General features: G+C 63.6%; 52 protein-coding genes, 1 tRNA gene and 1 pseudogene (1 of these 54 only partly in view). 24 read left to right on the top strand and 30 right to left on the bottom strand.

Going from position 1 to position 56,119, the window contains the following annotated elements; all coding sequences use genetic code 11:
* Positions 1-121, bottom strand: the 5' end (the start) of a protein-coding gene (locus E4P09_RS13910) for a cupin domain-containing protein (RefSeq protein WP_205042106.1). The gene continues 455 nt to the left of window position 1, outside the view; the window shows 121 of its 576 coding nt (coding positions 1-121); its start codon is at positions 119-121; its stop codon lies beyond the left edge, outside the window.
* A 135-nt stretch (positions 122-256) separates the two neighbouring features.
* On the opposite strand from E4P09_RS13910, the gene E4P09_RS13905 reads away from it, so the two are divergent.
* The 6 genes from E4P09_RS13905 (at position 257) to E4P09_RS13880 (ending at position 5,870) form a co-directional block, all read left to right on the top strand.
* Positions 257-1,141: a nitrilase family protein gene (locus E4P09_RS13905; RefSeq protein WP_275406466.1), complete on the top strand. Its 885-nt coding sequence runs from the start codon at positions 257-259 to the stop codon at positions 1,139-1,141.
* A gap of 50 nt (positions 1,142-1,191) precedes the next feature.
* Positions 1,192-2,439, top strand: a complete 1,248-nt coding sequence (locus E4P09_RS13900) for a substrate-binding protein (RefSeq protein ID WP_137390163.1) — start codon at positions 1,192-1,194, stop codon at positions 2,437-2,439.
* 138 nt (positions 2,440-2,577) lie between these two features.
* Positions 2,578-3,432 (top strand): branched-chain amino acid ABC transporter permease, encoded by an 855-nt coding sequence (locus tag E4P09_RS13895; protein ID WP_137390162.1) that lies wholly within the window; start codon positions 2,578-2,580, stop codon positions 3,430-3,432.
* Positions 3,429-4,457 (top strand): branched-chain amino acid ABC transporter permease, encoded by a 1,029-nt coding sequence (locus tag E4P09_RS13890; RefSeq protein WP_137390161.1) that lies wholly within the window; start codon positions 3,429-3,431, stop codon positions 4,455-4,457. Before E4P09_RS13895 ends, E4P09_RS13890 begins: the two co-directional genes overlap by 4 nt.
* On the top strand, positions 4,450-5,172 hold the full coding sequence (locus tag E4P09_RS13885) for an ATP-binding cassette domain-containing protein (protein WP_137390160.1): 723 nt from the start codon (positions 4,450-4,452) through the stop codon (positions 5,170-5,172). The genes E4P09_RS13890 and E4P09_RS13885 overlap by 8 nt, the downstream gene beginning before the upstream one ends.
* Positions 5,169-5,870: an ABC transporter ATP-binding protein gene (locus tag E4P09_RS13880; protein WP_239025173.1), complete on the top strand. Its 702-nt coding sequence runs from the start codon at positions 5,169-5,171 to the stop codon at positions 5,868-5,870. Before E4P09_RS13885 ends, E4P09_RS13880 begins: the two co-directional genes overlap by 4 nt.
* A gap of 22 nt (positions 5,871-5,892) precedes the next feature.
* Here E4P09_RS13880 and E4P09_RS13875 read toward each other — a convergent pair whose 3' ends face one another.
* Genes E4P09_RS13875 through E4P09_RS13865 form a run of 3 tightly spaced genes read right to left on the bottom strand, consistent with a single transcriptional unit; the run spans position 5,893 to position 7,297 of the window.
* Complete coding sequence (locus E4P09_RS13875; RefSeq protein WP_239025172.1) at positions 5,893-6,276, bottom strand: hypothetical protein; 384 nt, start codon at positions 6,274-6,276, stop codon at positions 5,893-5,895.
* Positions 6,277-6,279: 3 nt separating this feature from the next.
* Entirely contained in the window at positions 6,280-7,098 is an 819-nt protein-coding gene (locus E4P09_RS13870) for a glycoside hydrolase family 19 protein (RefSeq protein WP_137390159.1), read from the bottom strand.
* A gap of 7 nt (positions 7,099-7,105) precedes the next feature.
* Positions 7,106-7,297 carry a hypothetical protein gene (locus E4P09_RS13865; RefSeq protein WP_137390158.1) on the bottom strand — a complete coding sequence of 64 codons (192 nt, stop codon included), beginning with the start codon at positions 7,295-7,297 and terminating at the stop codon, positions 7,106-7,108.
* Between the two features lie 137 nt (positions 7,298-7,434).
* Between E4P09_RS13865 and E4P09_RS13860 the strand changes: the two genes are divergently transcribed.
* Positions 7,435-8,151, top strand: a complete 717-nt coding sequence (locus tag E4P09_RS13860) for a hypothetical protein (protein ID WP_137390157.1) — start codon at positions 7,435-7,437, stop codon at positions 8,149-8,151.
* Between the two features lie 62 nt (positions 8,152-8,213).
* Here the strand turns inward: E4P09_RS13860 and E4P09_RS13855 are convergent, their stop codons facing one another.
* From E4P09_RS13855 to E4P09_RS13810, 9 genes are all read right to left on the bottom strand, one after another.
* The gene (locus tag E4P09_RS13855; RefSeq protein ID WP_137390156.1) at positions 8,214-9,650 is read right to left on the bottom strand and encodes a glycosyl hydrolase family 28-related protein; all 1,437 of its coding nucleotides are present in this window, start codon (positions 9,648-9,650) and stop codon (positions 8,214-8,216) included.
* Positions 9,647-10,018, bottom strand: a complete 372-nt coding sequence (locus E4P09_RS13850) for a hypothetical protein (protein ID WP_137390155.1) — start codon at positions 10,016-10,018, stop codon at positions 9,647-9,649. Before E4P09_RS13850 ends, E4P09_RS13855 begins: the two co-directional genes overlap by 4 nt.
* A gap of 53 nt (positions 10,019-10,071) precedes the next feature.
* The gene (locus E4P09_RS26695) at positions 10,072-13,002 is read right to left on the bottom strand and encodes an autotransporter outer membrane beta-barrel domain-containing protein (RefSeq protein ID WP_428977714.1); all 2,931 of its coding nucleotides are present in this window, start codon (positions 13,000-13,002) and stop codon (positions 10,072-10,074) included.
* A complete protein-coding gene (locus E4P09_RS13835) occupies positions 12,992-14,266 on the bottom strand; it encodes an autotransporter-associated beta strand repeat-containing protein (protein WP_137390153.1) in 1,275 nt (424 codons plus the stop codon). Before E4P09_RS13835 ends, E4P09_RS26695 begins: the two co-directional genes overlap by 11 nt.
* The gene (locus E4P09_RS13830; RefSeq protein ID WP_428977713.1) at positions 14,193-19,862 is read right to left on the bottom strand and encodes an autotransporter-associated beta strand repeat-containing protein; all 5,670 of its coding nucleotides are present in this window, start codon (positions 19,860-19,862) and stop codon (positions 14,193-14,195) included. The genes E4P09_RS13835 and E4P09_RS13830 overlap by 74 nt, the downstream gene beginning before the upstream one ends.
* Before the next feature lie 1,131 nt (positions 19,863-20,993).
* Complete coding sequence (locus tag E4P09_RS13825; RefSeq protein WP_137390151.1) at positions 20,994-21,557, bottom strand: TIGR02444 family protein; 564 nt, start codon at positions 21,555-21,557, stop codon at positions 20,994-20,996.
* Positions 21,554-22,144: a UbiX family flavin prenyltransferase gene (locus E4P09_RS13820; protein ID WP_137390150.1), complete on the bottom strand. Its 591-nt coding sequence runs from the start codon at positions 22,142-22,144 to the stop codon at positions 21,554-21,556. The genes E4P09_RS13825 and E4P09_RS13820 overlap by 4 nt, the downstream gene beginning before the upstream one ends.
* A gap of 10 nt (positions 22,145-22,154) precedes the next feature.
* Positions 22,155-24,092, bottom strand: a complete 1,938-nt coding sequence (locus E4P09_RS13815) for a TRAP transporter permease (protein ID WP_137390149.1) — start codon at positions 24,090-24,092, stop codon at positions 22,155-22,157.
* 30 nt (positions 24,093-24,122) lie between these two features.
* Positions 24,123-25,127 (bottom strand): TAXI family TRAP transporter solute-binding subunit, encoded by a 1,005-nt coding sequence (locus tag E4P09_RS13810; RefSeq protein WP_170984416.1) that lies wholly within the window; start codon positions 25,125-25,127, stop codon positions 24,123-24,125.
* 176 nt (positions 25,128-25,303) lie between these two features.
* On the opposite strand from E4P09_RS13810, the gene E4P09_RS13805 reads away from it, so the two are divergent.
* Positions 25,304-26,710: a UbiD family decarboxylase gene (locus E4P09_RS13805; RefSeq protein WP_137390147.1), complete on the top strand. Its 1,407-nt coding sequence runs from the start codon at positions 25,304-25,306 to the stop codon at positions 26,708-26,710.
* On the opposite strand, the gene E4P09_RS13800 is transcribed toward E4P09_RS13805, so the two are convergent.
* The 9 genes from E4P09_RS13800 to E4P09_RS13760 all read right to left on the bottom strand — a co-directional run bounded on the left by E4P09_RS13800 (position 26,702) and on the right by E4P09_RS13760 (position 37,089).
* On the bottom strand, positions 26,702-27,604 hold the full coding sequence (locus E4P09_RS13800) for an AraC family transcriptional regulator (protein ID WP_170984415.1): 903 nt from the start codon (positions 27,602-27,604) through the stop codon (positions 26,702-26,704). The two genes, E4P09_RS13805 and E4P09_RS13800, sit on opposite strands and share 9 nt — an antisense overlap.
* 46 nt (positions 27,605-27,650) lie before the next feature.
* The gene (locus E4P09_RS13795; RefSeq protein WP_137390145.1) at positions 27,651-28,466 is read right to left on the bottom strand and encodes an enoyl-CoA hydratase/isomerase family protein; all 816 of its coding nucleotides are present in this window, start codon (positions 28,464-28,466) and stop codon (positions 27,651-27,653) included.
* Between the two features lie 12 nt (positions 28,467-28,478).
* A complete protein-coding gene (locus E4P09_RS13790; RefSeq protein WP_137390144.1) occupies positions 28,479-30,026 on the bottom strand; it encodes a class I adenylate-forming enzyme family protein in 1,548 nt (515 codons plus the stop codon).
* Complete coding sequence (locus tag E4P09_RS13785; protein WP_137390143.1) at positions 30,023-30,532, bottom strand: (2Fe-2S)-binding protein; 510 nt, start codon at positions 30,530-30,532, stop codon at positions 30,023-30,025. The genes E4P09_RS13790 and E4P09_RS13785 overlap by 4 nt, the downstream gene beginning before the upstream one ends.
* Positions 30,529-31,398 (bottom strand): FAD binding domain-containing protein, encoded by an 870-nt coding sequence (locus tag E4P09_RS13780; protein WP_137390142.1) that lies wholly within the window; start codon positions 31,396-31,398, stop codon positions 30,529-30,531. Before E4P09_RS13780 ends, E4P09_RS13785 begins: the two co-directional genes overlap by 4 nt.
* A complete protein-coding gene (locus tag E4P09_RS13775; protein ID WP_137390141.1) occupies positions 31,395-34,385 on the bottom strand; it encodes a xanthine dehydrogenase family protein molybdopterin-binding subunit in 2,991 nt (996 codons plus the stop codon). Before E4P09_RS13775 ends, E4P09_RS13780 begins: the two co-directional genes overlap by 4 nt.
* A 61-nt stretch (positions 34,386-34,446) precedes the next feature.
* Positions 34,447-35,937, bottom strand: coding sequence for an aldehyde dehydrogenase (locus E4P09_RS13770; protein WP_137390140.1), 1,491 nt, complete (start codon positions 35,935-35,937; stop codon positions 34,447-34,449).
* Positions 35,934-36,530 carry a thiamine pyrophosphate-dependent enzyme gene (locus E4P09_RS13765; RefSeq protein WP_137390139.1) on the bottom strand — a complete coding sequence of 199 codons (597 nt, stop codon included), beginning with the start codon at positions 36,528-36,530 and terminating at the stop codon, positions 35,934-35,936. Before E4P09_RS13765 ends, E4P09_RS13770 begins: the two co-directional genes overlap by 4 nt.
* 1 nt (position 36,531) lies before the next feature.
* Positions 36,532-37,089, bottom strand: a complete 558-nt coding sequence (locus E4P09_RS13760) for a phosphonopyruvate decarboxylase (protein WP_428977707.1) — start codon at positions 37,087-37,089, stop codon at positions 36,532-36,534.
* A gap of 109 nt (positions 37,090-37,198) precedes the next feature.
* Here E4P09_RS13760 and E4P09_RS13755 point away from each other — a divergent pair, with 109 nt between their 5' ends.
* The 6 genes from E4P09_RS13755 (at position 37,199) to E4P09_RS13730 (ending at position 43,004) form a co-directional block, all read left to right on the top strand.
* Positions 37,199-38,128 (top strand): LysR family transcriptional regulator, encoded by a 930-nt coding sequence (locus tag E4P09_RS13755; RefSeq protein ID WP_137390138.1) that lies wholly within the window; start codon positions 37,199-37,201, stop codon positions 38,126-38,128.
* 279 nt (positions 38,129-38,407) lie between these two features.
* Complete coding sequence (locus E4P09_RS13750; RefSeq protein WP_137390137.1) at positions 38,408-39,586, top strand: ABC transporter substrate-binding protein; 1,179 nt, start codon at positions 38,408-38,410, stop codon at positions 39,584-39,586.
* Between the two features lie 66 nt (positions 39,587-39,652).
* Positions 39,653-40,543, top strand: coding sequence for a branched-chain amino acid ABC transporter permease (locus E4P09_RS13745; RefSeq protein WP_137390136.1), 891 nt, complete (start codon positions 39,653-39,655; stop codon positions 40,541-40,543).
* Entirely contained in the window at positions 40,536-41,552 is a 1,017-nt protein-coding gene (locus E4P09_RS13740) for a branched-chain amino acid ABC transporter permease (protein WP_137390135.1), read from the top strand. The genes E4P09_RS13745 and E4P09_RS13740 overlap by 8 nt, the downstream gene beginning before the upstream one ends.
* Entirely contained in the window at positions 41,549-42,292 is a 744-nt protein-coding gene (locus tag E4P09_RS13735; RefSeq protein WP_137390134.1) for an ABC transporter ATP-binding protein, read from the top strand. The genes E4P09_RS13740 and E4P09_RS13735 overlap by 4 nt, the downstream gene beginning before the upstream one ends.
* Positions 42,285-43,004, top strand: coding sequence for an ABC transporter ATP-binding protein (locus E4P09_RS13730; RefSeq protein ID WP_137390133.1), 720 nt, complete (start codon positions 42,285-42,287; stop codon positions 43,002-43,004). Before E4P09_RS13735 ends, E4P09_RS13730 begins: the two co-directional genes overlap by 8 nt.
* 37 nt (positions 43,005-43,041) lie before the next feature.
* Here the strand turns inward: E4P09_RS13730 and E4P09_RS13725 are convergent, their stop codons facing one another.
* The gene (locus E4P09_RS13725) at positions 43,042-43,734 is read right to left on the bottom strand and encodes a winged helix-turn-helix transcriptional regulator (protein ID WP_137390132.1); all 693 of its coding nucleotides are present in this window, start codon (positions 43,732-43,734) and stop codon (positions 43,042-43,044) included.
* Between the two features lie 152 nt (positions 43,735-43,886).
* Between E4P09_RS13725 and E4P09_RS13720 the strand changes: the two genes are divergently transcribed.
* The 4 genes from E4P09_RS13720 to E4P09_RS13705 all read left to right on the top strand — a co-directional run bounded on the left by E4P09_RS13720 (position 43,887) and on the right by E4P09_RS13705 (position 48,304).
* A complete protein-coding gene (locus tag E4P09_RS13720; RefSeq protein ID WP_137390131.1) occupies positions 43,887-45,050 on the top strand; it encodes an acyl-CoA dehydrogenase family protein in 1,164 nt (387 codons plus the stop codon).
* 682 nt (positions 45,051-45,732) lie between these two features.
* Positions 45,733-46,101 carry a YsnF/AvaK domain-containing protein gene (locus tag E4P09_RS13715; RefSeq protein ID WP_239025171.1) on the top strand — a complete coding sequence of 123 codons (369 nt, stop codon included), beginning with the start codon at positions 45,733-45,735 and terminating at the stop codon, positions 46,099-46,101.
* Between the two features lie 57 nt (positions 46,102-46,158).
* Entirely contained in the window at positions 46,159-47,016 is an 858-nt protein-coding gene (locus E4P09_RS13710) for a YsnF/AvaK domain-containing protein (protein ID WP_137390129.1), read from the top strand.
* A gap of 127 nt (positions 47,017-47,143) precedes the next feature.
* Positions 47,144-48,304, top strand: a complete 1,161-nt coding sequence (locus E4P09_RS13705) for a transporter substrate-binding domain-containing protein (protein WP_170984414.1) — start codon at positions 47,144-47,146, stop codon at positions 48,302-48,304.
* Here E4P09_RS13705 and E4P09_RS13700 read toward each other — a convergent pair.
* The gene (locus E4P09_RS13700) at positions 48,301-48,495 is read right to left on the bottom strand and encodes a hypothetical protein (protein ID WP_137390127.1); all 195 of its coding nucleotides are present in this window, start codon (positions 48,493-48,495) and stop codon (positions 48,301-48,303) included. The genes E4P09_RS13705 and E4P09_RS13700 overlap by 4 nt on opposite strands.
* Before the next feature lie 249 nt (positions 48,496-48,744).
* On the opposite strand from E4P09_RS13700, the gene E4P09_RS13695 reads away from it, so the two are divergent.
* Complete coding sequence (locus tag E4P09_RS13695; RefSeq protein ID WP_137390126.1) at positions 48,745-49,173, top strand: hypothetical protein; 429 nt, start codon at positions 48,745-48,747, stop codon at positions 49,171-49,173.
* Between the two features lie 29 nt (positions 49,174-49,202).
* On the opposite strand, the gene E4P09_RS13690 is transcribed toward E4P09_RS13695, so the two are convergent.
* From E4P09_RS13690 to E4P09_RS13680, 3 genes are all read right to left on the bottom strand, one after another.
* Positions 49,203-49,418 carry a hypothetical protein gene (locus E4P09_RS13690; protein WP_137390125.1) on the bottom strand — a complete coding sequence of 72 codons (216 nt, stop codon included), beginning with the start codon at positions 49,416-49,418 and terminating at the stop codon, positions 49,203-49,205.
* 219 nt (positions 49,419-49,637) lie between these two features.
* Positions 49,638-50,039, bottom strand: a complete 402-nt coding sequence (locus tag E4P09_RS13685; protein WP_137390124.1) for a DUF488 domain-containing protein — start codon at positions 50,037-50,039, stop codon at positions 49,638-49,640.
* Positions 50,040-50,189: 150 nt separating this feature from the next.
* A complete protein-coding gene (locus tag E4P09_RS13680; RefSeq protein WP_137390123.1) occupies positions 50,190-50,453 on the bottom strand; it encodes a hypothetical protein in 264 nt (87 codons plus the stop codon).
* A 113-nt stretch (positions 50,454-50,566) separates the two neighbouring features.
* Here E4P09_RS13680 and E4P09_RS13675 point away from each other — a divergent pair.
* Positions 50,567-50,776 (top strand): annotated as a pseudogene (locus tag E4P09_RS13675) (Hsp20/alpha crystallin family protein); the annotation flags it as partial.
* Between the two features lie 336 nt (positions 50,777-51,112).
* On the top strand, positions 51,113-51,481 hold the full coding sequence (locus E4P09_RS13670) for an SPW repeat protein (RefSeq protein WP_137390122.1): 369 nt from the start codon (positions 51,113-51,115) through the stop codon (positions 51,479-51,481).
* A gap of 48 nt (positions 51,482-51,529) precedes the next feature.
* Here the strand turns inward: E4P09_RS13670 and E4P09_RS13665 are convergent, their stop codons facing one another.
* Both E4P09_RS13665 and ftsH read right to left on the bottom strand, forming a co-directional pair.
* Positions 51,530-52,627 carry a S1C family serine protease gene (locus E4P09_RS13665; protein WP_137390121.1) on the bottom strand — a complete coding sequence of 366 codons (1,098 nt, stop codon included), beginning with the start codon at positions 52,625-52,627 and terminating at the stop codon, positions 51,530-51,532.
* A 49-nt stretch (positions 52,628-52,676) separates the two neighbouring features.
* On the bottom strand, positions 52,677-54,521 hold the full coding sequence (gene ftsH / locus E4P09_RS13660; RefSeq protein ID WP_137390120.1) for an ATP-dependent zinc metalloprotease FtsH: 1,845 nt from the start codon (positions 54,519-54,521) through the stop codon (positions 52,677-52,679).
* A gap of 136 nt (positions 54,522-54,657) precedes the next feature.
* On the opposite strand from ftsH, the gene E4P09_RS13655 reads away from it, so the two are divergent.
* Entirely contained in the window at positions 54,658-54,843 is a 186-nt protein-coding gene (locus E4P09_RS13655) for a hypothetical protein (protein ID WP_137390119.1), read from the top strand.
* Between the two features lie 34 nt (positions 54,844-54,877).
* Positions 54,878-55,237 carry a VOC family protein gene (locus E4P09_RS13650; RefSeq protein ID WP_137390118.1) on the top strand — a complete coding sequence of 120 codons (360 nt, stop codon included), beginning with the start codon at positions 54,878-54,880 and terminating at the stop codon, positions 55,235-55,237.
* Between the two features lie 367 nt (positions 55,238-55,604).
* Here E4P09_RS13650 and E4P09_RS13645 read toward each other — a convergent pair.
* Positions 55,605-55,679: transfer RNA gene (locus E4P09_RS13645), tRNA-Thr, on the bottom strand.
* 240 nt (positions 55,680-55,919) lie between these two features.
* On the opposite strand from E4P09_RS13645, the gene E4P09_RS25925 reads away from it, so the two are divergent.
* Positions 55,920-56,084 (top strand): hypothetical protein, encoded by a 165-nt coding sequence (locus tag E4P09_RS25925; RefSeq protein WP_170984413.1) that lies wholly within the window; start codon positions 55,920-55,922, stop codon positions 56,082-56,084.
* Positions 56,085-56,119: the final 35 nt, after the last annotated feature.

Below are 56,119 nucleotides of genomic sequence, written 5' to 3'. Positions count from 1 at the left end.
TGGACAGCAGACTTTCCGAACAGCCGACTGCATCAGCCACATCCTTGAGGCGCATGCGCTTGGTTTTCCGGGCTTGCCGCAACTTGGGGCCGAGATCCGTCATCTCGCCGATTTTCAGCATCCAAGCTCCCTTTCGGCTGGTCGAACCAGCCGTTTTGACATCACATGCCCACGTGTGAGGCAACTTTTCAAGCCACTTGACTGGAAGTCAAGCTGATGAAAGCATCATGAGAAAATGCTTAAAGGGAGTGTCGCGATGACGGGTGCCGCAGGCCGCAGCGAAGCCGTAATCAACGTCGCTTGCATCCAGATGGAGCCGAGGGTTGGCGAAAAGGGGGCGAATGTCCGGCGTACGATCGAGCTGATCGAGGAAGCCGCCGCCCAGGGCGCCAAGCTCCTCGTCCTGCCGGAGCTATGCAATTCCGGATATGTCTTCGAGACCAGGGAGGAGGCCTTCGCGGAGTCGGAGGAGGTCCCCAACGGCGAGACCACCAAGGCCTGGATGGAGTTGGCGCAACGCCGCGGGCTCCACATCGTGGCCGGCATCAACGAGCGCGAGGGCAACCTGCTCTACAACAGCGCAGTGGTGGTCGGCCCCAACGGGCATATCGGCACCTTCCGCAAGCTGCACCTGTGGAACGAGGAGAATCTGTTCTTCGAGCCCGGCAATCTCGGCATGCCGGTGTTCCGCACCCCGGTGGGCCGCATCGCCTGCAATATCTGTTATGACAGCTGGTTCCCGGAAAGCTACCGCCTCGCCGCGCTGCAGGGCGCCGACATCGTCTGCGTGCCAACGAACTGGGTTCCCATTCCCGGCCAGCGCGAGGGTGAGCGGGCGATGGCCAATACGCTGGTCATGGCGGCCGCGCACTCCAACAGCGTGTTCATCGCCGCGGCCGACCGCATCGGCACCGAGCGCGGACAGCCCTTCGAAGGCCAGAGCCTGATCGTCAGCTATACCGGCTGGCCGATCGGCGGTCCGGCCAGCAAGGACCGCGAAGAGATCATCTATGCGGAGGTCAACCTGGCCGATGCGCGCCGCAACCGGAATTGGACGGCATTCAACCAGCCGCTCCGGGATCGGCGCATCGACGTCTATGACGAGATGCTGGGCAGCAAGCATCACGCCGGCTGGTACTGAAGTGATCGCGATCAGTCGATCGCTGTAACGATAATTGGGGAGATGAGGACATGGACAAGACCCGCCATACGCGCGGCCTCACGCGCCGCGACATCCTGAAGACGACGGCCCTGGCGGCAACGACCGTTGCCGCGCCGGCGATCTTCACGCGGCCTTTGCGCGCCGCCGATCCCATCAAGATCGGCGTCATCTCGCCTCTGACCGGCGCCTGGACCGTTTACGGCAAGGCCCACAGCGCGGGCTTCCAGCTCGCGGTGGACGAGATCAACGAGGCCGGCGGCGTGCTGGGCCGGCCGATCGAGGTGGTGCTCGCGGATTCGAAGACCGAGCCCCGGATCGTGGTCGAGCAAGCGAACCGATTGATCCGGCAGGAGCGGGTGGACTTCCTCGCCGGCACCTTCTCCAGTGCCGAGCGCAACGCGGCAGGACCGGTGGTCAAGGCGGCCAACAAGATCCTGCTCTATCCCACCTTCTATGAAGGGCAGGAGAAGGAATATTACCCCGGGGTCTGCAATCCCAATATCTTCATGTTCGGACCGGAGCCCACCCAGCAAGTCTGGCCGCATATGGACTATATGATGAAGAACTTCGGCAAGAAATTCTTCATGATCGGCTCCGACTACGCCTGGCCGCGCGTGACCAATGCGGTGACCAAGCAGAAGCTGCAGGAGCTCGGCGGCGAAGTGGTCGGCGAGGTCTACATCCCCTTCAACACGCCGCAATATGAATCCGTCCTGCGCGACATCAGGAACTCCGGGGCGGACATCATCTTCCACACGCTCACCGGCAGCGACACGGTGAATTTCCGCCAGCAGTTCGCAGCAGCCGGCATGAAGAAGGACTTCACCCTGTGGACGGTCGACGATGAAGAGGTGGTGACCTCCGGCCTGGGCCCCGATGTGTCCGAGGGGACCTATGTGAGCTTCGACTACTTCATGTCGATCGAGAACCCCAACAACAAGGCCTTCCTCGAGCGCTTCAAGGCCAAGTTCGGCCAGGATGCGCTCATGAATACGGTGGGTGTCGGCATGTATAACGCGGCGCACATGGCCGCCATGGCACTGGCCAAGGCGGGGGAGGTGAGCACGGATGCGCTGCGCCAGAACCTGAAAGGGGTGACCTTCGACAAGGCGCCGCAGGGGACGGTCAAGATGCGCGAGATCGACAACCAGGCCGTTCTGCCATCCTATCTCATGAAGGTGCGCGCGGGCTGGACGAGCGTGAACGACATGTTCGAGGAAGTACAGTCGTTCCAGTCTGTCGAGCCGGTCGACGCGCGCTGCGACCTGCCGCTCTGATCAGAGCGCGCACTGGGGACGGCCGCAACGGCACGATGCGGCCGATCGCCCCCTCGAACAGAATGGCGAAGCAGCAGGCATCTTGGCGCTCAGCTGCGGTGCAGTTTGCCGTATCGAGCAGGAGTTGGGGAGCGGCGCATGCAAACCGCTATCAGCGTGGCGATCGATGCGACGCTCATCACCATGGTGTTCGCGCTCGCCGCCTTCGGGCTTGCGATCATCTACGGGCTGGTGGGCGTGATCAATCTCGGGCATGGCGCCATGCTCACCCTGGGGGCGTATTTCACCTGGGCGGCGGTCAATGCCGAAGTGCCCTTTTTCCTGGCGGTGATCCTGGCGGGACTGGGCGTCGGCCTCATCGGCCTCCTGTTCGAGCATCTGGTGATCCGGCATTTCTATGACCGGCCTTTCGATACCCTGCTTCTCACCTGGGGCTTTTTCCTGATCTCGACCGAGCTCGTGAAGATCGTGTTCGGCAGCAGCTTCCGCAATGTGCCGAGCCCTTTGCCCGGCGCGCTCGATCTCGGCTTCTACGAGGTTCCGGCCTACCGCGCCTTCATTGCGGTGCTCACGCTTGCGCTGCTCGCGGGGGCGGCCCTCGTCTTCTTCAAGACGAACCTGGGGATCAAGATCCGCGCCCTCATTCAAAACCAGGAGATGGCGGGACTGCTCGGCCTCAACATTGCCATGACCTACAAGCTCGTGTTCGGCTTCGGCGCCTTCATGGCCGGCCTTGCCGGCGGGCTCATCGCGCCGATGCTGAGCATCGACCCCTATATCGGCAACATCTTCCTGGTGCGGTCCTTCTTCGTGGTGATCGTCGGCGGCATCGGCCAGCTGCTCAGCGGCACGCTCTTGGGCAGCTTCTTCATCGGGGGGTCGGAAACCATCATCGCGCTGTTCTCGTCTCAGGTCGTGGCGCAGATGGCGGTGTTCCTCCTGGCCATCGTCATCCTCAGGTTCCGGCCGCAAGGCCTGATGAGCGAGCGATGAGCGATACCGTGGTCGAACGGCACGCCAAGACCGCTGCGGGATGGCGTTCGGTGAGCGGCGACATCAAGCTCGCAGCTGTCCTGTTCGCGCTTCTGGCGCTGGTCCCGGCGGTGATCGGCGGCTATGCAGTTTACATCCTGCCGCAATATCTGCTGTTCGGCGTGCTGGCCATGTCGCTGGGCCTGCTCTGGGGTCTCGGCGGCATCGTCAGCTTCGGGCAGGCGGCGTTCTTCGCTATCGGCGGCTACAGCATGGGGCTTGCCATGCAGGCGGGTTTCGGCCCCGCAGGCGCGTATCTCGGCCTGATCTGCGCCGCGCTCGCCGGCGCGGTGCTAGCCGGGCTTGCCGGGTATTTCCTGTTCAGCGCCGGGGTGCGTGCCACCTATTTCGTTCTGGTGACGCTCGCCCTCTCGATCATCGTCGAACAGGCGGCAGTGAGCCAGTCACAGCTGACTGGCGGCTGGAACGGCATGTTCGTGGACCGCATGTCCTTGAACTTCGGCCCCTTAGGCGAAATTTCGCTCTATGAGGATGCGGCCGCCTATTATTTTATCCTGCCGATCGTGGCGCTCATCTTCTTCGGCCTGCGCGCGCTGTCGGTCTCGCGCTTCGGCAAGATCCTGGTGGGCATCCGCGAGAACGAAGACCGGATGATGGCGCTCGGCTACAGCGTCTCATTTTACAAGACGCTCGCCTTCAGCCTATCCGGCGCGCTGGCCGGGTTCGCCGGCGCGCTCTATGCAACCCATGCCAACTTCGTATCGCCCTCGCTGGCGGGCGTGCTGTTCTCGACCGAGGTCGTGGTCTGGGTCGCAATCGGCGGCCGCACCTCGCTGCTCGGGGCGCTGCTCGGCGGTGTGGCCGTTTCGGCGCTGTCCAATTATCTCAGCAGCGTCACGCCCGAATATTGGCAGCTCGTGCTGGGCATCATCTTCGTCCTGGTCATTCTGTTCTTCAAGGAAGGCCTTGCCGGCCTCGCACGGAGCCTCGCCGACCGCCTCCACAGGACGCGTGCCGATGGCTGAGCTCTTGCGGACAGAGGGGCTATCGAAGCATTTCCGCGGTCTGGTGGCCAATGACGACATCGACTTCGCCATCGAGTCCGGCACGATCCGCTGCATCATCGGGCCCAACGGCGCTGGCAAGACGACGTTCCTCAGCATGATCTCCGGCCATCTCGCACCCTCCGCCGGCCGGATCATCTACAAGGGCGCCGACATCACCCGGCGATCGGTGATCCAGCGGGCAAGCATCGGCATCGGCCGGAAGTTCCAGACGCCCATGGTGTTCAATAATCTCACCACGGCGGAAAATGTCGAGCTCTCGATCCTCAGGCTTCATCGCTCGCGGCAGGACACCGCAGCGCGCGTCGACCAGGTTCTGCAGGCCGTGCGCCTGACCGAGCAGAGGGACACGCTGGCCAAGCACCTCTCCCACGGCCAGCGGCAGTGGCTGGAGATCGGGCTGCTGCTCGGCAACGAATCCGAGCTATTGCTGCTGGATGAGCCTACCGCGGGAATGACGGCGGAAGAGACGGCGGCCACCGGACAGCTGGTTCGGCAGCTTGCCCAAGACCGCAACCTGTCGGTGATCATCATCGAGCATGACATCGGGTTCATTCGCGACCTCAAGTCGCCGGTCACCGTGCTGCATCTCGGCCGGGTGCTTAAGGAGGGGAGCTTCGAGGAGATTGCGGATGACCCGAAGGTGCGCGACGTCTATCTGGGAGCGGACCTGTGAGCCTGACGGTTGAGCAGCTCAGCGCGGGGTACGGCAATATCGGTGTTCTGCGCGACTTGTCCTTCAGCCTGGAAAAGGGGGAGGTGCTGGGCGTTCTCGGCCGTAACGGCATGGGCAAGACCACGCTGATCCGGGCGCTTGCCGGGACCATCCCCACCGCCAGGGGCGCGATCGTTCTCGATGGGGAAGACATAACCGCCCTGCCGGATTACCAGCGGGCGCGGCGGGGGATCACGACCATCGTCCAGGGCCGCGGCATGTTCCCCAAGCTGACCGTGCGCGAGAACCTTGAGATGGGGCGCATTGCCGGCGGCCGGGCGAAGCGCGACCGGCGCGACGAGGTGCTGAGCTATTTCCCGCGCCTGGCCGAGCGCCTGAACCAGCTCGCCGGCACCATGAGCGGGGGCGAGCAGCAGATGCTCGCCATCGGCCGCGGCCTGATGACCGATCCCAAGATCATGCTGCTCGACGAGCCTTCCGACGGCATCATGCCCACGCTTGTGCGCCAGATCGCGGAGACATTGGCCAGGATCAACCGCGAGGAGGGCATGACCATCATCATCGTCGAGCAGAACGTGCCGATGGTGTTCGGCATGGCTCATCGCTGCATCATCCTGGAGAAGGGCCGGATCGTCGCCGGCGGCACCAAGGACGACATCGCCGAGAGCAATCTGATCAGGGAATATCTCGCCATCTGACTGGCAGCGGTGCAACCGCCGACTAGCGTCGCAATCTTGCGACCAGTTCCCCGCCTATCTTGCCGATGAACAGCGAGGCGATGATGGCTCCCATCCACTCATCCAGCGGCGGGGGCAGCGCAGCGATAGACCAGCTCTGCGGGTAAATGCAGCCCCGGCACCAGAGGATTGAGTAAACGCACACCGCGGCGAACCACAGGCCCGCCGGCACCAGGAAGAGGAGCGGGAACCACCAGCCCCGGCCGGTGCTGATGGCTGCCTGGGCCTTCAGGTATTCACGAACGATCTCTCCCTTGATCCGCTCGCGCTCGGTCTCGTTGTCCACTTTGTGGTCGATCGAGGACAGGATCCGGTCGAGCGGCCCGCTCGCGAGCCAGCCGAACAGCCAGGTGATCATGGTGAACATCGCTCAGGCTCCGAACCTGTAGCGCAGGTCCTTGCGCGCGATGACGAGGATCACGAGGGCGATCACCACGATGCCGAAGCCGGCGAGTGCCCATGGGTTATCGAGCGCGCCGAGCACCCCGGTGAGCAGCCCACCGGCAGCCGAAGCAAGGCCGGTCCAAATCGTGGCGTCCTTCACCAGCGCCGCGCCATCTGGCTCGGCTGCGGCCGGTGAGACGTCGGCCGGCGGGATGACGGCGACCTTGGCTGCCCTGAGCGCATCGAGGAAGTTCTTGTGATAGCCGGCGATTAGCTTAGCCTTGTCGGTGCCGTTGACGATGCGACGGGCGCTGATCGGGTCATCGGTGGTGGCGTTGAAGTAATCCCCCAGGCCCTTGCCGGTGAACAGGCCCTGCCCCATGCCTTCGAACAAGATGCGAATGGACACGTCCAGGTCGAGCGCCAGGTCGGGCGCGTTCACCAGGTCGACCCCGAGCAGATCGCCCAAGCGCTTGTAGTTCTTGAGCCAGGTCAACTGGATGAGGCCGCGGCCGTAATAGACATGCCCCGCGGCCTCGACCTTGCCGTAGCTTCGCCTGGCCACGATCTTTCGGGCGGCCTTGTCGCTACCCGCAAAGGCCTCGCGCACCGGCGCGAACTTGCCTCCGGTCTCGTGATGTACCGTCGCCAAGATATAGGCCAGCCAGCGGATATCCCTGTTCTGAGACCAGGCTTCCCAATGCGCGAGGATGGCATTGAGCCCGTCGACCTGCTGCTGGGTCAGCCTGCCGCCGAACGGTGCCCGGCGCACATAGGCAAAGAAGGTCTCGCGGTTGATGGTCATGGGAACCTCACGCATTGATGCAGGCAGCAAAGACGATCACCGATCGAGGCGCGATCCAGTCCCGCGGCAGCGGGTAAAGCGGGTGTTTGAAGACGCGGGTTTCCCCCGCGACCAGATCCAGGCCACCAAGACAAAAGGTGGCCACCACCGTCGCCCATAGGACGAGTCCCGGGGCGCCGATCCACAGGCGCTTGAGCATGGTTATTTCCGTTGTGCTTGGTTGGTGGGAGAATTACCCGACGCGCAGAGCCGCAACGCTCAACTTGGAACGTCTCGTGAACCTGCCCATCTAATCTGCTATTGTCCTTTTCAGCGAATCGTGAGGCGCCGAGCGGTATGAGCGAGTCAATCTACGATGATCTTCCAGAGGACCCTGAACTAGCATTCGTTGCTTTGGAGGCCCACTATAAGAAGCAACTCGAGTCTGATATTGAAGCTTCCGACGAAGGAAGTGCAATCGGTTACTACAAGCGTCGCTATTGTAACCATGTATTAGCCGCCTCTATCTCCCTCGATATACCTCACATTAAGGATTATACATTACCAGCTAATGACCAAGGGTCTTGGGATTTTTACAACACGTTTGAGACAGATGTTACAAATTTGATTATTCAGATTAAGATCAAACATGCACGCCGACGAAAAAGTTATAGTGTTGCGTTCGATAGTACGGCAAAACAGAAGATTAGGCACTATATCGAACAAATCCGAACAGCTGTTGAGCAGTCAAATCTGTCGCAGATTAAGCGCGATGCCATCTTTAAGAAACTTAGCGAGCTAACGCTAGAAATTGATCGTGACCGCACACGCTTCGAAGTCGTTGCTGACGCGATCCGCGGGGTTGCGCGGCTAAGCGGCGATGTGGAGCGCGAAGGTGCAGAACCCTGGTGGAAGTGGGTCAAGTTAATTTTTGGGGAGATTGACAACGCGAAGGAAAAGGAACCCCAAAGCTCCCTTCCTGAGCCTGAAGAACGTAAGCGCCTCGGATCGCCGCGTAGGCAGTTGCCCTCACCTACAAGGACCCATGAGCTAGACGATGAGATTCCATTCTAAGTTAGAGGGCATCTTGTCGTACAATTTCTCGCCAACGCGGGCGTGTATAGTTCCCATCGCACCTACACCTCATACCACACCCCGCCGCGGCGGATGAAGGAGACCACCACATTGGCGCCGACCGCCTTGTTGGCGCCGGTCTGGGTGCGCAGGTTTCCGGTCCCGTGCGCGTAGGTGGTGCCGCTCGATCCCTGCAGCCGTACCACCTGGCCGTCCACCCCGTTCAGGAGATTGCTGATGATCGCCGGCGGCACGAAGTTGAGGGCGGAGACCCCATCCACGTTGATCGAGCCGCCGCCGCCGCTCGCGTCAAAGAAGTTGGTCCAGCCGGGCGAGCCGGCATAGCCGATCGAGGTGCCCGCCCCGGTCTTGGTGATGATACGCTGGGCAATGCGCGGGATCGCCGCGCTCTGGTTCGCCGTATAGATTCCGATATACTGGTTGCGCTGATGCGCCGGCACGTTGCTCTCGTCATTGATGAAGTGCCGCACCTGGCCGGCCGTGGTGTTGAGGCTCAGGTTGACGAACAGGTTCTGCGAGCCGGTCACGCGCAGGGCATCGTAAGTGCCGTCCTGCCGGCTCGACAAGGTGATGCCGAAGCTGGCATTGGTGACCTGGTTGCGCTGCCCCGTCACCACCAGGCCCTCCTTGCCGCAGAGCTCGAAGCGGCAATTGGTGATCAGGCCCGCCGTTCCCCGCCACAGGCCGCCCACGTCGGAATTCTCCGCCACGCAATTGCTCATGCGGCAATTGGAGACGGCACCCATCAGGAACGAGGCGATGAGGCCTGACGGGCTGTCGTTTGGCCCGGAATGGCCGGCATGCACATTGTCGAACAGGGCATCGGGCCGGTTGTTGTAGATCACCCCTGCGAAGTCGCTGAGTGGCGCGCCCGCGAAGTCCACGCTGGCCATGTAGCCGCGGTTCACATAGACATCACGCAGCAAGAGCACCTGTCCCCCGTCGTTGCGGATCGCCTCGAGGCCCATGCTGCGGAAGCCGCAGCCTGTGACAGCAGGGAACTTGCAGGCCCCCTCGATCCAGACACCCCGCTGGCGCGAGGGCTCGTCCCCCAGGAACAGAAGATGGCGGATCAGCAGGTTGCGCCGCTCCTCGGCGCTCACCCCATCCTCGGGCACATGGATCATGGCCCCGATAAAGCCGGGCGCCGCCTTCAGGGTCGAGACCCGCCGGCTGTTGTCATAGACGCCAGGATTGACGAGGCCGGCGGTCAATACCGGCACGGCGCCGAAGATGTGAGCGCAAGGCTTGTCCACCACCAGCGGTGCGGAGACCAGATAGATCCCCGGCGGCACATAGAGCGGGTCCCCATTGGCCAGGCAGTTGGTGATCGCCTGCTGCAACCGGTCAGTATCGTCGCTCTCGCCATCACCCTTCGCGCCCCACATCTTCACATTGGGCACGCGGGCTGAATCGAACAGGTTGCCTAGCACGCTGAGCTGGGTCGCGCCGTCGAGCACTTGCAGAAACGTGGTCATTGGTCGGCCTCGAACAGGGAGGGCTTCACCACCAGGAAACCGCGCAGATAGGTGTGCAGGCCCGGCTGCAAGCTCTCGGGCGGATCGAGCGGCGCCGCAAGGCGCAGCTGATAGCGGGTGAGCCGCCCCAGGGGCAGCACCCGGGTCTGGGCCGGGGTCAGCGCCGCCACGATCGTCCCTAGCGCCGCATGCACGGTGATCCCTTCGCCTTCCGTCAGCTCCAGGTGTCCGCCCGGCCAATCCACCGCGAAGGCTACTGCGAAGCCGGTGAGGTCGATCACCGCGTCATTGCCATCCACCAGCACGATGTCTTCCGACCAGTCGTCGCCGGCGGTTAGCGCATAGTCTGATTTGGCTGTGCCGATCATGGCTCTCCTCGGTTCGCTGCCATGATAAATCCACCGCTGGCTGCGGGGATAAATCAGCGACACGAAGAGCGCGGCGCGTGGCTTAAATCTGGTTGAGAAGGAGAGGGCCCGCGCGATGGCGGGCCGTCGAGGTTTACGCTCGCAGGGAGGGCGTTGGCGCGTTGGCTTGGCTCACCATTGGATTTGGCCTGAGAGGGAGAGGTAGTGGTTTGTCTGCCTCGAGGCGTATTCGAAGCCGTAGCCGATGGCGAAGGTGACGGGGGATTGGGGGGCTTCGGCGGCGAGCGCCAGGTTGGCGCGGAAGCGGTCCTTGCCCAGCTTGGCGCCTTCGGTTTGGAAGGTGAGGCCCTTGGCGCCGAGGAAGGCGGAGGCGACGGTGTCGTCGATATCGCCGAAGCCGCGGCCATAGGAGAGCATGAGTTCGGGCCGCAAGGCGAGATCGGCGAAGAGGGAACCGGTGTCGCTGGGCAGGAGGCCGGCGATATGGCCCTGCAGGCTGAGGCCGACGACTNGATGGCGAAGGTGACGGGGGCTTGGGGGGCCTCGGCGGCGAGGGCCAGGTTGGCGCGGAAGCGGTCCTTGCCCAGCTTGGCGCCCTCGGTTTGGAAGGTGAGGCCCTTGGCGCCGAGGAAGGCGGAGGCGATGGTGTCGTCGATATCGCCGAAGCCGCGGCCATAGGAGAGCATGAGTTCGGGCCGCAGGGCGAGATCGGCGAAGAGGGAACCGGTGTCGCTGGGCAGGAGGCTGGCGATATGGCCCTGCAGGCTGATGCCGACGACCGCCTCGGCGGAGGCGATGCTCTCGGCATGGACGTCGAGGCCGGCATTGCCGGCGCCCTTCTCCTCGACCTTGGGCCGGTAGAGATAGAGGCCGTTGATCTCGACGAAGGGGGTGAGGATGGCGCTGTGGCCGGCGGGGAGCCAGTAGCCTGCGCCGATCGAGCCGTTGATGGCGGCCATGGTGTAGTTGGCCTTGGTGGAGAACCATTCCTCCTCGATGCCGAAGCTGCGCTTGGCTGATGTGAAGGGCAGGGCTGTCGCGGCCAGGCCGTAGAAGAAGGCATTGCCGCGGGCGATCCTGGCATAGGCGCCGGCCTGGGGCGCGGTGAGGCTGGCGCTGTGGGGGATGGATTTGAGGGAGAGGCTGGCCCAGCCGATGCCGAGATAGCCGCCATAGAGGAGGTCTGATCCAAGCAATGGCGTTGATNCGGTGAGGCTGGCGCTGTGGGGGATGGATTTGAGGGAGAGGCTGGCCCAGCCGATGCCGAGATAGCCGCCATAGAGGAGGTCTGATCCAAGCAATGGCCTTGCGGTCTCGGCGCCGAAGATCTGGAAGCCCTCGGAGGCGGAATAGGCGCTGCCATTGCCGTCGCTGCCCTGTTTGAGGGTGCCGGCGCGGGTTGCGGACCAGTACTGGACGGGCGCATAGGCCGGCGGGGGCAGCATCGGCTCGGCATAAGCGTCGCCGCCGGCCGGGGCAATGGCTGTATCGGCGCCGTAGCCGGCACTCGTGCCATAGGCACTTGCGCCATAGGCACCAGCGCTCGCACCAGTNTTGCCGTCGCTGCCCTGCTTGAGGGTGCCGGCGCGGGTTGCGGACCAGTACTGGACGGGCGCATAGGCCGGCGGGGGCAGCATCGGCTCGGCATAAGCATCGCCACCGGCCGGGGCAATGGCTGTATCGGCGCCGTAGCCGGCACTTGTGCCATAGGCACTCGTGCCATGGGCACTCGTGCCATAGGCACCGGCGCTCGCGCCAGCGCTCGCACTGACCATGCGGGCNTAGGCCGGCGGGGGCAGCATCGGCTCGGCATAAGCATCGCCACCGGCCGGGGCAATGGCTGTATCGGCGCCGTAGCCGGCACTTGTGCCATAGGCACTTGTGCCATAGGCACTCGTGCCATGGGCACTCGTGCCATAGGCACCGGCGCTCGCGCCAGTGCTCGCACTGACCATGCGGGTGCGGACCGCATAGCGGGCATTGTGGACCATGCGGGCGGCGGCGGCGGAGGCATTGGCATAGGCCTCCGCATCCATGGCCCACAGGGCCTGGCGCACCGCGGCGGCATCGTCGCTGCCCTCCAGCACGTTCTTCAGCCGCTGCAGGGGAGAGTCCGGCGGCAGGGCGCCGGCATCGATCCGGTCGATGACCTCGCCCACCGAGGCGGTGTTGCGGGTGCCGGCCAGGCCCTTGAGGGTGGGCAGGGTCTCGTAGAAGCGGACGAACACGGTGCCGCCGCTATAGGAGAGCCGCGGCTTGAGGCTCTGGTTGGGGGCGATGACGCTGGCGAACACCCCATCGACGTCGCTCCCCTCGAGGAGGGCGTATTTGATCCCCTCCTGGATGTCGCCATAGAGCTCGATGGTGCCGCCGTCGATGGTGATGTCGCCGGCGGCGGTGATCTTGCTGGCGCTGGCATCGGCCAGGCTGACCACGTAATGGGCGGTGTCGGTGAAGGTGACGGTGCCGGCGACCGTCATGCTGGAGGCGGTTGCGGGAATGGCGCCGCCGCGGATCGCCGCCGGGGTCTCGTCGCCCACGGCAAAATCGCCGCGCACGATGAGATTGGCGACCTGTCCGGTGCCATAGGCGGCCGCCCCGTCCGCCACCGCCAGGGTGGCGGAGGCCAGCCGGCCCATGAGGCCCATGGTGCCTGCGCCGATGGTCAAGGTGCCGCCGAAGGCGCCGGTGCCGGTATAGAGCAAGCTGCCGCCGCCGGTCTTGGTGAGCGCGCCGGTGCCCGACAGCGCGCCGCTCAGGGTAAGGGTGGTGCCATCCGCCACATGGAGGCCGCTGCCCACCGAACCGGGCGCGCCGTTGCTCACCGCGACCGCGCGGGCGATGGTCATGCTGGCGCTGGTCGAGAGAATGCCGCCGGCAATCTCCAGATCGCCCACGGGATCGCCCAGGCTCTGCTCGCGGGCGATGCTCAGGATGCCGTCCTCGATGCGGGTGCCGCCGGTATGGTGGTTGTCATTGGTCAGGGTGAGGGTGGCGGGCCCGCGCTTGATCAGCTTGCCCGAGCCGGAGAAGNGCGATGCTCAGGATGCCGTCCTCGATGCGGGTGCCGCCGGTATGGTGGTTGTCATTGGTCAGGGTGAGGGTGGCGGGCCCGCGCTTGATCAGCTTGCCGATGCCGGAGAACGAGCCGCCATAGGTTGAGTTCTCGTCCATGTCGAGGATGAGATTGGCGGAGAGGTCGAGATCGCCATCGCCGGAGAGGCCGCCGAAGGTCTGCTCGAAGCCGTTCATGTCGAGAATGGCGCCTTGCGTGATATCGATGGCCCCTGTGCCGAACACGTTTGAGGCGCCGGCGCGCAAGGTGCCCTCGCGCAGATCGGTGCCGCCGGCATAGCTGTTGCGGGCATTGGTGAGGGTGAGCACCCCCGGCCCCTCCTTGATGAGGGCGCCGGCGCCGCCGACCTCGCCATGGAGGGTGAGATTGCCGGGATCGGTGTCGAAGATGCCGCCGCTGCCGGAGAGGGTGAAGGCGCGGTCGCTCTCCACATCCGCCGTGGTGATGAGGCGGCCCTCGTCGATCAGCTCGACCGCGCCGGAGGCCGCGCCGAGATTGCGGTCATCCGAGATGCTGATACCGCCCGAGCCGGGCGAGCCCGAGCCGGTGATCCGGGTGCCGCCGGCATAGGTGTTCTCGCCCGAGAGGGTGAGAATGCCCGCGCCCTGCTTGTGAAGGGGGCCGGCGCCGGCGAGNATGCCGCCGCTGCCGGAGAGGGTGAAGGCGCGGTCGCTCTCCACATCCGCCGTGGTGATGAGGCGGCCCTCGTCGATCAGCTCGACCGCGCCGGAGGCTGCGCCGAGATTGCGGTCATCCGAGATGCTGATACCGCCCGAGCCGGGCGAGCCCGATCCGGTGATCCGGGTGCCCCCGGCATAGGTGTTCTCGCCCGAGAGGGTGAGAATGCCCGAACCCTGCTTGTGAAGGGGGCCGGTGCCGGCGATGGTGCCCGCATAGGTTGTATCGATGGCCTGGTCGACGGTGAGGGTGGCGGCGCCGAGATCCACCGTGGCGCCGGCATCGCCGGTGAGGCTCTTCACCGTCTGGTCGAAGCCGGCGAGCTCGAAGCGGCCGGGCCCGTTGACGTCGAGATGGGACTGGTCGATGACGTCGGCCGCGCCGGCCCGCAAGATGCCGTCATTGACCGCCGTGGTGCCGCTATAGGTGTTCTTGCCCGTGAGGGTGAGGGTGCCGGAGCCCTCTTTGGTGAGGCCGCCCGTGCCCTCCAGCACCCCGGCGTAAGTTGTGTCGTGGNATGAGGCGGCCCTCGTCGATCAGCTCGACCGCGCCGGAGGCTGCGCCGAGATTGCGGTCATCCGAGATGCTGATACCGCCCGAGCCGGGCGAGCCCGAGCCGGTGATCCGGGTGCCGCCCTGATAGGTGTTCTCGCCCGAGAGGGTGAGAATGCCCGAACCCTGCTTGTGAAGGGGGCCGGTGCCGGCGATGGTGCCCGCATAGGTTGTGTCGATGGCCTGGTCGACGGTGAGGGTGGCGGCGCCGAGATCCACCGTGGCGCCGGCATCGCCGGTGAGGCTCTTCACCGTCTGGTCGAAGCCGGCGAGCTCGAAGCGGCCGGGCCCGTTGACGTCGAGATGGGACTGGTCGATGACGTCGGCCGCGCCGGCCCGCAAGATGCCGTCATTGACCGCCGTGGTGCCGCTATAGGTGTTCTTGCCCGTGAGGGTGAGGGTGCCGGAGCCCTCTTTGGTGAGGCCGCCCGTGCCCTCCAGCACCCCGGCGTAAGTTGTGTCGTGGTCCTGGTCCGAGGTGAGGGTGGCGGTGCCGAGATCGACGACGGCGCCGGCATCGCCGGCAAGGCCGGCCACGGTCTGGTCGAAGCCGGCGAGCTCGAAGCGGCCGGGGGCAGTGACGTCGAGCGCGGAGGCGGCGATCACATTGGCGGCGCCCGCCCGGAGCACCCCGTCATTGACCGCCGTCTTGCCGCTATAGGTGTTCTCACCCGTCAAGGTGAGGGTGCCGGTGCCCTCCTTGGTGAGGCCGCCGGTGCCGGCGATGATGCCGGCGTAAGTGGTGTCGATGTCCTGATCGGCGGTGAGCGTGTTGGCGCCGAGCGCCACCGTGCCGCCCGTGGCGCCGCTCAGGGCGGCCACGGTCTGGTCGGAGCCGCCGAGGTCGAAGGTGCCGTTNAGGGTGCCGGCGCGGGTTGCGGACCAGTACTGGACGGGCGCATAGGCCGGCGGGGGCAGCATCGGCTCGGCATAAGCGTCGCCGCCGGCCGGGGCAATATTCACGTCGGCATCAGCGCCTAACACACCGGCACCAGTGCTCGCGCCAATGCTCGCACTGACCATGCGGGTGCGGACCGCATAGCGGGCATTGTGGACTATGCGGGCGGCGGCGGCGGAAGCATCCCCATAGACCTCCGCGTCCATGGTCCACAGGGCCTGCCGCACCGCGGCGGGATCCTCGCTGGATTCGAGGTCGTCCTTGAGGCGCTGAAGGGGTGAGCCGGGGCTCAAGCCTCCCCCGTTGATCTTGTCGATCGTTCTGGCCACCGCGCATTCGTTGCGCGTCCCGCAGATGAGATCGAGGGTGGGCAGGGTTTCGAAAAACCCGAGGTAAACACCGTCTGGCCGATAGAACAGCTTCGGAAGGAGACCGTCGGCATCGGCCACCACATTCGAAAAGTTGCCGACCCGGCTCGCCCCCGTGATGAGGGCATAGCGCACACCTTCCTCATAGCTGCCATGAAGCGTGATCGTGCCGCCGAGAATGGTGACGTCGCCGCCTGCGACCGTCTCGGGCACGGTGCCGTCGACCGCATTGCTGACCACATAATTGGCGGTATCCTCGAACAGCACGTCGCCTTCCACCGTGAAGGTGGCAGCGGTGGCGGCGCCGCCGCCGGCGCGAATATCTTCGGGCGCCCGCTCGCCTACGGCAAAGTTGCCGCGCACGATGAGATTGGTCACCGCGCTGGCGCCATAGAGCGAGGCACCCTCCTCGACCACGACGGATGCGGAGGTGAGGGGGCTGAGCAGGCCCATTGTGCCCTGGCCGATGGTGAGTGCGCCCGAAAGCGTCCCCGCGCCATCGAAGACGAGACGGCCAGACCCGGTCTTGGTGAGGCTCGATCCGGACAGGTCCCCGCTCAGGGTGAGGGTGCCGCCCGCCACGTCTATGCCGCTGCCGGTTCCGCCCCCGCCCAGGCCGTTGCTGACCGTCACCGAACGGGACATGGTGATGTCACCACTGGTTTGCAGGATGCCACCGGCGATCTCCAGTGGCCCGCTGTCTTCGCCTAGGCTGCTGTTCGAGGCGATGCTCAGGATCCCCTCTTCGATACGGGTGCCGCCGCTATAATCGTTGGCGTTGGAGAGCGTGAGCGTGCCGGCGCCGTCCTTGACGAGGCGGCCGCTGCCGCTGATGGTGCCGGCATAGGTGCCCGTATCGGTTTGCTTCACCGTGAGGGTGCCTGAGCCGAGCGCAATGGCCGCGTTGGGCGCACCCGTCAGATCGCCAATGGTCTGATCGTGGCCGTCGAGGTCGAAAGTCGCGCCGGCAGCGATGTCGACAGCACCGCTGCCCAGCACGTTCTCGGCGCCGGCCTGCAACGTGCCCGCAGCGATTCTGGTCCCACCGCCATAGGTGTTGGCACCGGACAGAGTAAGGATCCCGGCGCCGTCCTTGACGAGCCGGCCAGTGCCGCTGATCCTGCCAGCGAAGGTTGCATTATCGTCCTGCGAAATGGTGAGCCTGGCCGAACCAAGCTTCACCTGGGCGCCCGAACTGCCGCTCAAACCGTCGATGGTCTGGTTGAAATTGTTCAGATCGAAGCTGCCATCGCCATCGATCGTGAACGCCGTGTGCGCAAGCACATCGGCGACGCCGGCCTTAAGGGCGCCATCGACGATGTCGACGGTTCCCGTCATCGTGCTCACGTGATCGAGAGTGAGCGTTCCCGCGCCCGTCTTGACGAGTTCGCCCGTTCCGGTGATCACGCCCGAGAACGTATGGTCGGTGTCTTCGTCGGCGGTAAGGGTGGCGCCGCCGAGCGCGACCTCGCCGCCGGCATCTGCCGTGAGTGCGTCCAGCGCCGCATCAAAACCGTTGAGATCGAGCTTGGCGGTGGCGCCAATGTGCACTTGCCCCGTGCCCAAAGCGCCTTCCGCACCCAGCCGAATGGTTCCCGCCGCAATATCGGTGCCGCCGCTATAGTCGTTGGCGGCGGCCAGGGTGAGGGTGCCTGTGCCGTTCTTCACAAGTCCGCCGCTGCCGGTGATCGTGCCGGCAAAGGTGGTCGAGCCGGTCTGGTCGACCGTAAGGCTGCCGGAACCGAGCGCGATGCGGGAATCGGCGGCGCCGCTGAGATCGCCGACCGCCTGGTCATGGCCGTTCAAGTCCAGCTCGGCACCCGCGGCCATGGTGAGAGCGCCGCTGCCCAGCGCGTTCTCCGCCTCGGTGCGCAGGATACCGCCGGCGATATCGGTGCCGCCGCTATAATCATTGGTGGCGGCCAGTGTGAGGGTGCCCGCGCCCTCCTTAATCAGACCACCGGTGCCGGTGATCGTGCCGGCATAGCTGGTCGAGCCGGTTTGGTCGACCGTAAGCCTGCCGGAGCCGAGGTCGATTCGCGCATTGGCGCCGCCGCTGAGATCGCCAACCGACTGATTGTGATCGTTCAGGTCCAGCTCGGCACCGCCAGCGATGGTGAGAGCGCCGCTGCCCAGCACGTCATCCGCCGCGGCGCGTAGGATGCCGCCGTTAATATCGGTGCCGCCGCTATAATCGTTGGCGGCGGCCAGGGTGAGGGTGCCTGTGCCGTTCTTCACAAGTCCGCCGGTGCCGGCGATCGTGCCGGCATAGGTGGTCGAGCCGGTTTGCTCGACCGTTAAGCTACCCGAACCGAGCGCGATCCGGGAACCGGCGGCGCCGCTGAGATCGGCGACCGACTGGTTGTGATTGTTCAGGTCCAACTCCGCACCGCCGGCAATCGTGAGGGCGCCGCTGCCCAGCGCGTCATCCGCCTCGACGCGCAGGATGCCGCCGTTAATATCGGTGCCGCCGCTATAATCATTGGCGGCGGCCAGGGTGAGGGTGCCTGTGCCGTTCTTCACAACTCCGCCGGTGCCGCTGATCGTGCCGGCATAGGTGGTCGAGCCGGTTTGCTCGACCGTGAGGCGACCGGAACCGAGCTCGATCCGGGAATCGGCAGCACCGCTGAGATCGCCGATGGTCTGGTCGTGGTCGTTCATATCCAACTCGGCACCGCCAGCGATGGTCAAAGCCCCGCTGCCCAGCACGTTGTCGGCCTCGGCGCGCAGAATGCCACCGTTGATGTCGGTACTGCCGCTATAATCATTGGAGGCGGCGAGGGTGAGGGTGCCGGTGCCGTCTTTCCTAAGCCCGCCGGTACCGGCTATGGTGCCGGCATAGGTGGTCGAGCCGGTTTGCGTGACCGTTAAGGTGCCGGAGCCGAGGTCGATTCGGGCATTCGCCGCACCGCTGAGATCGCCAATGGTCTGGTCGTGGTCGTTCATATCCAGCTCGGCACCGCCAGCGATGGTCAAAGCCCCGCTGCCCAGCACGTTGTCGGCCTCGGCGCGCAGGATGCCGCCGCCTATGTCGGTGCCGCCGCTATAGTCATTGGTGGCGGCCAGGGTGAGGATGCCCGTGCCGTTCTTCACGACGCCGCCGCTGCCGGTGATCGTGCCGGCATAGCTGGTCGAACCAGTCTGGTCGATCGTGAGGGTGGCGGCACCGAGGTCGATTCGGGCACCGGCGCCGCCGCTGAGATCGCCGACGCTCTGGTCATGGCCGTTCATGTCCAGTTCGGCCCCGCCAGCGACGGTCAGGGCGCCGCTGCCCAGCGCGTTCTCCGCCTCGGCGCGCAGGATGCCGCCCGCTATATCGGTGCCACCGCTATAGTCATTGGTGCTGGAGAGGGTGAGGGTGCCCGCGCCGTCCTTGACCAGGCTGCCCGTCCCGCTGAGCGTGCCGGCATATGTCGCATCAACGCTTTGGACGACGGTAAGGTCGGCCGCCGCCAATTCGATGTGCGATCCGGCTTCACCACTCAAGCCGGCAAGGGTCTGGTCATGGCCATTGAGGTCGAATGTGGCCGTGGCCGCAAGAACGAGTTCGGAATGGGCGAGAACGTTCTCGGCGCCTGCCTGCAAGATGCCGTCATTGACGGCGGTCGTGCCGCTGAAGGTGTTTTGGCCGGAAAGCGTGAGCGTGCCGGCGCCATTCTTCACAAGCCCGCCGGTGCCGCTGATCGTGCCGGCATAGACCGTCGAAGCGGCCTGGTCGACCGTGAGGGTGCCGGAGCCGAGCACGATCCGGGAACCGTCGGCGCCGCTGAGATCGGTGACCGACTGATCGTGGTTGTTCAAATCCAGCTCACCACCACCGGCGATGGTGAGCGCGCCGCCTCCCAGCACATTGTCCGCCCCGGCCCGCAAAATGCCGCCGGTGATATTGGTGCCGCCGGTATAGGTGTTTGGGCCGGACAGGGTGAGGGTACCGCTGCCGCCCTTGGTAAGCCCGCCGGTGCCGCTGATCGTACCGGCATAGGTGGTGTTGCCGCTCTGCTGGACGGTCAAATGCGCCGAGCCGAGATCGAGCTGTGCGCCGGAAGCGCCACTCAAGCCTGTTACCGTCTGGTCAAACCCATCCAGAGTAACGCTTGCCGATGAACCCACGGACAGGCTCGCATTGGTGAAGGCATTGGCACCCCCCAATGTGAGGCTGCCGTCCTCTACGACCACGGAGGAGATGTCCGTCGTGTGGCCCGTGAAGGTCCATTGCGTGCCCTCGATGATGTCGATCTGCTCGAAATGCCGGTAGTGTCCCGTCGCGCTCATTTCGGCCAAATTGAACCTGCCAGAAGATCCGCCAGCCAGAGCGAGGGTATCGAATCCGCCACCGGCATTCACATACCCAATGATTTGGGAAGTTCCTTCCAGCGTAAGCTTATCCGCGTGGTTGCCAAACTCCATGGAGGCATTGCCCGCCGTTCTGGTCCTGATCGTGCCGCCATTCCTCACATTGAACGAGGCTTCACCGCTGATCCTGAATGCGTTGACCCCGCCCTCGATCGTGGCGCCCGCTTGATTGTTGACCACCACCAACGCACCACTCACGTTGGAAAAGCTGCCGATGGCGACATTGTCAGCAATGATCGACCCGCCGGCATGGTTAGTCAGCGTGGTCCGTCCGTGCGTATTGAGCTCCAGAACGTAGGCATGTTGAAAAAGGGAGTTGTTCTGCATCACCCCATAATTTTCGACCGAAACGTCGTAAGGCGCGTTCTGTTTTGACTGAATCGTATCGACGTTGCCGTCGGGCCTGCCGCCAACGTAGCGCATTGTCCCATGGTTCACTAACCTTGCAGACTGGCCGTCGAGCAGTGTGAGCCAGGCTATCGGATCAGCGTCGTAAGTGGCTGAGGAGCCGTGGTCGACCACCATCGTGGAGCCTGCTGAGACCGTCACCGTACCACGAAAATCCACGTTATTCTCAAAGTGGATGTTCTGGCCGGGCGCGGTGGTGTACTCGCCTGTCTTGGTGCCGGGTCCAGACACAACAATGTCTGCTGCGCTCGCCTGATGGAGTCCAGTCGCGAGCGTCAACAACGTGCAGGCGGCAGCTGTTGTCATGCTCCTGATGCCTATGCGTCTATCTTTACCCCCGACGGTACCGGCGCAGCCGACCTGATGACCTGAGAGCAACGCCCGGAGCGAGACGCTGTTTTCCAGCCGAAGGATATCGCGACGAGAGGGCGGCAATAGCCCAGGATGGCGCGACCGCATGGCACCCCCACTGCAGATGTATGTATAAATTCTTAATACAACTACAAATTGTAACAACGGAATGCAATCGCGGGGGCCAAATGGTGTCCGTCATGCAGGAAGAATGTCCCGGTTAGTGGCCTTTGCGACACGCACGATCCGGCAGCGCAAGCTTGTCGCGGCATCAGAGTGGCGCGGATAACCTCAGCTTGCTCGATCAGAGGCCGGGAGGCCCGCGGTCTTCCGCGTGGCGCGAATGAAGCCTCCCAGCATCCGATCCGGTTCAGCGGCGAGCGCCCCTGCATCGTGATATTTGTTGAGGAGCGATCTCAGATTGCAAATCAGCGCCAGGTCAGCTTGAGCGCTGGGGCACTCCGCGCGATGGCTTTGCAGCCAGGCCCACAGCACCGCCTGTTCCATCTGCTCGGCCTGAAGCTCGACAGCCTTGACCTTGGCATAGGCCGCCTGCGCCTCCTTCACGACCGCCTCGGACCCCGTGACCACCTTCAGCCCGCGCCGTGCCTGGCGCAGGGGACGCACGATCTCAGCATGGAGATGGCGCACCACTTCCGCCGCCTCCGCAAGGTGCTGTCCATCGAGCTTCAGGCCCTCGACGGCGCCCAGATAGGCGGAGAACAGCAGCAAGTTCACATCGATCCCGAAGCGCTCCTGGAGGTTCAGGCATTCGGCCGAGACACCTTCGGCACCATAGACCGCCAGTGAAAAGCGCCAGAAGGGATTGTCGAGAGCGTTATTTGTAAGGCTCATTCCGTGCCCGCGGACTCGATTGGCCGGGCCGGGTTCCAGCGCCTTACGACATCCGTCTCGATATCGAACAGATCGAGCGCGCGGCCGACGGTCTGGTTCACCACATCGTCGATCGTCTGCGGCCGCGTGTAAAAGGACGGCACAGGCGGCATGATGATCGCACCATTCTCCGTCGCCAGAAGCATGCTGCGCAAATGGCCCACATGGAGCGGGGTCTCTCGCACGACCAACACCAAGCGCCGCCGCTCCTTGAGCGTCACGTCGGCTGCTCGGGCGAGAAGGCTGTCGGCCCGGCAATAGGCGATGTCAGACAAGGTGCGGATCGAGCACGGCACGATGATCATGCCGCGAGTCTTGAACGATCCGCTGGCAATCGCCGCGCCGATGTCGCTGTTCGAGTAGGTCACCGCGGCCAGGCGGCGAATGCGGTCCAGCGATCCGCCGGTTTCTTCCTTCAATGTCTGAACCGCGGACCGCGAGACGACCAGATGGGCTTCTATGCCGCTCTGTTCCAGAACTTCCAGCATGCGCACCCCAAGCACCGCTCCGGAGGCTCCGCTTAGGCCGACGATCAGGGGTGGTGCCATGACAGCTCCTTCACAAGGACCTCGCCCTGTCGTCCTGGTCTCCAGCGACGGCTCCAGCCTCTCTCGGCGCGGTCCACCAGATCGCGGCGCCGGCCAGTGCAAGGATGAGCGCGCTGGCAATGGTGACCCAAAGGCCAGGCAAGACATTCACCAGACCGAGCACAGCGAAGATCGCGCGCTCGATTGGCCGCAGAGGTCGGAATAGCCAGCCGACGACGGCGATCGCGATGCCGATCAGGCCGAGAAGAATGTTGCCGAACCCCCACATGAGGCTCAGCGGCGATCCCATCAGCAGCAGGCCGGGGTGGATGATGATGGCGAAGGGTATGATGAAGCCTGGCAGCGAAAGAGCGAAAGCCTGCCATCCCGTGCTCGACGCCGATCCGCCGGTGATCGCCGCGGCCGCGTAGGCGGACAAGGCAACGGGTGGGGTCACCATCGAAAGGATCGCGAAATAGAAGATGAAGAAGTGGGCCGCCAAGGATGGCACGCCGATGGCGGCAAGGCTGGGGGCCAACAGAACGGCGGCCATGATATAGGCCGAGGTGGTGGGCATGCCGGCGCCAAGCACGAGGCTCGCCAGCATCGTGAGAGCCAGCAGTACCGCCATGCTTCCGCCTGACAGGGTGATCATGAGGCCGGTAAACTTGGTGCCCAGTCCGGTGAACGAGATCACCGCCACGACGATGCCGGCCAATGCACAGGGCAAGGCCACCGTCACCGCCCGTTCAGCTGCAACCGCAAGCGATGCAGCCAGCGCGATCGCCGGCTGCCGAGTGGCCGGTCGCAACATGCCGATGACCACCGTGGCGGCAGAGGCCTCGATCGCTGCCATCTCGACGGGAAAGCCGACGATGATGCGGTAGGCCAGCCAGAGCAGCGGCAAGAGGAGATGGCCACGTTGAATGAGGACATCCCGTATCGGCTCGCGCTCCGCGCTGATGGGCGCGACCTTGCGGCGGCGCGCCTCGAGATCCACCATCAGAAGGAGCGCGAGGTAGTAGGCGATCGAGGGGGCTATGGCGGCGAGAACGATGGTCTGGTAGGGGATCCTCAGAAAGTCGGCCATGATGAAGGCGGCTGCTCCCATGACCGGCGGCACGAGCTGCGCGCCAGTCGATGCCGCCGCCTCGACGCCCCCGGCAAAGCGTGCGCTGTAGCCGCTATGGCGCATCAGGGGGATGGTGAAGATCCCGGTGCTCATGACATTGGCCACGGCGCTGCCGGAGACCATGCCGAGAAGACCGGAGGCGACGACAGCCGCCTTCGCCGGGCCGCCAACCCGGCGGCCGGTCAGGGCCATCGCCAGTTCTATGATCAAGCGGCCGCCGCCAAACGCGTCATAGATCGCAGCGAACAGCACGAAATAGAAGACCGTGGAAACCGAAACGCCGACCGGTACGCCATAGAGGCCATCGAGCGAGAGATACTGGCTGTCGATGAATCGCTCGAGGCCGGAATAGCGATGGGCCAGCTCGCCGGGCAGGTAGGGACCGATGAAGAAGTAAGCCACGAACACCATGGCGAAAATCGCCAGCCCCAGGCCCATCACCCGATAGGATGCGATGAACAGCAGCGCGATGACGAGAAGCCCGAAGATGTAGTCCAAAGGCCGCACCGGATCGAGCCCGATGATGCGGCCACTGGTCAGGTAGTCGCTGTTGAGCACGATGTAGAGCCCCGGCGCCAGAGCCAGGATGGCCAACAGATTGTCAATCCAGCGCTGGGTGGGGCCCGCCTTGCTGGCCAACATCGCAAAAGCCAGCGCGATGGCGAAGCTGACGTGCAAGGCCCGCTGCGAGAGCGTGTCTATGGTGGGCCAGATCGCAAAGGCGATCTGCGCAGCGCTCCAGGCAAGAGCCAAAAGGGCGGCAGGGGTGGCAAGATCGGCCCAGCGGCTTGCAGCACCGGCAACCTTCGGGTCTGCTTCGATCGCGCTCTCAGCCATGGCAAGGACGGACGCCGCTCATCTCGACCGTCATTGGATCCAGCCACGCTCGCGGTAATACCGCTCTGCACCCTCGTGCAGGGGAATGCCGATCACCTCCTGCCGCCACACCTTGTCCTTCTCGCAATCAAAACCCCGGAGCGCTTCGTGGGCCGCTCGCAGCTTTTCCGTCTGTTCGCAAATGGTCTTGACGACGAAGTAAGCGTGATCTGCCGGAAATTCGGCGGTGGTGAACAGCATGGTGGTCGAGCTCGGCAGCTTCAGGTCCTTCTCCTGCCCAGGAAAGGTGCCGGCGGGAAGAACGGCCACGCCCCATCCAAACTGCTCCCGCATTTTCTCCAAGGTCTCGTCGGACGGCTGGAGATATGTCAGCTGCTGGCTCTGGCCCATTTCGGTGATCGCGGGATGGCCGACGGTGACCACCTGAACGAAGACGTCCGCGGACCCGCCGGCAAAGCGCGTCTTCACCATGTCGAAGGAGCCGAATTCATAAGAGCCGCCCGCATCCGCCAGGGCTTTCTCACCTGCGCCGGCGATCTCGAGCAATTGCTGCCCGCCGAGGGAGCCGAGGCTTCCCTTTTGCAGGAGCACGATGCGCGCCTTCGGCGTCTCCTTCAGAAATGTGTCGAGATCGGCAGGCCTGTTGCCCTTGGCGACGGGCAGCAGAAAATACTCGTCGAGCCCGCCTATCAGCCCGCGGAGATTGGGAAACGGCTTCTCGTACGCGTGTTTGCCTTCCATGGCCCACCCGCTGACGGTGGCGATGCCCAGCGCCAGATCTGCCTTCCCAGCCGCGACCAGGGGAGGATTGCCCGTTCCGCCGGCAATGGGCGGTGTGTCGACCGTGGAGCCCTCAGGCAGCGCCGCCCGCAGCAGCTCGCCGAGGTTGACCCCATAGACATACCAGCTCGAGCCCTGCACGAACGACGCCAGCGTCCAGTTGACCGGCGCCTGCTGCGCCTTGGCCCCTAGTCCGATGGCGAATAGCCCGACCGCAACCGCGCAGCCAACCAGCTGCCTCATCCCTCTGCGCATGTGGACCCTCCCGGAATCTTTCGTGTCGTTGAGGTTGCAGATCCAAAGGCCGAGTATAACGGAAGAAGAGCACCTGTGTTTGCCCTGAGGTGGCAACATTTGCCCTGCAGTCTCAAAAATCAGGCTGGGCACCGGCAGCATGTGGTCTAATCGGCGCAGCTTGGCTATCCACTGGAATGCGCTGGAGGGAGGCATCGATGCAACCAGCACCATTCCGCCAATTGCGGCCATGGCTCCGTCATCTGGCGTCGAGCGAACGGCTCTTCATTGCGCGACCGGGCTTGGACCTCAGATTTGAAATCGCCGCCCTGGCCAAACGTCTTCAGACGCGTTCCGCGATTCTTTGTCCGGAACCGGGCGGGCAAGGGATTCCGGTCATCGCCAATCTTCTATGCGACCGAAGCTGGTTTGCCGAAGCGTTGGGTGTGCCACAAGCCGAACTGCTGGAGCGCTACCGGCGGGCAGCAGACAACCCCGTTGCCTGGCGAGAGGTCCCGGATGCGCCTGTCCAGGAGGTGATCCACGAGCGTATCGATCTCGTGAGGCTGCTGCCAATTCCGACACACAACGAGCTCGACAGCGGACCCTATATCACGGCTGGACTGCTGATTTCCCGCAACCCGGCAACGGGCGAGCAGAACGTCACGATTCATCGATGTCAAATATCGGGGCCGAACCGGATCGGCGTGCTGCTGCTGCCGCGGCATACGCTCGCTTTCCATGAGATGGCGGAGAAAGCCGGAGTGCCTCTGCAGGTCGCCATCGTCATCGGGGTGGATCCCCTGACCCTGCTGTCTTCGCAGGCGATTGCACCCTTAGGGCAGGACGAGCTGGAGATCGCGGGCGCGCTGCATGGGACGCCGCTGGAAGTCGTCAAATGCCGGACCAATGACGTTCGCGTGCCGGCGCAGGCGGAAATCGTGCTGGAGGGGCGGCTTCTGCCGAACGTCCGGGAGCCGGAGGGGCCGTTCGGCGAGTTTCCGCAGTATTACGGCCGCCGCGAGGACCAGCATGTGATCGAGATCGACCTCGTCACCCATCGCCGGAACCCGATCTTTCACACAATCGTGGGCGGAGGGCTGGAGCATCTCTTGCTCGGGGCACTGCCCAGGGAAGCGACCATACTCGCCCATCTCAAGCGCGTGTTCCCGAATGTCCGGGACGTGCATCTGACCCGCGGCGGGGTGTGCCGCTATCATCTGGTGGTGCAGATCGAAAAGCGCAGCGAGGGCGAAGCCAAGAACATCATTCTCGCGGCCTTCGGCACCCATTACGACATCAAGCAGGTGACCGTCGTCGACCCCGATGTAGACATCCATGACGACCACGACGTGCAATGGGCCGTGGCCACGCGGTTCCAAGCAGACCGCGACCTCATACTTGTCAGCGGCGCTCAAGGCTCGAGGCTCGACCCGTCGGCCAAGGCCGGCGTGAGCGCGAAGATGGGGCTGGATGCCACGGTACCACTGGGGGTCGATCCGTTCACCTTCACCAGAATTCGCGTCCCCGGCGAGGAGACGCTCGATTTGGACAGCCTGCTTGCACCGGATGGACGGGAGCGGCTCCGCGAGCTCCTAGGCTGATGCCCGCTGCGCCGCCACCCGGCCCGAGGGAGAACGCATGGTTCCTCTTGCGGGGAAGGATCTCATCGGCTCGGCAACTCGCACCACCCGCCGGTAGCGGCTTGGTGTGATCCCGAGATGGCCCCGGAAGAAGCGGGTGAAGTGGCATTGCATGCTGAAGCCCAAGCGGTCCGCAAGGATCGCGAGCCGCTCGTCCTCTTCCGCCAGGCATGAGATGGCGAGCTCCATGCGAAGGCAATTGAAATAGAGCTTAGGCGTGATGCCGAGATCGCTCTTGAACCCTCGAAATAGTTGAGATCGGGACAAGCCTGCCTTGCGGGCGACATCCTCCAGTATGAAGGGTTCGCCGATGCAATCGCGCAGGTGCCGGAGCGCCTTGCGGATGCGGAAGTCTCCGTGGATGCAAGGCCGGATCGTTCGATCGCGCCATTGGGAGAATTGCTCGATGACCTGCACCATGAGCGTATGGAGCAGATCCATCCGGTCTCCGGCGCTCACACCTCCGGCGAGCGCTTCAGCGAGCTCGTAGCTGGCGGTGCGGATGTGCCGGGTCACTCTCGCAACAGGTTGCGGAAAGAAACCCGGCTGCCCGCTGGCTCCGAACAGGCGATCAAGCTCCGCAAGCCAGCTGGGCTCGATGTAAAGCGCCAGGATCAGTGTGCCGGCCGAGCGGCGTTGTGGCGTGTAGGCGTGCTGCTCCCATGCGTTCACCAGCACCATGGTTTCGTCTGTCAGCGGACAAAACCTGTCGCGCACCCGGAAGGCGCTATCTGCGCCTCCCAGTTTGATCAGCACATGGCAATGGGGATGCGCGTGATCCACCAGCCCCTGATTGATATCGAGAAGCGCTACCCTACCGAAGCGGCCCTGGAAGATTTCTAGCGCTGTGGTCATGAGCACCTCCCGAGCATGGCGGCCACCCGGCTGCGCACCTGCTCGCCTAGATCGTCTCCTTGAAATTGGCCTTGCGCTTCTCGGTAAAGGCAGTGATGCCTTCCTGATAGTCCTCTGTGCGGCGAAGCTTCTCGTAGGCATGGCCTTCAAGCTCCAGACCCACGCTGAGGCTCGTATCATATGTCGTCGCGAGCACGCGCTTGATCGTGCGCAGGGCGAGCGGCGAGCCTGCCCGCAGCTTCGCAACCATATCCATGATCTCCTTTTCGAGCGCTGCGGCATCCTCCACGACCCGGGTCAACAATCCCCATTGCAATGCCTCGGGCGCCGGTACCCGCCGGCCGAATGCCATCATCTCGAAGGCGCGCGTCGTGCCGGCGATGCGGGCGACCCGTTGGCTGCCGCCGCTGCCCGGAATCTGACCGAGCGTCACTTCGGGTAGCGCCACCACGGAATCCTTGGTGGCGATACGAATGTCGCAAGCCATGGCCAGCTCGAAGCCCACGCCCATGGCATATTTCTCGATGGCGCAGATCACCGGCTTCGGGCAGCGCTCGGGCGCGGAGATGTTCCAGGCGAGATCGGACATGCGGTCGAGCGGAATTTGCGGGAATGCCTTCACGTCGCCGCCGGAGGTATAGACGCCGTTGGCGCCTCGGATCACCACGACTCGGACATCGTCGTCCTCGGAGAAGGCTTCCATGATGGCATTGATCTGCTGCCGGCCGCGATAGGAGACGATGTTGAGAGGAGGGCGATCGAGAATGAGCCATCCGATCTTGTTTTCCGTGTCGACCTCATAGCGCAGCCCATCAAGCTCGCGCAGAACGGAAGCGCGCTGGTCGGCATAATCTTTACGCATCGGTTTCCTCTCCTAGGATTGCTCGCTTTTCGAATAGGTTTCCCGCAATCGGCGGCGCAGCAGCTTGCCGGAGGCCGAGCGGGGCAAAGCCTCGACGAAAATGTACTCGCGCGGCCGCTTGAAACGGGCGAGCCCGCTTCTGAGGCAGGCATTATCCAGTGCATCCGAGGTGACGTGTTCGCCGTTGGGCTCGACACAGGCAACCACCTTCTGGCCCAGGCGCTCGTCGGGCAGGCCGATGACCGCCACCGCGGTCACGCCATCGATCCGGCTCAACACATCCTCGACCTCTTCGGGATAGATGTTCTCGGCCCCCGAGATGATCATATCGTCCACGCGTCCGACCACGTACAACTCGCCATCCTCGTCCATGGTCCCGAGGTCGCCGGTGCGGTACCAGCCTCTGTGCAGCGCCTTGCGATCAGCATCCGGACGCTTCCAATAGGAACGGAACGCCTCGGGGCTGCTCATGCTGGCGATGATCTCGCCCGTCTGGCCCGGATGAACCGTCGCGTCGATATCGTCGGGACCAGCGGCGGTGGAGACGATCCGCAGTGCCTGGTTCACCCCAGGCCGTCCGGCGCATCCGGGCTTCCGGTCTAGGTGATCGCAGACGGAAAACGTATAGATCTCGCTCGAGCCGTAGAAGTTGATGAACACCTCGGGCCGCAGCCGCTCCTGCACGGCCTTGGTCAAGGAGGTGGTCATGGACATGCCGGCATAGCCGACATGGGTGAGGCAGCTGAGGTCGGCGGCCGCGCAGTCAGGATGGCGAAGGATGTCGTGGAACATCGTCGGCACGAGAAAGGCGCTGGATATCCGCTCTTCCTCGATCAGCGCGATGACGCGCTCAGGGCGATAATCCGGCACGCAGACCAGCTTGCCGTTCAGCATCGCCGTCGACAGCATGATCCGTACGCCCATGGTGTGGAACATGGGCATGACGCCGATGGCGGACTCGCCGAACCGATAGCGGTTGTGCACGAGCTGCGATAGGCCCGCCATGTATTCCGCGCGATGGGAGCGCGGCACGCCTTTGGGCCGGCCAGTGGTGCCGGAGGTGTATAGCATGAGGCAGGCGGCCTCGGCATCGATCTTGGCTTCGGGCCCGTCGATCGGGTCCGCTGCAAGCAGGCTTTCGAAGCGCACGCCTTCACCGCGCCCGCCCGGACCGACAACCGATTTCTCTGCAGGAAAATCGATCATGGCCAAGGCCTTGCCGATCTCGTCGCCGGCGCCGTCATCGAAGGCAACGCCAGCCGCTTCGGCATCTTCGAGGCAATAGCGCAGCTCGTCCGCACTAGCGCGCCAGGTGACCGGCGTAAAGATGAGCCCCAGCATATGGGCTGCCCAATAGAGGCTCGCCGTTTCGTAGCGGTTCCGCATCACCACGACCAGGTGGTCGCCGCGTTTGAGCCCCATGCCGCGCAGCGCGCCTGCCACTGCGCGGATCTCGCCATACCAGGCCGCATAGGTGCGCCGGGTGCTGCCATCGACGATCGCTTCGGCGCCCGGGCAGCGCTGTACGGCGAAATGAAACAGGGTGCCGAGATCCATCATGACCCCTTCTCCTCCGTCCTTTTGCCGGCGGCTTCGAGGATAGCCTGCACCATCCCGTGGTAGTCCGTGCAGCGACAGATATGACCCGACAGCATGTCGCGCACCTCGCGCTCGGTCGGAGCCGGGTTGCGTTCGAGAAACTCGGTGGCCGACATGAGAATGCCCGGGGTGCAAAAGCCACATTGAAGGGCATGATGGCGGCGGAACGCGGCTTGCAGCGGGTTGAGATCGGCACCGTCGCTCAGGGATTCGACGGTGCGGATCTCGGCGCCCTCCGCTTGGATGGCGTATTGGGTACAGCTGCGCTGGGCATAGCCGTCGCGAATGATGGTGCAGGCGCCGCAGACGCCATGCTCGCAGCCCACGTGGACGCCGAAGCAGCCGAGCTCGTGGCGGAGGAAATCGCTGAGCAGTGTGCGTGGGGTCGCTTCGCCCATCCGCCTGCGGCCGTTCACGGTGAGCTCGATGCGGTGGCGCTGGTCGCCTTTCCTCAACGCAGCGGTCATGCGGCCATCCTTTCGGGTGCGGTGAATGCATCGACCAGAGCACGCCGGACCAAGGTGCGGGCAAGAGCCCGCCGCTGGCCTGCACTGGCCACATGGTCGCTCAGCGGATCGAGCCGCGCGGCGACCTCGGCTGCGATGTTTTCCGCAAGAGCAGCACCCGCGGAGGCTCCGGCATAGTCGGCGGGCAAGAAGACCACGGGCCGGTCTTCAACGCCGCCAATCCCGACCGTGATCTCTCGCAGGCTGCCATGATCAAGCAGCGCACGGCAGGCCACCGCTGCAACAGCGAAATCGCCATGGCGCTGGGCCACTTCTCGGAATGCGAAAATCTCGCCTGCGCTTTGCTGCGGCCATTCCAGGGCCAGCACCATCTCTTCGGGAGAACGGGCGGTGGTGAGCATGCCCAAGAAGAAGTCGCGCGCCGGGATGCGGCGCCGGCCGCGCCGCGAGCGCAGATGCACGTGCCCGCCCAAGGTCGCAAGCACCAGGGGAATCTCCGCGCTCGGGTCCGCATGCGCGACCGAACCGCCGAGCGTGCCACGATTGCGCGTCTGGACATGGCCCACCCAGGGCAGCGCCAGGCCAAGCAGGGGGAGCGCCCTCATCAGCTCGCCATTGGCAAGCGCCTGGCTTTGCCGCAGCACCGCGCCGGTCAGCATCGTTCCGTCTGCGGCGGTTACCGTCGAGAGCTCGCCGATACGGCCGATGTCGATCAGCACAGCGGGCCTGACCAGGCGCAGGTTGAGCATGGGCCCCAGCGACATGCCCCCCGCAAGGAGAACTGCGTCGCCGCCAAATTCGGCGAGGAGTGCCACGGCTTCCTCAGCAGTCTCCGGGCGGACATAGTCGAAGGGCACGGGCTTCATACGCGCCTCCCCTTTCTGCTCGTGAACCAGGCGCCGAGGCGGGCGCCAAAGCCCTGCCGCTCCCGTTGCGCTCCCGCGGCCAGAGCTTTGAAGAAGCGGGCGATCAGCACCTCGGTGACCTTGCCCAACATGCGCTGGCCGACCGTTGCGACCTTGCCGCCGATACGCGCGCGGTAACGATAGGAGAGGCGCGTACCGCGATCTAAGGGCTCGAGAGTCACGACCCCCTCACCGCGGCCAAAGCCCAGCTCGCCGGCGACCGTGCCGACAAGATTGACGCTTCTCGGTGGTGCGGGATCGCGCAGATCGATGGTGGCGCTGAACAGACCGCGCATCGCAGCGACCTTCAGCTCCACTTCTGCCCGGAAGCGGTTTTCGCCCTCTTTGACAAGCTTGCGGCAGCCGGGAACGATTGCGGCGAGCGTCTCGGCGTCGGTCAGCCGACGCCAGACCTCGTCGGGCGGCATCGGCACGATGGCGGTTCCGGCTCCCGTGAGTTCGCCCGGGCGCGCCCCCCCATCGGCCGCCGCGGCTTCTTCATTCTGGGCATCGGGATTGGCAAGGCGCCACAGCCGGCTCATGGTGAGCGGAATTTCGATGTCGTCCCGTCCCAAGGCATCCGCCACCGCATTGGCAAGGGCAGCAGGCGTCAGCATGGAGCTGCCATCGCCCATGCCTTTGGCGCCGAGCCGGTTCGCGGGAGAGCGGGTTTCCGTGTGCCCGATCAGCACCTCGGGCACTTCCATGGCTGTCGGGCAGGTATAGTCCGCGAAGGTGCCGGACAGGAACTGGCCTTCCTCGTCGTAGCGCAGCTCCTCCATCAAGGCGGCACCGAGCCCGTGCAGGAAACCGCCGCGGATCTGCCCTTCCACGATGAGCGGATTGAGCTGGGTGCCCACATCATGCACTGAGGCGTAGCGGTCTATGGCGAGCTCGCCGGTCTCGCGATCGATCTCCACCGCGACCACGTCCGCGACGAAGCCATAGGTGACCGCAGAGGCGACGCGATCGGCCTCATCGACGGAGCCCATGGCATGCGGCGAGATATAGGCTGTCTCGGAAAGACCGGGTGAGACGCCTTCCGGCATGCCTTGCGTGTTCCAGTGGGTGTTCGCCGCGATCTGATGAACGGGGATCTTGAGATCCGGCACGCCGACCACGCGTGCGGCGCCATCGGCCAGCTCGATGTCATCGGGGCTTGCATCCAGCATTTCGCCGGCAATGCGGCGCAGCTTCCACGCCACTGCATCCGCGCAATCGGCGATGGCATCGCTGACGATCGACGAGAACCGGTTGGAGTAGTTGCCCGAGGAGATCGACCAGGCGCTGGTCAGGGTGTCGATTTCCGTCACCACATCGACTGCGTCGGGATGGATGCCGAGCCGGTCGGCGACGATCTGCGCAGCGACCGTGGCGTGGCCCTGCCCGTTCGGGGTCGAATCGAGCCTCAGGGTTGCACGCCCCGTCGGATCCATCGTGACAGTGGCGCTGGCCGGCGCTCCGGATTTCGGCGCGGCCTTGGCGCGTTGTTCCGGGGTCTGCGCCAAGGTCACATAGGCCATGTTGGAGCCGGAGGGCTCAACGCCCGTGGCAAAGCCGATGCCGTATAGCCGCCCTTCGCGCCGTGCCTGTTCGCGCCGCTGCAGAAGCTCGTCATAGCCCGAGATGCGCAGCAGCTCTTCGAGCGCAGCCTCGTAATTGCCGGCATCGAACACCGAGCCGCCGACCGCGTGATAGGGGAAGGCATCTTTCGGGACGAAGTTGCGCCGCCTGAGTTCACCCGGGTCGATCCCAAGCCCACGGGCGGCGACGTCCATGATCCGCTCGAGCGCGAAATAGAACTGCGGCCCCCCATAGCCCCGGTTGAGCCCCACCGGCGGCGTGTTGGTCACGACGATCCTGTTGTCGACGCGGATGTTCTCGACGAGATAGGCGCCGTTGGAGGCGCTGTGCATCCGATAGAGCGAAGCAGGCTCGGGCGGCCGCACATAGGCGCCCATATTGGCGACGTTCTCGAAATGCAGACCAGTAAGTTTTCCCTGTGCCGTGAAGGCCGCGCGGATCCGTCCGGCGCGATCGCTCACGCCCGTGGCGGCCGTGAGGTGCTCGGCACGATCCTCGATCCATTTTACCGGCACGCCGGTGATGCGGCTCGCCGCGGCAAGCAGCACGATGTAGGGGAAGACCGCCTGCTTCACGCCGAAGCTGCCGCCGCTGGCCGGCGGCGTGATCAGCCGCAGCCGGTTGCCGGCAACCCCGAGGGAGGCTGCCATCAGAGGCTGGATGACAAACGGCCCCTGGAAATTGGACCAGACCGTGTACTGTTCGGGCGACTGCTCGTAATGGGCGATGACCCCGAAGGTTTCCATCGGTGTCGCGATATAGCGGGGAAAGCGATAATCCAGGGCGAAGACATGGTCCGCGACGGCAAAGGCGTGTTCAGGATCGCCATAGACGTGGTTGCGCACCAAGGCGATGTTGGAGCCGAGCTGCTCGTGGAGAACCGGCGCCGTTTCCACGACCGCCTGCGCCGGATCGACTGTCACGGGCAGCGGATCGTACTCCACGCGGATCCGCTCGATCGCGTCCTCGGCGAGATAGCGGTCACGAGCGATGACCACCGCCACCGGCTCGCCCACATAGCGCACCTTGTCCACTGCGCAGGGATAGAAGGCAATAGGCGAGCGGATGACGCTCGCAACCGGCTTGATGAGGCTCGCCACCTCCGCCCCGGTGACGATGCCGACCACACCCGGCATGGCCGCTGCTTCGGAGGTGTCGATGGACAGGATGCGGGCGTGGGCATGTGGCGAGCGCAGAACAGCCGCATAGCGCAGGCCGGCTACCGGCTCGAGGTCGTCGATGAACCGCGCGCGACCCGACAGAAGCGCCTCGTCCTCGCGGCGCTCTATCGGCCGGCCCACCCAGCTCTGCCGAGCGGGCGCGGATTGCGGTGCTGCCTTGGCCACGCCACCGGCGGGCCTCATTCGCCACTCCTCATAGCCACTTCGTCCGCTTCTCCCGGGCGCGGGCCGTTCTCCTGCGGCCTCAACGCATTACGAATGGGTTCGAAAAACCCTCCGCGCAACTGATCCAGACACTCTTGGTCTGCAGGTACTCCTCGATGGCTCGCTTGCCGGATTCCCGGCCGAGGCCGCTTCGCTTATAGCCGCCGAAGGGCGAAGTGTAGCTCACGGCGCGGTATGTATTCACCCATACGGTACCGGCTTCGAGCCGCGCTGCAAGCCTGATCGCGCGCGGCATGGACCGGGTCCATAGTCCTGCAGCCAGCCCATAGGCCACCTGGTTGGCCTTGCGCACGGCATCCTCGTCGTCATCGAAGGGGATGACGCTTAGCACCGGCCCGAAGATTTCCTCCTGGGCGATCCGCATCTCGTTTTCGACGCCGGTGAAGATGGTCGGCTCGACGAACCAGCCCTGGCCGAGCACGCCGTCCTTGGGGCGGCCACCGCCAAGCATGCATTTGGCGCCTTCCTGGCGGCCGATATCGATATAGCGCAATACGCGCTCGAGCTGCTGGGTCGTGGTCACCGGCCCGACGTTCGTCTCCGGCTCCATCGGGTCGCCGAGCTTTGCGGGACGGGCAAAGTCCACGAGCTTGGCGACGAACTCATCGTGGATGGACCGTTGCACCAGCAGGCGCGATCCGGCGATGCAGGTTTGTCCGGACGCGGCGAAAATGCCGGCGATCGCCCCGCGCACCGCGTCATCGATCGCGGCGTCTTCGAAAACGATGTTGGCAGACTTGCCGCCAAGCTCGAGCGAAACATGCTTGATGCCTTCGCCAGCCTTGGCCGCCACAGCGGCGCCGGTCGCATCCCCGCCGGTGAATGCCACCTTGGCGACCAGCGGATGGGCGACGAGCGCGTCACCCACGTCACGGCCAAAGCCCGTGATCGTGTTCACGACACCTGGGGGAAAGCCTGCCTCCTCGAACAGATCGACGAAGGCGAGCGTCGAGACCGAAGCGTGCTCTGAGGGCTTGATCACGACAGTATTGCCCGCCGCCAACGCAGGCGCCAGCTTCCAGGTCAAGAGCAGAAGCGGCGAGTTCCACGGCGTGATTGCGGCCACGACCCCCAGGGGCTCGCGCAGGGTGTAGTTGAATATGTCCGCCTTGTCGGTTGGGATGACGCTGCCCTCGACCTTGTCGGCGAGGCCCCCGAAATAGCGATACCATTCTGGGATATAGCGGAGCTGGCCGTGCATTTCGGCAAAGAGCTTGCCGTTATCGCGAACCTCCAGTCGCGCGAGCTTCTCGGCATCGCGCTCAATGAGATCGGCCAGGCGCCATAACAGCTTGCCACGGGATGAGGCGGTGAGGCCGCGCCAAGCGGCGCCCTCAAAGGCCTTTCTCGCCGCGGTCACTGCCTTGTCCACATCGGCCGGACCACAGCGCGGGATTTCGGCCCATGGGCTCCCGCGATAAGGGTCGAAGCTTTCGATCCAGGCCCCATTCTCCGCTTCGTGCTTGGTGCCGCCGACGAGGTTGTAATAGCGCTGGAGCAGGGATGTCATATGGTGGCGAGCCCCAATTGCCGACGGAAGCGGTTCTTGAGTTCCACTCCATCACGTGGCGGCAAGGCGCGGGAGGGGCTGTCCGGCTTGACGAGAATGGAGGCAAAGCCGGGGCCCTGGGCTTCGTGCAGATGGGACCGGAGCTCCTCGAGCCCGCGGGGATCCGTGACCGAATGGCACCAGGCAAAGCCGCTGGCTCTGGCGATTCCGACGAGGTCGATGCCCAGCGCGGTGTGGCTCGGCTGCATGCCGGTTTCTCCGTAATGGCGGTTGTCCAGCACGACCACGGCGAGGTTCTTCGGAAGGACGGCGCCGATGGTCAGCAAGCCGCCAACGCCCATGAGCTGCTCGCCATCGCCTGTGATCACCGCCACCCGTTCTTGAGGCCGGGCCAAGGCCAGTCCCAAGCCCATCATGGCGGCGCCGCCCATCGCGCCCCAGAGATAGAAGGTGCGGTCATGGTCGCCAGCGGCCATGGCGTCGTAGGCCGGCGAGCCCAGGCCGGTGATGACCAGCAGGTCGCCGCGATCCCTGAGAAGGGTGGCAACGGCCTGCCTTCGATCGAGTTGCGCTGCAATCTCCTGCTGCAACATGTCAGTCGGTCCAATTCTTGCGGCCCAGCAGCCTTTGCGACAGCAGCACAGCGATCTGCTGCTCGCTCAGGAAGGCGTCATGGATGGCCAGGTCGATCGTATTCGCTACGTCTTCGGCGCAGTCGATCCGGTGCACCGTGACGCCCATGGCTGCGAGGACCGCCGGTGTGGCCCGGCCCATCGGCACCTGCCAGGGATTGAATTCTCCGCATTCGCCCCGCATGGTCACGATGGTCAGGAACGGAAAGCGGCAGCTCGCCAAAAGGCTCAGCATGTTGATGCAATTGCCGACACCGCTCGACTGCATGAGCAAGACGCCCCTCTCACCGCCGAGCCAAGCACCGCAGAGTGCGGCAATGCCTTCCTCCTCGGTTGTGAGAGGATAAGCCTTCATCCCGACCTCGGCCTGCGCCCGGCGGATAACATGGCTATGGCCGGCATCAGGCACGTAGGGCACCTGGCGAATCCCGCCACGCTTCAGACCTTCGAACAATACGTCCTGCCAGGGGGTTTGAGCGTGCTCGCTGCGCAGCGCAGCCTGCATTTCGTCCTCATTCATCCTCGCCCCTTGGGGCACCGGCCGCAGGTTAGGCGCTCGACTGAGGTTTTTAAAAATAGTTTGTTTCGCTATACCCTATGCACGGGTTTTATAGCTTGGAGGCTTTCCATTGGATCTGCGGCAGCTGAGGACGTTCATCCAGGTGGCGGAAACCGGCAGCCTCACGCGCGCAGCCGACCGGCTGAACACCGTGCAGCCCACGCTGAGCCGGCAGATCCGAATGCTGGAGGAGGAGTTCGGGACGGAGCTGTTCGAGCGCCAAGGCCGCGGGATGAAGCTGACCGAAGCGGGCGACCGTTTGCTGGAGCATGCACGCGCAATCCTGCGGGAGGTCGAGCATGCGCGCGCAGATCTTCTCGCACTGCGCGGCGCGATCACGGGCAGCGTGGTCTGCGGCGTCATTCCGAGCCTCGGCGACAGGGCTCTGGTGCCCTTCGTCCGCTCGTTCGTCGAGAACAACCCGCTGGTGTCGCTGAGGCTGGTCACCGGCTATGCGGGATTTCTCATCGAGTGGCTCGGACGGCGCCAGCTCGATATTGCCATTCTCTACGACTTGCCGACCCTGTCGAGCTACGATGTGGTGCCCATGGTCGAGGAGCCGCTGTTCGTGGTCGCATCTCCCCGCGCGGGGCTCGACATCGGCGTTCCGGTCAAGCTCGCCACCCTCGCGTCAGTGCCCATGGTCATGCCAAGCCCGCAGCATGGCTTGCGCAAGCTCGTCGACAAGGCCGCCCAGCGTCACAATGTGCGTCTCAGCGTCCGTGTCGAGGCCGATTCGCTCCAGACCCAGCTTGAGCTCGCCCGCACCGGCTTCGGATGGACAGTGCTGCCGCCCTCGGCCGTCGCAGCGGAGCTGGCCGACCGTCAGATCTCCGCTGCGCCCCTTTGCGAGCCGGAGGTCCTGCGCCGCATTGTGCTGGTGCTGCCGATCGACCGCAGCCAGCCGTACTCCGTCCGCGTCTTCTCAGATGCAATGGCAGAGCACGTCTTGTCCATGGTGCGCAAGGGCGGTTGGCCGGGTGCCCGCGTGATCTCCTGAATGAGAGCTATGCACATTGTCAATAGGTGATCCAAAAAACGTCTATTTGTGAAATATGGATATTGCCGTCTAGCCTGGATGTCGTGCGCTACGTGCTTCAACCCTCGCCGTTAGGGAAAGGGCGTACACAGACGGTGCTTGGCGCCTCTGATCGTGGAGTGGAGGGGTTGAGAAGAGACGAGCCGTAGAACGGGCGCGCTCACAACGAATTCGGGCCAACCGGATGGGCGCAGGAGGGGATCGGAATACCGGCCCCGCAGATAAAGGGAGGAGAGCTTGTTGCACACCATCAATCTGACGGCGGCTGCCGTGGTTGCCGCGACAATTTCCGCTTTTGGCGGGGCATTGGCGCAAGAAGGCCCTCTGCGTATCGGCGTGGTGACCCCCATCTCCGGGACCTATGCCGGTATCGGCCAGCAGATCCGCTGGGGGCTCGATCTCGCCACCAAGGAGATCAACCAGGCCGGCGGCATTCTGGGCCGGCAGGTCGAGCTTGTTTACGAGGATTCCGAGGCCAATCCGGCGGTGGCAACGCAGAAGGCAGAAAAGCTCATCCAGTCGGATAAGGTCGAATTCCTCACTGGAACGGTCAATTCCGGCGCGACCCTATCGGTGGGGCAACTTGCCGAGCGCAACGGCACGTTGGCCGCGACGACCGTTTCCTACGCGGATTCGATCACCGGCGCACAATGCTCGCCCAACATGTTCCGCGTGAACGCCAGCGCTCACATGCAGGCGGCGACGCTGGCGGAATGGCTGGCGCAGCGGGCCAAGGATGCTCGGGTGCTCTATGTCGGCCCGGACTACGAGATGGGCCGCTCCAGCGTGGCCGCCTTCAAAGCAGCGGCTGAGGCCAAGGGTGCGCAATCCGCAGGCGAGATTTTCGCGCCGCTCGGCAATAACGACTATTCCCAATATTTCGGCCAGATCCGCGCGGCGCGCCCCGACGTCATCTACACGGCGACAGCTGGAAACGACACCGTGCGGTTCCTCACCCAACTGGATGAGTTCGGGTTGCTCGAGGGCTTGATCGTCATGGGGGCTTCGGGGGCCGTGTCGGGCCAGAACATCAAGGCGCTGGGCAAGGCTGCGGAAGGCTTTGTGACCGGCATCGGTTATTCCCCCCAGATCGACACGCCCGAGAACAAGACGTTCGTGGCGGCTTTCGAGGCGATGCATGGCAGCAAGCCCGACCTCTTCGGCACGGATTCCTATGGCGTGCTCTATTTCTACAAAGCGGCCGTCGAGAAGGCGAAGACGACAGAAACCGACGCCGTTCGCAAGGCGATGGAAGGTCTCCAGTGGAGCACGCCGCAAGGAATGAAGACGATGCGCGCGGGCGACCATCAAGCCGTCCAGGATATGTACATCGTTCAGATCAAGGATGGCCAATTCGGCATCATCAACAAAATCGCCGGTTCGGACGTGATCGGCCCGGACACTTGCGAGCGGTTCTGACAGGGCCGCGCGGCTAAGTCTTCGGGCAGCCGCTCGACAGTCGCGCGGCGAACAGGGTGACCCGAGATGCCAGTGCTGGACATGATCCAGTTCGTCCTCCTGCCGCAGATGGTGAACGGGCTCGCCATCGGCATCGCCGTGGTGCTGATGGCGCTCGGCCTGACCATCATTTTCGGCCTGCTCGACGTCATCAACATGTCGCATGGAGAGTTCTATGCGATCGGCGCCTATCTGGCGCTGGCCCTTGCCGGCATCGGCATCAGCTATTGGGCTTTGCTATTGCTCGTTCCGGTGCTGCTGTTTCCATTGGGCTGGGCCACGGAAAGTCTTCTCGTCCAACGCGTCTACAACGACAAGGAGCGCCACACGCGGACGCTTCTGCTGACCTTCGGCATCGGCATGGTGCTCGAGGACGTCTTGAAGCTCATCTTCGGGCCAAACCCGCAGCGGCTGGCCAATCCGATTGGCGGCGTCACCGATCTGTTCGGGGTGATCGTGCCGAATTATCGGCTGTTCCTGATCGCCATCGGGGTTCTGATCATCGTTGCGGTGTGGCAGTTTATCTTTCGCACGCAGTTCGGCGCGTCCGTGAGGGCCGCCGCACATGACCCGAACATGGCATCATCCCTCGGCATACCGGTCAAGCGTGTCTACGCAATGACCTTCGCGACCGGTGTGGCCCTTGCGGGGCTCTCGGGCATTCTGCTCGCGCCGATCTACTCCGTCTTCCCAACCATGGGGCGCGATTTCATCTTCATGGCCTTCGCGGTGGTGATCGTCGGCGGGCTCGGCTCGATCAAGGGCGCTGTCATCGCGGGCCTGCTGCTGACGCAGGTCCAAGCCGTCTCCAGTATCTGGATATCGCCGGTCTGGACGGAGCCGGTGGTCTTTGCCCTGATGATTGCAACCCTTGTGGTGCGGCCCGAAGGTCTGTTTGGAAAGCTCGGCTATGGTTGACGCCCCGCGCGAGGACCTCAACGCGCTGGCGCGTTCCGCCTCCAGCTGGCCGCCACTGCGGGTTGCTTCCCTCGTCCTGTTTGCAGCCGCTCTCGCCTTTGGCCTTATCGCGCATGCAAGCGGCGCGAGCTTCTATCTGCGGCTCGCGACGGAAGCGTTGATTTTCGGAGGCCTCGCGCTCTCGGTCGATCTGCTGCTCGGCCGAACCGGCATGCTCACACTCGGCCAGGCCCTCTATTTCGGTGTCGGCGCTTACGTCTCGGCCTTGGTGCTGAAGGATGTCTCGCCATCGTTCTGGCTGGCCATGGCTGCTGCGGTTTGCGCAAGCGCCGTGGCGGGCGTGATCGGAGGGCTCATCGCGGTGCGCTCGCGCGGTGTATATTTCGCGCTGATCACGTTCGGTCTCGCACAGGTGGTGGCGAAGATCGTCTATAACACCCGAGCGCTTGGCGCCTCCGACGGGATCATCGGCATACCAATCATCGATATCAATTTCGGTCTGTTCACCATCAATGCGGCGGACCCCCTCGGCTTCTTTCTCGTTGCGCTCGTTCTGCTCAGCGCGCTTTACCTTGCGATTGCGTGGCTGCTGAACACACCGCATGGCCGCGTGCTCGCGGCGATCCGCGCGAATGAGGCGCGCGCACGCTTTCTCGGCTATGAGACCAGGCGCTACAAGCTGGGCGCCTATATCGCGGCGGCCAGCCTGGCCGGGCTGGCGGGGGCGCTCTATCCCATGCTGCGCGGCTTCGTCTCACCCGAGCTGATGTTTTTTCAGACCTCGGCCTGGGCGATCATTGCCGTCATCATTGGGGGAACGGGCACGCTGGTCGGTGCGCTGCTCGGGAGCTTTCTGCTCACGTTCCTGCGGTCCGTTCTGGGCAGCTATACAGAGCATGCGCATATCGCGGTGGGCATTCTGTTCGTCATTGCCGTGATCGCCTTTCCGAAGGGCATTCTCGGCGTGCTCGACCGCCTGGCCAAAGGGAAGTCGGGTGAGGCGAAATGAGCGCGTCCTTGCTCTCGGTTCATGATCTAACGTTGAATTTCGGCGGCCTGACCGCCGTTGATCGTGTCTCATTCACCGTCGAGCCAGGGAGCGTCACCTCGGTCATCGGTCCCAATGGCGCGGGAAAATCGACACTGTTCAACCTGATCAGCGGTGCGATGCGGCCGCGTGGCGGACGGGTGCTGCTGGGCGGGCGGGATGTGACCAACTGGCGTCCGCAGCAGCTCGTGCGCGCGGGCCTTGCCCGGTCATTTCAGACCACGAACTTGTTCGACGACCTGACGGTGGAAGAGAACCTGCGGCTCGCGGCGCAGATTCACGAGCCCTGGCTTCGGGGTTTGCTGCCGGTCGGGCTCAACCATCGGGCGCGAGACGCATTGGATCGGATGATCGAACGCTTCGGGCTCGACCACCTCCGGTGTGTGCCGGTGGCCCATCTTTCCCATGGCGAACAGCGCCGGCTGGAGATCGCGACCGCCATGGCGTCGCGGCCGAAGGTCCTGCTGCTGGATGAGCCGACCCAAGGCATGTCTCACGGCGAGACCGAGGAGACGGGCCGATTGATTCGCTCGCTCGCCGGCGAGGTGAGCGTACTGGTGGTCGAGCACGATGTCGGGCTCGTGATGCGCTTGTCGGATCGCATCATCGTCATGGTGCAGGGCGCGAAGATCGCGGAAGGCAGCCCAGAGGAAATCCGTCACAATCCGCAGGTGAAGGAGGCCTATCTCGGCCATGGCTGAGCCGCTGCTGCAGATTTCGGGCCTCTATGCTCGCTATGGGCTGGCCGACGTGCTGCGCGGGATCAGTCTTGAGGTAGATGGCGGCGAGATCGTCTCGCTGTTTGGCCGCAATGGGGTCGGCAAGACAACGCTTCTCAAGACCATCGCAGGTTGGCTCGAGCCACGGCTTGGCTCGATCCAGTACCGGGGCGAGGAGCTCGGCGGCAGAGATGCGGTTGCGGTCTGTCACCGCGGCATCGGCTTTGTTCCGGAGGACCGCCGGATCTTTCCCGGCCTTACCGTGAGCGAAAACCTGTGCCTCGGGTTCTATCAGCTGCGCGACGTGGCCTCGCGCGAGAAGCTGGAGCGGCTGGAGGCAATCTATCGTCGCTTTCCACGGCTATCGGAAAGGCGCTCCCAGATAGGCACGACCCTCTCCGGCGGCGAGCAGCAGATGCTGGCGATCGCCCGCGTGCTGATCGGCAAGCCCAAGCTCATTCTGGTGGATGAACCCACGGAAGGGCTCGCGCCCCGCATCGTCGACGAGATCATGGCGATCATCGCTGGGCTGGCGCGCGAGGGAGTAGCAGTGCTGCTTGTGGAGCAGAACGTTCAGCGGGCGTTGGACATCTCGTCACGCTTCTATGCCATCGAGCGGGGGGCCGTGGTGTTCGAGGGCGCGCCCGGTTCGGCCGCCGACCGGGAGCGCCTGTTCGCGACGATGGTCGCCTGACCGGATGGAGACGTGTCCGAGGCTTGCCCAGGAGCTGCTATTGCACCCGGCGTTGTTCGGCCGCGAATGGGCTGAGGCCGAGCCATTGCTGCATGGCGCGCGCGATTTTTGGGTCGCCATCGAGCGACACCCGGCCCGCATCGACCTCATGGCGCACCAGGGTGAGGCCCATCCAGATGGCGGTCATGCTGCGGAGGGAGGCTGTGACCAGCAGGTCCACCTCGAACCCGGGATCAAAGCCGCACAAATCAACCTGTCCTGCGTCGACGACGAGCCACCAGTTCTGCCTGGACGGCGGAAGCTCCGGGTACAGAAACTGAATCGTGCACCGTTTGGGTGGCAACGGCTGCGGATTGAGGTTCCGCCGCATGTCCCACATCAACAGCGATGGATCGAGATTCTTCAGGGACAGCCGGGATTCGACCCAGCGCTGGCCCCAGAAGCCGATGCCAAGAATGATGGGACGCAAATCCTCTCCGGCCGCGGAGAGATGATATTCGACGATTCCATTCGCATTGCGAATGGTGCGGACGATGCCGGCGCGCTCGAGCTCCTTCAGCCGTTTGGACAGGAGCGCTGGAGACATGCGCGGAACGCCACGGCGCACATCATTGAAGCGCGTTGCGCCGCAGAGAAGTTCACGGACAACGAGCGTGGTCCACCGCGAGCACAGGATTTCCGAGGCCATCGCGACAGGGCAAAACTGGCCGTACCCTCCACGATCCTCCATCCACGGTCACCTCCGGCATTTTGGCGTGAACATAGCGCAAATGTGCAACTCCAGAAAGTAGACGTTGAGGATGCCACTACAGTTCGTGAACTGGACCCCATGGCGTCACGGCGCGATCCTCCAGCATTCCTGGACCGTCTGGAGGAACCGACATGACCAGCACAGCTTCACATCTAACCCAGCGATCGGCGCTGGCACCGCAAAATCCGGTGGAGATCGCGCGCGATCTCGCGCCCGTTCTGGCAGAACGAACGAGCCGGTTTGACGAGACCGATACGTTCGTCGCCCAGAATTACGCACTGCTCAAGGACTCCGGCCTAGTGGAAGCGGGCGTGCCGCAAGAGCTGGGCGGCGGGGGTGCCGAGATTGCCGAGCTCGCGGACATGCTCAGGGTGCTGGCACAGGCCTGTGGCTCCACCGCGCTCGCCTTTTCCATGCACACCCACCAGGTCGCCATTCCCGCCTGGCGCTGGCGCCATCAGAAAGTCGCGGCTGTGGAGCCTTTGCTCAAGCGCGTGGCCGCCGAGCGGCTGATCCTGCTGTCGAGCGGCGGATCCGATTGGATCGGCGGATCCGGCAGGGCTGTGAAAGTGGACGGCGGCTACCGTATTTCCGCGCGCAAGGTATTCACGTCGGGCGCTGAGGCCGGCGACCTGCTGATGACCGGGGCAGTGGTCGAGGCGGAGGACGGCTCGCAAGCCGTCATCCATTTCGCGGCGCCGATGAAAGCCGCTGAGGTGAAGGTGGTGGATACGTGGCGCACCCTCGGCATGCGCGGCACGGGTTCCCATGATGTGGTCATCGAGGATCTGTTCATCCCCGATGCCAATGTGGCCTTCTCCAGAAAGGCGGGCGAATGGCACCCCGTGTTCCAGATCATCGCCACCATCGCGTTCCCGCTGATCTATGCCGTCTATCTCGGTGTGGCGGAAAGCGCGCGGGATGTGGCGCTCTCCCTTGCCAAGCGCAGGCCGCCAACCGCCCACAGCCTTGAGCTGGCTGGCCGGATGGAAACCGCGCTCAGGGCTGCGCAGCTGGCGCATCGCTGGATGCTCGAAGCCGTTGCCAGAAACGCGCCGTCTGCGGATACGGTCAATGAAGTGATGATCGGCCGTTCCCTCGTTGCCGAGCACGCAATCCGAGCGGTGGAACTCGCGCTCGAATTATCGGGCGGCGCCGGCTTCTATCGCTGCAACGGCCTGGAGCGCCGATTCCGCGATATTCAGGGCGCCCGGTTCCATCCCCTTCAGGCTGGCCCGCAAGCGCAATATGCCGGTGCCATGGCCTTTGGGCAGCCGGTCGCGACGATTTTCTGACAGGGCGCGCACCCCGCGCTCAGCGGATCACTCAGCCGCCGCCCAGCCATGCCGCCCGGCCTCGGGCCCGTGGCAGGGATGTGTTGGCGGCGGCGGGTCGTCACCGGCACGCGCCAGGCTTTGCCCAAACCGTGCTTCGCTGCGCGACATTTACGGCACGTGCCTATCAATAAACCAACAGGTAACGAATGGGATCTTGTTCATTTCGGTCCCTTGATATAAAGAATTAATGCATGTCGCCCTAAGATTCGAAACTGTACATTCGATTCTGAAATTATATGCTTGTACTATTACATAAGATGCAAGCTTGCGTTAGGGATGCAAGAAATGAGTGATTGATTGATCTTCTCTGTTATTTTATCAAATTACAGGATCAACGGTTTTTGACAATCACGTGTATTTCGTGAACGCATCTGCGTAAGATTATGGATTTTCGCGAGGTATTACTATTCGGTGCGCGCGACTGATATTGGGCCGCACACCGAGGGACAAGCGACAACCGAACTGCAAGGCGACGTCTTTCTCCCAGGCACGAGCCTTGCCTCCGATTACTTTGCTTCTTCCGATCCAATTTCAGCAATGGTCCGAGGGCATGACATCAAAGACACACAAGGGCAGAAGCCATAGCAACGCAGGAAGCTCCGGGAAAGGAGGCCCGGCGCCCGACGGCCTGCGTGAAACCTTGATCCCCCTGCATGCGGAAGAACTGAGTGTTTCGAAGGAGAAGGTCGAGACCGGCCGAGTGCACGTTGGCACGGTAACCCGCACCCACGAGGAGATGGTAGACGAGGAACTCGCGAGCGAACACGTCAAGATCGAGCGTGTTTCCGTCAACCGGCCCATCGATGCCGTTCCCTCGGTTCGGCATGAGGGCAACGTCACCATTGTTCCAGTGCTCGAGGAAGTCTTGGTCGTGGAGCGACGTCTCATGCTGAAGGAGGAGATCCATATCCGCCGTGTACGCACCACTGAAAGGCACCGGGAGAGCGTAACCCTGCGGCGCCAGGAAGCGGTCATCTCGCACGTGCCAGCGAAAACATCACCGGAATAAGATTTCTCTGCCCTAGACTTATTTTCACGATCCATTTAACGCACGAGGAGTAGACAAATGCCTAGTCAAAACATTCAAACCGTTGTTGCAGTTTTCGACACAACAAAGCAAGCCGATGCCGCGGTTAAGGCCCTCAAGGCTTCTGGTTTTGCTGATGACGACATCAGCGTTTTTGACAAGAGCCGTTTGAGCACCAATGGCAAGGGCAATGTTCACAAGAAGGGCCTGTGGAAGCGCTTGCTCGGCGATAACGTCTTCGAGCATGAGGCGGCGGTTTATTCGCACGCGATCGATCACGGTGGCAGTGTCGTGGTCTTGCGCACCGTAGGGAACGAGGTCGCCCATGCGACGGGAATCCTGGACCTGCATCGACCGATTGACGTGCACGACCGCGCCATTACCGCTGGTATCGCGCCTGCTGCGCATGTGGAGACCGCCGCGAAGCTCGCCTGCGCGACGCCGCTTCCCTCTGAGCAGAAAGTTGCCGTGTCACCGAAGCTCGCCGAAGCCCATCAAGGTGTTCTGAAGCTCGCCGAAGAGCAATTGAACGTCGGCAAGAAGATGGTCGAAACCGGGCGAACCCGGGTTCGCCGTTTCGTGACCGAGCGCCCGGTGACAAAGCATGTCACGCTCCATGAAGAACACGCGGAGGTCATTCGCAAGGCTGTCAGCGATCCGAAATATGTCGACCATGTCGACTGGGCAGACAGCACGATCGAGGTGGTCGAGACCGCCGAGCATGCCGTCGTAAACAAGACTGCGCGGATCGTCGAAGAGGTCGCCCTGCGCCTTACCGGCAGCGATCACGTCGAGACCGTACACGACAAGGTCCGCCGGCAGCAGGTCGAGATCGAGCACATCCCGGCCAGCGGCACCGAGTCGTCAAAGCCGACCAATCCAACGAACCCGGCATAACCATCCCCAGAATCCGAGGCCGACGGTTGCTCGACCTCGGATTCTGGCCGTAGTGGCTTCTGCACAGGACCCGTGCGAAGCAAAAAGACATTTTCGCCTCACCTCTCCGGGCACTATGGATTTTCTGTTGACGGATTATTTTGTGGCTGCTCGGTTCTGGGCATATCGGGTCGCGGCAGGTGCTATAGCGCTCTGCCTCCTGTTGCCGGTCTGCGCGGTTGCCCAGGCGCCTGTCGAAGGCACTCAGGGTGGAGAGTTGATCGTTGGCACCAAGGAGGCCCCACCCTTTGCCATGAAGTCCGAACATGGCGAATGGGAAGGTATTACCATCGACTTGTGGCGCCGCATCGCCGACGAACTCGGCCTACGATATCGATTCACAGAGACATCGCTGCAGAATTTGATCCTCGGCACCGCCAACGGCTCGTTCGACGTGGCGGTGGCCGCCCTCACGATCACAGCAGAGCGCGAGAAGGCGCTGGATTTTTCGCAGCCGTTCTATGAGACCGGCCTGAGCATTGCCGTTGCCAAAAGGCACACCAGCTGGGGTAAGCTGCTGCACAGCATCATTTCGCGGGATATGCTCGTGGGAATCCTGGGCTTGCTCGGCGCCTTGGTGCTCGTGGGTGTGCTGTGCTGGCTGGTTGAGCGACGAAAGAACCGGGATTTCACCGGAAAACAAGGACTGATCCAGAGCCTCCTCTGGTCGGCCTCGACGGCGACAGGTCATGCATCGCACAAGACCCCCGTGACCTTACCCGGCGAGCTGCTTGCGATGGGCTGGGGCGTCACTTCGGTGCTGGTGATCTCCACCTTCACGGCGCTGATCGCTTCGGCTTTGACGGCAACACAGCTGCGCGGCGCCATACACGGGGTGGACGACCTGCGCTCCGTTCATGTGGGGACCGTCGCGAACTCAGAAGCGGTCGACTATCTGGCCGACCAGCGCATCAGCTTTCAACCGTTTCCCGATCTCCAGTCAGGCTTGGCCGCCCTGAAGGACGGAACGATCGATGCATTCGTCTATGATCGGCCACTTCTCGCCTGGCAGATCAACAGAAATTACCAGCGCTCGCTCGATCTGCTGGACCCGATCTTCGACAAGCAGAGCTACGGAATCGCATTGCCCACTGGAAGCGGGCTTCGCGAGCCAATCGACCGGCAATTGCTTGCCGTGACAAGAAGTGATTGGTGGAGAACCACCACATTCCGCTATTTGGGCGAGAGTCCGGATCACCGTGCTCCTCCAACCGGCGAAATGGCCCTGTTCGGCCACGGCCATCACTAAACGGTGTCGCCGAACAGGCGGTCGAGGCGCTGCTCGATTTCATCTATCGTTTCCACACAATCGTCCTTGCAAAGCTTCCAAAGCCCCTCCTGATAGAGCTCATAAGTCAGGTTTTCCCCTTCGCAGTGGTTATGAACCGCTATGACGAATCTTACCCATTTCTCCATCACCTCTGCCCACCAGCTCCACATCACAAAATCCCCGCTTCGTGAAATCGCCGCACCAGGAGCCTTGTGGTGAGGCAAGGCCGCGGCGCAATCTGCGCATTCTGCGGAGAATGCACGGCCATCAATTGGACTGGATTGAGTGCGAGGTTTGCTCCCGCTGTGCGCCGAGCCAATCGGTCGAGGTGTGGCCCGTCCACGCGAACTGGAGGGCAGGGCGCGAATTGAGCAAGCAGGCCGCTATGTTTCGGGCCGCTGTATTTTGGATGAACTGTAATGCCCTTTGATTTTTCTTCGTTCGTTTCTTACGCCAGTGACGCCGGGCGTTATTTGAGCCAATGTATCGGCCTTGAAGCGCCGGCCGACGTGGCGGCTGCGGAAAGGGTCGCCGCAGCCAATCTGCGCTGGGATCAGTATGTCAGCACGGTACCTGCAAAGCCGCCCTCGGCTGAAGGCCGGTATGTCCATTTTGCGGACGAAGCTCGGCTGGACGAGGCCCTGGACTTCCTGCACCGGTTTGCCGGGGATGCTCAGGGCCGTATCTGGACAGCCTCGGAAAACGATCTTCAGGGCGCGCTGACCCATGTCGCCGAGGCCATCCCGCCAAAATTTTGGTTCGAGGAAAATCCGGCCCTCGCGCATCCAACGTTTAGCCATGTTGCCGACGCCGTCACCAACCTGAACGCCGACCTCGGACATCTCTGAGGGTTGGCAGCGACAAGTCGCGGCCGGGATCAGTTTTGCTTGAGGTCCGGCGCGGCTTGCGCAACCCTTTCGGTTTCCATGGTCATACGGCTCTCGATGATGGTACCGGTGGGCTTGCCTTCGTCCACCATCTTGCACAGTTTGGCTCTCGGCGTGGGCGGCGCGTCCGCTTCCACCTGCGCATAGGACAGGATCGCCACGGCGAACCAGCCTAGAGTGAACGCGGTCGTATATAGGGGGCGCATTGCGGTACTCCCGATCTCAAGGGCCGCGCGCTGGCAAAGCCAGATCGTGCGGCGAGGGCGGTTCTCCTGAGTGCGAGCCACGCGTCTCCGCTGCTTTCCGAATATCGAACACGAGCCCTGAAACTCAGGGATATGGTTCAACAACGAGGGGGAGAGGCGTTTATTCCCTTGGGGCGCTCACAGAGGCGCGAATGGATGCGAGGGACGTTGATCGCATCCTCAACCGCCATTCGGGCCAGCGATGACGGCGCCATGCTCGGCCAGCAGCGCACGCAGCACGGAACGGTGGCAGCGCGCCTCGTCCTCGCAATAGCAGCCGATCGAGAAATCGGCGTCTCGCGACAAAGCCGCCAGTAGCGTCAATGTCCGGCGGGCTGCTGGCTGGTCCATCTCGGCGCGAAACGCCCGAACGAAGCCGCTCCACTCCTCCTCCGTCTGCGCTTTCCTGGCACGGGCCACGAGTTCGGCGCTGGGCGCAAGCTCCGGATACCAGACGTCGAACCAATTGTCGGCTGCATAGCGCTCCTTGCGCACGCCTCGCGGAAGGTGGCGGACAGTGCCGATCCGCGTGCCTTCTTTGGGAAGGCGCGGCGTCCCCAAGCGAACGATACTCACGGGCATACCGCACCTCGCCAGCATTTGGATGACTGCGGAAGGGGCACGGCGCCGGTTGATGGTCGCGCTCGGCCCGTGTCCTCACCACGTTTCTATGGCGTTCCGGCCGTAGGCACAATGACCGGATTGGCAAGCCGACCTTAAGCTCCCTCGCGATCAGCTCATCACCCCCGCCAGGTTGCTGTCGGCCGGTGCCGCCTGAGCTTCAGAGGACATGGCCGGCGACTGGTCCATCTCGTTCGGATCGAGACCGGCCTTGGCCATGGCAATCCTCCTGTCCTCCTCCGCTTCGAGCTGGTCCCTGTGAGCCTTGTCGATCAGATACCGCTCGTAGGTGTAATTGTCGTTGTAGAGATAGTTGTGGATCGCGATTTGGAACCTGATGAACCATTCGCAGAAAGACTTTCCCCGAGACAGCATGCACGCCCCCTTTTTATGAGGGCTGCTGCCTGAACCGAGATTGTGTCCGAAACAGCGCATCCATGCGGTGAAAACGGGTTATGCCGCATGTCTCGTGCACCGAGCTGGTGCTGGGTTGCGAGAATGCGGAAACAGGGGATAAGGACCGCCAGTTCTCGGAACGCTTCTACGGCCGGTTTGAACGGCGCATCCCCTTAGGTTATGATATCCAAGAGGATAAGGTGGACGCCAGGTCCAAAAACGGCGTGCTTACGGTGACGCTACCGAAGACGGCAACTGCGCAGAGCAAGGCCAAGCGGATCGCTATCAACGGCAAGCAGTGACTTGTCCCGAGCGCTGACGCCGGCAACTGCGCCGGCGCTCATCCTTCGCCGAGCACGGGAGGGATGTGCAATGCAGATCGCAGTGAGCAGACCACGCGAGAAATCGGTGGTAGAATCACGACTTCGCCCGGCCGCTGGCGGCGAGCTTTTCCGGACCAGCGGGCTCAGTGCCTCGGCCGTACCCTCCCGTTCTCTTCCACTCGTGAACATTAGGACACCGAGCTTCGTGGCAGCGTCGCCGGCGTGAGGCGCCGCGGTCACGTGGGCTTCCCCGGTAGGGAAGCCTTCTGGAGCGCAGAAGCGAGAAAGAGGAGTAGAGCAGAAGGAGGAACGATCATGGCAGCGAATGTAACGAGAAGAACCGAAGAAACTGCCCTCGATGTGGTCAATGCCATTGTGGGCATCTGTCTCGCACTCAGCCCGTGGGTATTGGCTTATACGACAGAAGCGGCCGCCGCCTGGAACGCCTGGCTGGCTGGCGCGGCCATCGCCTTGATTGCGATCGGTGCCCTCGTCTCCTTTACGGAGTGGGAGGAATGGGCAAACCTGGTACTCGGCCTATGGGTGCTGGCGGCGCCATGGCTGCTTGGGTTCAGCACTGTCGCTGCCGCGACCAACACCCACGTGATCGCCGGCATCATTGTCGCTATTCTGGCCGCGATCGAGCTCTGGTACGCGTATAAGCGGCCAGTATCGACCGTATGAAGTCTGCGGCAGGCACGTGCCGTTGAAGGCCCGGCGGAGGCCGGGCTTTCAGCGCGCCTGAGGTTGAGCGATATCGACGACGGAGACTTGCACCGAGCGTCGCTCGCCGTTGCGCATGACGGTGAGCGTGACGGTGCCACCTGGACCTATTTGCTCGAGCCGATCGGTGAGATCCGACAGGCGCCGAACCGGTTGACCGTCCGCCTCGACGATAACGTCGCCGATCTCCCCGGTTGCCCGATCGATGCCCGAAAGGCCGGCCCGTTCAGCGGGAGATCCGGGTGCGACGGCTGCAACGATGACCCCGTTGACGCCGAGCCGAGCAGACACGGCCTCGTTGGCGGCAAGAATGCCGATGCCGGGGGTCGGCACATGCCCCGTGCGGATCAGCTGAGGCACGACGCGGTTGACCACGTCCACGGGCACGGCAAACCCGATGCCCGCATTGGCGCCGGATGGGGAGAAGATGGCGGTGTTCACCCCGATCAGGCGCCCGGCGGAATCGAGCAGCGGTCCGCCGGAATTGCCGGGATTGATGGCCGCGTCCGTCTGGATCACATCGGCGATTTCACGCCCGTCGCTCGTGGGGAGGCGCCGCTTCAGGGCGCTGATGATGCCGGTCGTGAGCGACTGCTCCAGGCCGAAGGGATTGCCGATGGCAAAGGCCGCCTGGCCGACTTGCAAGTTGCTGGACCGACCGATGGCGATCGGCGCCGGCAGGCTCACCGTACGCCTGAGCCGCAGCACAGCGAGATCATAGTTCGGTGCCTCGCCGACCACCTCCGCAGGCACGATCTCTCCCGAGGCGAAGCGAACAGCTATCGCCTGCTCACGGTTCACCACGTGGTCGTTCGTCACGATATGGCCGGCCTCGTCCCAAACGAAGCCCGTGCCGGATTGAACTGCGTTGGGGTCCCCGCTGAACGGATTCTGCGGGGACTGGGCCACGACTTGGACGACCGAAGGCGCAACGGTCTCGAAAATCCTGATCGAGGTGCGCTCAAAATCGGCAAGGTCGCCGCGGGGGCTCACAATGCGCGGCTCCCTCGCCGCGAACAGCCATTGATTCAGATATGGCTGAAACAGAACGGCCGCCAGCAGCACGGCGAGCACGAGCAGCAAAATTGCGACCAGGCGGTGGCGCATTCGATAGGCTCCCGGTTCGTGATCCGATAGTTGCAAAGATCAACACGCGTCAATGCACCGGCGCGACCTTGGGCGCCGAGGCCTCGGCTTGATCTCCGACAAGCTGCTTCAGCTCCTGCTCGTCCAGGGTTTCCGTCTCCAGCAGACGCCGCGCGGTGCGCTCGAGGAGGCTGCGGCGTTCGATTAGTATCGCGAGGGTGCGGTCGAACACCTCGTCGACGATACGTCTGACCTCCTCGTCGACCACCGCCGCCGTCATGTCGGAAAATTCCCTTTCGCGCGGGCCGCCCAGCAGCGGATTGGGGCTGAGAAAGGCGCGCTGGTCCTTTTCGAGCGCGACATTTCCCAATCGCTCGGACATGCCATAGCGGGTGACCATGGCGCGGGCGATGTCCGTCACCCGCGCCAGATCGTCCGCTGCGCCAGTGGACAGGTGGCGGAACACGATCCATTCCGCGGCGCGGCCGCCGAGAAGCACGGCCATTTTGTTCTCCAGCTCTTCCGCGGTCATGAGGAAGCGGTCTTCGGTCGGCCGCTGGATGGTGTAGCCGAGCGCGCCGACGCCTCTCGGAATAATCGAAACTTTGTGCACGGGGTCCACTCCCGGCAGCGCCATGGCAACCAGGGCGTGGCCCATCTCATGATAGGCGACAATCTCGCGTTCCTTGGGATTGAGCAGGCGGTTGCGCTTTTCGAGGCCGGCGACCATCCGCTCGATGGCGTTGTTGAAGTCTTGCATCGTCACCGCATCGGCGTGGCGGCGGGTTGCAAGCAGCGTCGCCTCGTTCACCAGATTGGCGAGGTCTGCGCCGGTGAAGCCCGGCGTCAGCGCGGCGATCTTCTCGGCATCGACATCGGGGCCGAGTTTCGCCTTCTTGAGGTGCACGTTCAGGATCTGTATGCGGCCGAGCTTGTCGGGTCGGTCGACGAGAACCTGACGGTCGAACCGTCCGGCGCGCAGCAATGCGGGATCCAGGATCTCCGGCCGATTGGTTGCGCCTATGAGCACAAGGCCGGTGGAGGAATCGAAACCGTCGAGTTCGACGAGGAGCTGATTGAGCGTCTGCTCCTTCTCGTCATGGCCGCCGGTTGGGCCGATGCCGCGGGCCCGGCCCAGGGCGTCCAGCTCGTCGATGAAGATGATGGCCGGAGCCTTGGTGCGTGCCTGCTCGAAGAGGTCGCGCACGCGCGCTGCACCAACGCCCACGAACATCTCGACGAACTCGGAGCCTGAGATCGAGAAGAACGGCACCTTCGCCTCGCCAGCAACCGCCTTGGCCAGCAGGGTCTTGCCGGTGCCCGGCGGGCCCACGAGCAGAATGCCCTTGGGCATGCGGCCGCCAAGCCGTCCGTATTCCTTGGGGTCCTTGAGGAACGCGACCACTTCCTGCAGCTCCGCCTTGGCCTCGTCGACGCCGGCCACGTCATCGAAGGTCACGCCGGTATTGGCTTCCATATAGATCTTGGCCTTGCTCCTGCCGATCTGCATGAGGCCACCGCCAAGTCCTCCCCCCATGCGGCGGAGGAGGAACAGCCACACGCCGATGAAGATCGCCATGGGCACGATCCAGGACAGAAGATCGCGCACGAAGGTGTTCTCCACCTGGCCGCTGAAGCGCACGCCATGGCGCTCGAGCTGCGTTGCCAGATCGGGCTCGACCCGCGTGGTCACGAACTGCGTCCTGCCGTCGGGCAGCGGTTGCTTGAGCACGCCTTGGATAAACCGGTCGGATACCGCCACCTCGGCGACCTTGCCCTGCTCCAGGTATTGCTCGAACTCGCTATAGGGGATTTCCGCGACCCGAAGCGCCGTGGTCACTACCTGCTGGATCAACAGAATGCCAATAACTGCGGCGATCCAGTACCAGATGTTGAACCGGGTTTGCGGGTTCACGGCTGCTCTCCGACTCCAGTTGCTTGCGCGAGGGGCTGATCCGCCCAAGAGTCACCATCGGAAACGTCAGCCCAGATGATACGGTTGCCTCGCTGCATCAGCTATCGACAACCGGCGGCAGCCTTTCGATTTCGTGATGAAGATCTCGATCCGGCAGTTGATGCTGCTTCGTCAGGCCACGGTGCGCCTGATCGCCCAGTGCCGAACGGAGCCGTATTTTCAGCCGGATTTCGGCATCTCCAGTAGTCCCCCAGGAAGGGATTTATTATGTGGGCTTCAGCGCTACGGTCGTCGCGACAACGTTATGTCCCTTTATGCGTAGAAGGCACTCATCTTGCTAAGGCGAGGCGGTCACAATGATCAAAATTGGCTCGATCGTGATCCATTGCTATCAATTTGAACACATGGTCGCATTTTGGCAGGAGGCCTTGTATTATGTTCCGCGTGTGCCTGCGAGCAGCGATTGGGTTGTACTCTGTGATCCTGAGGGGCATGGCCCAAATGTCTCCTTTCAGGCCCGTGATCGTCGCGGTTGGCGGAGAAGCTGGCTGCACTTGGACCTTTACACTGACCGTCAGCAGGAGGAGGTTCGTCGTTTACTGACGATCGGAGCGAAGCAATATCCATGGCGCTATCCGGAGAACGCTGACTACGTGGTTTTGCAAGACCCGGACGGCAATCTTTTCTGCGTCGTGCAAAAGTCGCAGAATTCCTAAGTTGCGGCACGAATCGGCGGCATTGCTCAGGTGGCGTGACGTCGTATTATGAACTGCCTCAGGGCAGCTGCGCTTGCGCGCGACGGTGCTCTATCTTCCGCCGCAGAGCGGCTTTCGACTGAACCTACCTACTGCGGTTTCGGCCCATGCGGGTCACGATCACTCTGCCGGCCAGTCCACATCACCGCCTCTATTCGGAGTCGCTGCGACCGCGCTCCATGATAGGACAGCCGGCCGAGCAGACGCGGGTGCCAGGCCGACCGATGTAAGCCGCGTCCGTATGCGTTATCGATCACTGGAATGCAGCGCAGGGTCCTCGGCCTCTTGAAACCCGGGGAGGTGGTGGGCTGGTCTCGGGCTCAGTTTCTGGTGCTGCTGGCGAGGATTGAACTCGCGACCTCTCCCTTACCAAGGGAGTGCTCTACCACTGAGCTACAGCAGCGTTGCCAAAGCCGATGCAGGGTTGGCGCCGAGACTGCCGCAAGGACGGCCCTCGGAGACGGCCGGAAACTGCCACACCCGCCCGCCATGTGCAAGCCGCCAGTTGCGTCCGCCGGCAGCATTTTGCCTCTCGCGCCGAGATCTGCGGTCGAGCCCACGGCCATTTGCTGTTTGCGCCGGCGCGGCCTATGATCTCTTGTCTCGATCGTGTCATATCTAATGGCGCCGGGGCGGATCTTGAATGGCAAGAAGCGGAGATGGCGAAAAGCATGTCGCGGATCGGTCACAGCGCCTGGCTGAGGCGCTGCGGGCCAATCTGCGCAAGCGCAAGGCGCAGATGCGCATCCGACGTGATGCGAATGAGGAAGAGCGGGTACCGGCCCGGCAGCCGGCAAAGGACGAGTAACCAAGGCAACGAAATTCCGGGACTCCGCGCCACAC

Source organism: Rhodoligotrophos defluvii, from assembly GCF_005281615.1.
Lineage (GTDB): Bacteria > Pseudomonadota > Alphaproteobacteria > Rhizobiales > Im1 > Rhodoligotrophos > Rhodoligotrophos defluvii.
This window is presented reverse-complemented; position numbering and strand designations above follow the sequence as displayed.

Excerpts from the sequence above, each read along its gene's own strand:
- E4P09_RS13905 (WP_275406466.1), top strand. The coding sequence starts at position 257 with ATGACGGGTGCCGCAGGCCGCAGCGAAGCCGTAATCAACGTCGCTTGC.
- E4P09_RS13900 (WP_137390163.1), top strand. The coding sequence starts at position 1,192 with ATGGACAAGACCCGCCATACGCGCGGCCTCACGCGCCGCGACATCCTG.
- E4P09_RS13895 (WP_137390162.1), top strand. The coding sequence starts at position 2,578 with ATGCAAACCGCTATCAGCGTGGCGATCGATGCGACGCTCATCACCATG.
- E4P09_RS13890 (WP_137390161.1), top strand. The coding sequence starts at position 3,429 with ATGAGCGATACCGTGGTCGAACGGCACGCCAAGACCGCTGCGGGATGG.
- E4P09_RS13885 (WP_137390160.1), top strand. The coding sequence starts at position 4,450 with ATGGCTGAGCTCTTGCGGACAGAGGGGCTATCGAAGCATTTCCGCGGT.
- E4P09_RS13875 (WP_239025172.1), bottom strand. The coding sequence starts at position 6,276 with ATGTTCACCATGATCACCTGGCTGTTCGGCTGGCTCGCGAGCGGGCCG.
- E4P09_RS13870 (WP_137390159.1), bottom strand. The coding sequence starts at position 7,098 with ATGACCATCAACCGCGAGACCTTCTTTGCCTATGTGCGCCGGGCACCG.
- E4P09_RS13865 (WP_137390158.1), bottom strand. The coding sequence starts at position 7,297 with ATGCTCAAGCGCCTGTGGATCGGCGCCCCGGGACTCGTCCTATGGGCG.
- E4P09_RS13860 (WP_137390157.1), top strand. The coding sequence starts at position 7,435 with ATGAGCGAGTCAATCTACGATGATCTTCCAGAGGACCCTGAACTAGCA.
- E4P09_RS13855 (WP_137390156.1), bottom strand. The coding sequence starts at position 9,650 with ATGACCACGTTTCTGCAAGTGCTCGACGGCGCGACCCAGCTCAGCGTG.
- E4P09_RS13850 (WP_137390155.1), bottom strand. The coding sequence starts at position 10,018 with ATGATCGGCACAGCCAAATCAGACTATGCGCTAACCGCCGGCGACGAC.
- E4P09_RS13825 (WP_137390151.1), bottom strand. The coding sequence starts at position 21,557 with ATGAGCCTTACAAATAACGCTCTCGACAATCCCTTCTGGCGCTTTTCA.
- E4P09_RS13820 (WP_137390150.1), bottom strand. The coding sequence starts at position 22,144 with ATGGCACCACCCCTGATCGTCGGCCTAAGCGGAGCCTCCGGAGCGGTG.
- E4P09_RS13815 (WP_137390149.1), bottom strand. The coding sequence starts at position 24,092 with ATGGCTGAGAGCGCGATCGAAGCAGACCCGAAGGTTGCCGGTGCTGCA.
- E4P09_RS13810 (WP_170984416.1), bottom strand. The coding sequence starts at position 25,127 with ATGCGCAGAGGGATGAGGCAGCTGGTTGGCTGCGCGGTTGCGGTCGGG.
- E4P09_RS13805 (WP_137390147.1), top strand. The coding sequence starts at position 25,304 with ATGCGCTGGAGGGAGGCATCGATGCAACCAGCACCATTCCGCCAATTG.
- E4P09_RS13800 (WP_170984415.1), bottom strand. The coding sequence starts at position 27,604 with ATGACCACAGCGCTAGAAATCTTCCAGGGCCGCTTCGGTAGGGTAGCG.
- E4P09_RS13795 (WP_137390145.1), bottom strand. The coding sequence starts at position 28,466 with ATGCGTAAAGATTATGCCGACCAGCGCGCTTCCGTTCTGCGCGAGCTT.
- E4P09_RS13790 (WP_137390144.1), bottom strand. The coding sequence starts at position 30,026 with ATGATGGATCTCGGCACCCTGTTTCATTTCGCCGTACAGCGCTGCCCG.
- E4P09_RS13785 (WP_137390143.1), bottom strand. The coding sequence starts at position 30,532 with ATGACCGCTGCGTTGAGGAAAGGCGACCAGCGCCACCGCATCGAGCTC.
- E4P09_RS13780 (WP_137390142.1), bottom strand. The coding sequence starts at position 31,398 with ATGAAGCCCGTGCCCTTCGACTATGTCCGCCCGGAGACTGCTGAGGAA.
- E4P09_RS13775 (WP_137390141.1), bottom strand. The coding sequence starts at position 34,385 with ATGAGGCCCGCCGGTGGCGTGGCCAAGGCAGCACCGCAATCCGCGCCC.
- E4P09_RS13770 (WP_137390140.1), bottom strand. The coding sequence starts at position 35,937 with ATGACATCCCTGCTCCAGCGCTATTACAACCTCGTCGGCGGCACCAAG.
- E4P09_RS13765 (WP_137390139.1), bottom strand. The coding sequence starts at position 36,530 with ATGTTGCAGCAGGAGATTGCAGCGCAACTCGATCGAAGGCAGGCCGTT.
- E4P09_RS13760 (WP_428977707.1), bottom strand. The coding sequence starts at position 37,089 with ATGAATGAGGACGAAATGCAGGCTGCGCTGCGCAGCGAGCACGCTCAA.
- E4P09_RS13745 (WP_137390136.1), top strand. The coding sequence starts at position 39,653 with ATGCCAGTGCTGGACATGATCCAGTTCGTCCTCCTGCCGCAGATGGTG.
- E4P09_RS13740 (WP_137390135.1), top strand. The coding sequence starts at position 40,536 with ATGGTTGACGCCCCGCGCGAGGACCTCAACGCGCTGGCGCGTTCCGCC.
- E4P09_RS13735 (WP_137390134.1), top strand. The coding sequence starts at position 41,549 with ATGAGCGCGTCCTTGCTCTCGGTTCATGATCTAACGTTGAATTTCGGC.
- E4P09_RS13730 (WP_137390133.1), top strand. The coding sequence starts at position 42,285 with ATGGCTGAGCCGCTGCTGCAGATTTCGGGCCTCTATGCTCGCTATGGG.
- E4P09_RS13725 (WP_137390132.1), bottom strand. The coding sequence starts at position 43,734 with ATGGAGGATCGTGGAGGGTACGGCCAGTTTTGCCCTGTCGCGATGGCC.
- E4P09_RS13720 (WP_137390131.1), top strand. The coding sequence starts at position 43,887 with ATGACCAGCACAGCTTCACATCTAACCCAGCGATCGGCGCTGGCACCG.
- E4P09_RS13710 (WP_137390129.1), top strand. The coding sequence starts at position 46,159 with ATGCCTAGTCAAAACATTCAAACCGTTGTTGCAGTTTTCGACACAACA.
- E4P09_RS13700 (WP_137390127.1), bottom strand. The coding sequence starts at position 48,495 with ATGTGGAGCTGGTGGGCAGAGGTGATGGAGAAATGGGTAAGATTCGTC.
- E4P09_RS13695 (WP_137390126.1), top strand. The coding sequence starts at position 48,745 with ATGCCCTTTGATTTTTCTTCGTTCGTTTCTTACGCCAGTGACGCCGGG.
- E4P09_RS13690 (WP_137390125.1), bottom strand. The coding sequence starts at position 49,418 with ATGCGCCCCCTATATACGACCGCGTTCACTCTAGGCTGGTTCGCCGTG.
- E4P09_RS13685 (WP_137390124.1), bottom strand. The coding sequence starts at position 50,039 with ATGCCCGTGAGTATCGTTCGCTTGGGGACGCCGCGCCTTCCCAAAGAA.
- E4P09_RS13680 (WP_137390123.1), bottom strand. The coding sequence starts at position 50,453 with ATGCTGTCTCGGGGAAAGTCTTTCTGCGAATGGTTCATCAGGTTCCAA.
- E4P09_RS13670 (WP_137390122.1), top strand. The coding sequence starts at position 51,113 with ATGGCAGCGAATGTAACGAGAAGAACCGAAGAAACTGCCCTCGATGTG.
- E4P09_RS13665 (WP_137390121.1), bottom strand. The coding sequence starts at position 52,627 with ATGCGCCACCGCCTGGTCGCAATTTTGCTGCTCGTGCTCGCCGTGCTG.
- E4P09_RS13655 (WP_137390119.1), top strand. The coding sequence starts at position 54,658 with ATGAAGATCTCGATCCGGCAGTTGATGCTGCTTCGTCAGGCCACGGTG.
- E4P09_RS13650 (WP_137390118.1), top strand. The coding sequence starts at position 54,878 with ATGATCAAAATTGGCTCGATCGTGATCCATTGCTATCAATTTGAACAC.
- E4P09_RS25925 (WP_170984413.1), top strand. The coding sequence starts at position 55,920 with ATGGCAAGAAGCGGAGATGGCGAAAAGCATGTCGCGGATCGGTCACAG.